Below are 56096 nucleotides of genomic sequence, written 5' to 3'. Positions count from 1 at the left end.
GGCCTGGGCATCGCCCAGCAGCTCACCGGGATCAACTCGATCATGTACTACGGGCAGATCGTGCTGATCGAGTCGGGCTTCAGCGCGAACGCGGCCCTGATCGCCAACATCGCCCCCGGCGTGATCGCCGTGGTCGGCGGCTTCATCGCCCTGTACCTCATGGACCGGCTCGACCGGCGCAAGACCTTCATGATCGGCCTGACCCTCACCACCACCTGCCACCTGCTGATCGGCGCCTCCTCGATGCTGCTGGAGGAGGGCAACCCGCTGCGGCCCTTCGTGATCCTGGCCCTGGTGGTGGCCTTCGTCGGCTCCATGCAGACCTTTCTCAACGTCGCCGTGTGGGTCTACCTCTCCGAGGTGTTCCCGCTGCACATGCGCGGCGTGGGGATCGGCGTGTCCGTCTTCATGCTGTGGGTCGCCAACGGCGTCCTGTCCCTCTACTTCCCCTCCCTGGTCGCCGCGGTGGGGATCACGGGGACGTTCTTCCTCTTCGCCGGGGTCGGCGCGCTGGCGCTGCTGTTCGTCTACACCCAGGTCCCCGAGACCCGCGGACGCACGCTGGAGGCGCTGGAGGAGGACGTGACGACCGGCGCGATCTACACGGTCAAGGCGCCGACCTCCTAGGCGGCCGCCGGCCACGAGGACCTCGTGGCGTGGACGAGCCCCCGGGTGCGGTGGGGTCCCTCGAGGGGCCCCACCGCACCCGGGGGCTCTTCCGTTCCTCCGGGGCGTCCGCACGCCCGGCCGGCTGCGGGGCCGCGGGGAGCCTCCGTGGGCCTGTGGCGGCTGGTTCAGCCGACCTTGGTGAGGGGGGCATAGCGCAGCAGCAGCCGCTTCTCGTCCCCGCCGAAGCGCACCTTGGCCACGGTCTTGTCCCCGGCCCCCTCGACGGACACCACGGTCCCCTTGCCGAAGGCCTTGTGGTCCACGGTGTCCCCGACGGACAGGCTCGGGATCTCCTTGTTGGGCTGCACCCGCCCCGCCGCGGCGGCCCGGGACGGCGCCATCCGCTCGAAGGCGGCGTTCGAGGAGGCCGCCGCGCCCCAGTACGAGCCGCGCATCGCGTCCCGCTGCCCGGAGCCGCCGGCGTGCAGCGAGGAGCCCCAGGAGGCCGGGGCCGAGGACCCCTCCCGCTTCCACTCCAGCAGCTCCGCCGGGATCTCGTCGAGGAAGGGGCTGGCCGGGTTGTACTGGGACTGGCCCCACATCGAGCGGAACTCGGAGCGGGTGAGGTAGAGGCGCTCACGGGCGCGGGTCAGGCCCACGTAGGCGAGGCGCCGCTCCTCCTCCATCTCCTTCTCGTCCGTGAGGGAGCGCTGGTGCGGGAACAGCCCGTGCTCCATGCCGGTCAGGAACACCACGGGGAACTCGAGGCCCTTGGCGGTGTGCAGGGTCATGAGGGTGACCACGCCCTGGACGCGGGCCTCGGCGACCTCCGCCGCGATCTGCTCGGCGCTGGGCCCGTCCTCGGAGGACCCCGCGGGCCGGTTGGGGATCTGGTCCGCGTCGGCCACGAGGGAGACGTGCTCGAGGAACTCGGGCAGCCCGGCGTCGGGGTTGTCCCGCTCGAACTCCCGCACCACGGCCACGAGCTCGGCGAGGTTCTCCACGCGGGACTCGTCCTGCGGGTCGGAGGACCCGCGCAGCGCGGCGAGGTAGCCGGACTGCTCGAGCACCGCCTCGAGCACGGTGGCGGCCCCCGAGGCCTCCGCGACCGAGGCGAGGTCGTCCATCAGCTGGACGAACGCCCTGACCGCGTTCAGCGAGCGGGTGGCCATCCCGGGGGCCTCGTCGGCGCGGCGCAGGGCGTCCATGAACGAGATCCGCTCCCGCTCGGCGAGCGCGGCCGCGGCCCCCTCGGCGCGGTCGCCGATGCCGCGCTTGGGCTCGTTCACGATGCGGCGGACGTTGATGTCGTCGTCCGGGTTCACGATCGAGCGCAGGTAGGACAGGGCGTCCTTGATCTCCTTGCGCTCGTAGAACCGGGTGCCGCCCACCACCTTGTACGGCAGGCCCACGCGCATGAGGATCTCCTCGAGGGAGCGGGACTGGGCGTTGGTGCGGTAGAAGACGGCGACGTCACCGGGACGGTAGCCGTCCTCGTCCTGGAGGCGGTCGATCTCCTCGGCGATGAACCGGGCCTCCTCGTGCTCGTTCTCCGCGGCGTAGCCGGTGATCTTCGCCCCGTCGCCGGAGGCGGTCCACAGCCGCTTGTCCCGGCGGGCCTTGTTCTTGGCGATCACCGCGTTCGCGGCGGTGAGGATGTTCTGCGTGGACCGGTAGTTCTGCTCCAGCAGGATGGTGCGCGCCTGCGGGTAGTCCTTCTCGAAGTCGACGATGTTGCGGATGTCGGCCCCGCGGAACGCGTAGATCGACTGGTCGGAGTCGCCCACGACGGTCAGCTCCGCCGGCGGCACGGGGTTCGCCCCGGGACCGGGATCGGCGCCGGCGCCCGTGCCGACGAGCTCCCGGACCAGGGCGTACTGGGCGTGGTTGGTGTCCTGGTACTCGTCGATGAGCACGTGCCGGTACCGGCGCCGGTAGTACTCGGCGACCTGGGGGAAGGCCCGGAGCATGTGCACGGTCTGGCCGATGAGGTCGTCGAAGTCCATCGCGTTGGCCGCGCGCAGCCGCTCGGTGTAGCCGCGGTAGACCTGGGCCACCGCGCTCTCGAAGGGGTCGGTCTCCGAGACGCGGGAGAGGTAGGTCTCGTCGTCGACGAGCTCGTTCTTCAGCGCGGAGATCCGGTGCTGGATGCTCTTGGGCGCGAAGCGCTTCGGGTCGAGGTCGTGCTGCTTGGCCACGAGGGTGATCAGCCGCAGCGAGTCGGCGGAGTCGTAGATCGAGAAGGTCGACTTCAGGCCCACGCTGGCGGCCTCCCGCCGCAGCACCCGCACGCAGAACGAGTGGAACGTGGAGATCGACATCGACTTCGCCGACTCCCCCACCAGCTCGACGACGCGCTCGCGCATCTCGGCGGCGGCCTTGTTGGTGAAGGTGATCGCCAGGATCTCGCCCTGGTGGGCCCGGCCGGTGGCCAGCAGGTGGGCGATCCGGTGGGTCAGCACCCGGGTCTTGCCGGAGCCCGCGCCGGCGACGATCAGCAGCGGCGAGCCGGCGTGCTCCACGGCGGCCCGCTGCGGTTCGTTGAGGCCCTCCACGAGGGCCTCCGCGGGAACGGCGCCGCGGCGCGGGGCGGCGCTCGCGGCGGGGCGCGCCACGGAGGAGGAGGGCAGGAGCGGGTTGTCGAAGAGGTAGTCCATCGTCGTCCCAGTCTACCGAGGGCCGGTGACAGCCGGGCCGGGGTGGGGACCGGGCTCAGACGAAGTGCAGCTCCAGCCGGTGCCGCCCGTTGTCGTCGTCGACCCACAGCTCCGAGTCGGCCACGGTCACCCGGACGGGCCGCTGCAGCCGGATCTCGTCGTCGAACTCCGCGGCCCCGGCCTCGGCGCCGCCGTAGACGGTGTCCAGCTCCCGGTCCGCCAGGTCCAGGTGGCGGATCGCGTCGTTGCCGGTGTCGGCGATCACGATGGACCCGTCGTAGAGGATCTGCAGGTCCTCGGGGTGGTCCAGCTGGGCGACGTCCGCCGGCCCGTCGGCGAAGCCCGGCCCCGCCCGGCCCACCACGGTGCAGACCCGCGGGTCGCCGTCGGGCTTGTCCGTGTCGATCTCGATGCAGCGCAGGGAGGAGGAGTCGCGGTCCACGAACCAGAGGGTCCCGTTGCCGTCCTCGGTGATCGAGACGGTGGCCGCGAACGTGGCCTGCCCCGCCTCCCCGTCCCGCCGCCCGGGCTCCCCCGTGCCCGCGAACCCGTACAGCACGTCGGTGTACGGGTCCCAGCGGAACAGCCGGTGCAGCGACGGCACCGCCACGATCACGGCCGAGAGCTTGTGCGACCACACCAGGTCCGTGATGGGGGCGCCGCCGAGCACGGAGCAGTCCACCGTGCGGCGCACCGTCTCGTGGTCCTTCTCGAACAGCCTCAGCGCATTGCCCTCGGTCAGCCGCATGAGCAGGCCGTCCGGGAGTCCGATGGACAGTTCCATGACCGGCACCTCCGTGTCGTCCTCGTCGCGCGCCCGGTCGTCGTCGGCCGGACCGTTCTCCCGCGGGTCACGAGGACCGGTGCGGGTGGCCCCAGCCTACTCCTGGGTCGGGCGCCCCGCGGTGGACGCACAGCCGGACCGCCCGCCCGGCCACCGGCCGGATAATGGGGGCATGGGACTGACACGGGCGCAGAAGGCACGCAAGCACGGCAGCGCGGCGGCTCCGGCACCGCCGCGGGGGGCGCGGCTGCACGAGGCGCGGCCCGGCGAGCTGCGCCCGGAGCCCGCCCGGTCGAGCTCCGGGCTAGTGGTCGGGGTGGCCCTGGGCGTCTCCGCCCTGCTGTGGCTGTACGTGCACGCCTGGGTGCTCCCCCAGTTCGGCGCGGCCGTCGCGGACGGCCTGCTCCTGCCCGAGTGGATGCCCGGCGGGTTCGACCAGGCCCACGCCCAACGGCTCGCCGCCGCCCTCGGCGACGAGGGACGGGCCCAGTACGAGGCCGTCCACCGCTCCTCCGGGCTGCTGGCCCCGCTCTTCGTGGGCCTGGCGTGGCTGCTCCTCGTCGCCCTCCACACGGCCTCGCGCGCTCGCCGGTGGCTGCGCTCGGCGGTCGTGCTGGGCTTCGCGGCCGTCTCCCTGGCGGGCAACGCGGCGATCGACGCCGCGCTCGCGGACCCCGGCGACGCCTCGGCCGTGGCCACGGCGTCAGCCCTGGTGGTGGCGCGCTGGGTGCTGCTGGTGCTGCTGCTGGCGGTCACCGTGGCGGTGGCCGTGGAGGCGCTGCGGCGCCGGGCGCCGCGGCCTCCGGCCGGCGACCCGGAGCGCCCCGCGGACCCGCCGCGCTGAGCGGCAGGCCCCGGGCAGCCGAACGCCCCGGACCGTGCGGTCCGGGGCGTTCCGGTGGTGCCCCCGATTGGATTCGAACCAACGACACCGGCTTTAGGAGAGCCGTGCTCTATCCCCTGAGCTACGAGGGCGACGCCGAACAGTCTAGGTGCTGCCCGGGAACCCCGCGAACCGTGCGCGTCTAGGATCGGTCGCATGCCCGTCTACATCGATCCGCCGCTGTGGCCCGCCCACGGGACGCACTTCTCGCACCTGGTCTCCGACTCCTCCTACGAGGAGCTGCACGCCTTCGCGCACCGGCTGGGCGTGCCCCGGCGGGCGTTCGACCGGGACCACTACGACGTGCGGGGAAGCCTCTACGACGCGGCGGTGGCCGCGGGCGCCCGGCCGGTCGAGGGCCGTGAGCTCACGCGGGTGCTGCTGCGCAGCGGTCTGCGCGTGCCCGCCCGGGCGCGCCCGGAGCGGATCGGCCGGGTGCTGCGCCGGCGGTGGGACGGCCGGTTCCCCGGCCTGCCGCGGATCGGCGCGGAGCTCGTCGAGCGGTGGGGGGAGCCCCACCGGCACTACCACGGCCGCTCGCACCTGCTGGCCGTCCTCGAGGCCCTCGAGGAGCTGGTCGCCGGGGCCGGGCTGGACCGGGAGCAGCACGACGCCCTCCTGCTGGGCGCGTGGTTCCACGACGCCGTCTACGCCGGCAGGCCCGGGCAGGACGAGCGGGACTCCGCCGAGCTGGCCCGGGAGCGCCTGACCGCGGCCGGTCTGGCCCCGGACGTGGTCGCCGAGGTCCAGCGCCTGGTCCTGCTCACCCTCGACCACGCGGCCGCCCCCGGGGACCTGCCCGGGGCGCTCCTGCTGGACGCGGACCTCGCCGTGCTGGGGTCGGCGCCGGACGCGTACGCGGCCTACGCCGCCGCCGTGCGCCGGGAGTACGCGCACGTGCCCGACGCCGACTTCGCCGCCGGGCGGCTTCGGGTGCTCGAGGGACTCTGGCGCCGGCAGCCGGTCTACCGCACGCCGGCCGCGCAGCGGCGCTGGGGAGCGCGCGCCGCCCGGAACCTGGAGGGCGAGATCGAGCAGCTGCGCACCGCCGCGGGCCGGGGCTCCCCCGCCGACGTGGAGGTCCTCACGATCACGGCGGTGTGCCTGCGCGACGACGACGGCGCGCTGCTCACGGTGCGCAAGCGGGGCACGGACCGCTTCATGCTGGTGGGCGGCAAGCTCGACCCGGGCGAGTCCCCCGCCGAGGCGGCCGTGCGGGAGACGGCCGAGGAGGTCGGGCTGGTGCTGGACCCCGGGCAGCTCCGCCTGCTGGGAGAGTTCGAGGCCCCCGCCGCGAACGAGGCCGCCACGTGGGTGCGCTCCACGGTGTTCACCGCGCCCCTCACCGGGCGCCCGGAGGCCCGCGCGGAGATCGAGGAGCTGCGCTGGCAGCCGCTGGACGACGTCTCGCCCGCCGCGCTGCCGGCAGACCTGGCGCCGCTGCTCCGGGAGCACGTCATTCCCGCGCTGCTGGGCTCCCCTGGGGCTCGTGCGGCTCGCCCGCGGCGCGGTGGCGCCGGTGGAGCAGGATCCCGGTGAGCAGGCCCAGCACGATGCCGATGCCGCCGAAGACGGACAGCCACATGGCGGCGTGGCCGACGAACGCGGCGACCACGAAGCCGACCACGATCCCGGGCACGGCCCCGCCGATCATGCCGTAGGCCATGTAGGCGTACTCACGGTCCAGGCTCGTGCGGGCGTTGCGGCTGAAGTCGGTGGCCATGGGTCCAGTCTATCGGCGCCGGGAGGCTCGGGCCGGGCCCCGGCCGGGGCGTCCGGGCGGTCCGCCGGCGGCGTGGCACGGCAGCGGTGGGCCGGCGGCGTGCCACCGGAACGGCGGGCGGGCGGCCGATGGCCGCCCGGACGAGCAGCGGGTGCGCGGAACCTGTCTGGCCGACCAGGGACCGCGCACCCGAACCGATGCTCTCGCGTGCGGTCAGCGCACGCGGACGTAGACCGGGCCGGAGCCCACGTTGACGCTGTCGACGACCGTGGTGCCGCCGTTCCAGCCGCCGTGCACGGCCTTGCCGCCGCCGATGTAGACGCCGATGTGGGCCATGCCCATGCCGCCGTCGGCGTAGTAGACGAGGTCGCCGGGCTGGGCCTGGCCCGCGGAGACCTGCGTGCCGAGGCTCAGGTAGGAGGCCGGCCAGCCGTGGTGGTTGATGCCGGCGGCGCGCAGGGCGTTGGTGACCAGGGCGGTGCAGTCCTGGCCGACGCCGAGCTGGCCCAGGGCGGCCGAGGAGATGGTGGCGCCCTTGCCGGAGGCGGAGCTCTGCGGCGTGACGGTGCGCTCGGCCGCCGGGGCCGCCTGCACGGCGGGCTTCGGTGCGGGCTTCGGCGCCGGGGCCGGCTTCGGGGCGGCCTGGACGGCGGGAGCGGCCGGCTGCGGGGCCGGGGCAGTCGTCGGTGCGGCCACCGGCTTCGGCGCCGGGGTGGTCCGCACCACGGAGGGCGCGGCGGGAGCCGGCTGGAGGACGGGAGCGGCCTGGGCGGCCGGCTTCGGCGCCGGGGTGGCCTGCACCACGGAGGGCGCGGCGGGAGCAGCCTGCAGGACGGGAGCGGCCTGGGCGGCCGGCGTCCCGGTCCTCTGCTCGACCGTCGCGCGGGCCTTGGGCTCCGCCTTCTTCTCGGCCTTCTTCTCGGACGCCTTCTGGGCCTTCGTCACGTGGGCGGCCGGCGCCAGGGAGACGGTGGGGGCGGCGGACGGGGTCGCGGCGGCCACGGCGGACAGCGGGGCGTCGGCGGCGGCCTCCTGGGCCGGGGCCTCGTGCGCGGAGACGGTGGTGGCCAGCGCCAGGCCGGAGAAGGCGGCGACGGCGGCCACGGTGCGGGCCCTGCCGGTGAGGAGGGAGCCGACGCCGGTCGAGGAGTTCAGATCACGAGTCATGGGGGGATTCAGCAGGCTTTCTGGAGGGCCGGGCGAACCTGCCGGGAGACTGCGGTGACAGCACGGATCACCCCGCACGAGGGCGCGCGGGGTGATGCGATCTCCGGCAGCGCGGCGCTCCGGATGCGGAGGGCCGCGCACGGCGGGCGAACGGAGGAGGGGGTGTCCGGGGGGGGACGGGGCGCACCGAGCCCGGGAAGACGGGGGGTGCGGGGCGGACCCGGGAGTGCGGGTCGCGGCGGTCCGGGACGGACCGGGTGCCTCCCGCAGCGACCCTGGGATCACCGCGGGAGGCGAGCCGGATCAGCCGATCCGGTAGTAGCCGTCGAGCTGCATGGCGTTGACGGAGTGGATCTGGGTGCCCTGCGTCGGGTTCAGCGCCGAGATCATCTTGCCGCCGCCGATGTAGATGCCCACGTGGCCGCCACCGTTCTGGGAGACGAGGTCGCCGGGCTGCGGGTTGGCCACGGGGGTGCCGGCGGCGAACTGGTCCCACGTGGTGCGGGGCAGGTCGATGCCGTTCTGGGCGAAGACCCACTGGGTGAAGCCGGAGCAGTCCCAGGCGCCGAAGGCGGTGCCGCCGTAGACGTAGCCGGAGCCGATGCCCTGGTGGGCGGCGCCCACGATGCCGCCGGCGGCCGCGGGGATCTCGGTCGTGGCGTTGGCCTGCGGGGCCACGCTCGCGGTGGAGACCGCCGGCTGCGGGGCCGGGGCCTGGTAGGCCGGGGCCGCGGGCTGCGCGGCGACGGGGGCCTGGTAGGTGTAGGAGGCCAGCGAGGCGGCGGCCGGGGCCGGGGCCGGGGCCGAGTAGGCGGCGCCGGAGGCCGCGGGGACCTCGGCGTAGGCCTGGGCCGGGGCGATGGAGCCGACGATCGCGGCGCCGGCTGCGGCGGCGATCGTGGTGTTGCGCACGGCGTTCGAGGAGGTCTCGGCGCGGTGGCGGGCAGTGTTCTGCTTGAAAATAGCCATGGGTGTGTTCCTCCCTTTGCCTACGAGGTGAGCTGTCGGATTCGGGTGGGAGACACCCGGCCGCGGAGCGCATGCGCTCCGGCGACTTAACCCCAAGGCCCCGGATCACCGGGACCGGAAATGGTTCCCCCGCTTCTGCCAAGCAGTTTCTGTGCATCGGCCCCGGGCACCGGCAGAATTCGGCGATGTGCACGAGGATGCCGATCCGACCAGTGATCAGCACGCGTTGAACAATACATGACCGGTTACGGAAGTGTCACGTTTTGATCACGACGGATCACGGAATTGCATCTCGAAGGGTATGGAAACCCGCGGATTGTGTCGTTTCCGACTATCAGTGCGTGGCGGCGGCGCACGGTGGAGCGAGGGTCCGGACGCCTCGGATCCGGCCGCTCACCAGGTCGTTCACCGCTGACGGGCTCCGATCCGGCCGGACTGGCCGAAAGTGCCTTGTGAACGTCCCCACAATGATGGTCGGGTCTCGCGCCGGGCGCCGCGACGTGCCCCGGACGCGGGCACGGCCCGGCGGGCGCTCAGGCGGCGAGGACCCGGATGGCCCCGGCCGTGCGCAGGTCGATCTCCGCGGACCGGCCGGTGTCGGCGACCTCGATCCGCACCCGCTGACCCTCCACGCGGGCCCGGACCACGGCCCCGGTCAGCACGCCCACGTCGCTCAGCACGCCCAGCAGCGCGGCGTCGGCCTGCACCACCTCCGGCAGCAGCGCCACGGTGTGCGTCCCCTCCGGGTCCGCGCGGGCGGCCTCCAGCAGGGAGGGGTGCCCCGCCGCCGAGGGGCTGTCCCCGACGCCCAGTGCGGCCAGGCCCGGGATCGGCGTGCCGTACGGGGAGTAGCGGGGGCTGTGCAGCAGGTCCACCAGCCGCCGCTCGACCTGCTCGCTCATCACGTGCTCCCAGCGGCACGCCTCGTCGTGGACCTGCGCCAGGTCCAGTCCGATGACGTCGGCCAGCAGCCGCTCCGCCAGACGGTGCTTGCGCATCACCTGCACCGCCCGTTCCCGGCCCAGCTCGGTGAGCACCAGGGAGCGGTCGGCTCCCACCGTCAGCAGCCCGTCGCGCTCCATCCGGGACACCGTCTGCGAGACGGTCGGCCCGGAGTGGTCGAGGCGCTCGACGATGCGCGCCCGCATGGGCGTGATGCCCTCCTCCTCGAGCTCGAGCACGGTCCGCAGGTACATCTCCGTGGTGTCGATCAGATCGCTCATGCCTCAGTCATCCTTCGTCCGGCCGTCCGTCCCCGGGGATCCCGCCCGGTCCGGTCTTCCCGCACGAGCTTAGTCCGCGTGCCCCTGCCGCGGCGGGGACCGGGCCACGGCGGCGGGGACCGGGCCCGGGTGGGGCAGAATGGGCCGGGGCCCGGCCGTGCACGCCCCTGCACGGCCGCCGCGTCCGCCGCCCGCCGCACGTCCGTCATGAGGGAGCACCCGTTGTCCGCACACGTCACCATCCCCCAGCACCTGCTCCCCGCCGACGGCCGGTTCGGCGCCGGGCCCTCCAAGGTCCGCCCGGAGCAGGTCGACGCCGTCGCCCGGGCCGGGGCGGGGCTGCTCGGGACCTCCCACCGGCAGGCACCGGTCCGGCGGCTCGTGGGCTCGGTGCGCGAGGGCCTGGCGCAGTTCCTCCGTCTGCCCGAGGGCCACGAGGTCCTGCTCGGCCTCGGCGGGGCCACCGCCTTCTGGGACGCCGCCGTCTTCGGGCTGGTCGAGGCCAAGGCCCAGCACCTGGTGTTCGGCGAGTTCGGCGCCAAGTTCGCCCAGGCCACGGACGCCGCGCCGTTCCTGGAGGCCTCCTCGGTGGTGGAGTCCCTGCCCGGCACCCGGCCGGAGCCGCGGGCGGAGGACGGCGTGGACGTCTACGCGTGGCCCCAGAACGAGACCTCCACCGGGGTGGCCGCCCCCGTGGTGCGGCCCGCCGGCATCGCGGACGAGGCGCTGGTGCTGGTCGACGCCACCTCGGCGGCGGGCGGCATGGCCGCGGACCTCTCCGCGGCGGACGTCTACTACTTCTCCCCGCAGAAGAACCTCGGCTCCGACGGCGGGCTGTGGCTGGGGGCCTTCTCCCCCGCCGCGATCGAGCGGATCGAGCGGATCGGCGCCTCCGGCCGCTGGGTCCCCGACTTCCTGAAGCTGACCACGGCCCTGGAGAACTCGCGGAAGGACCAGACCTACAACACCCCTGCGCTGGCCACGCTGGTGATGCTGGACGAGCAGCTGCGCTGGCTCAACGGCCGGGGCGGCATGGCCTGGGCGGCGGCCCGCACGAAGGAGTCCTCCGACCTGGTCTACGCCTGGGCCGAGGCCTCCCCCTTCGCCGCCCCCTTCGTGCCCCGCCCGCAGGACCGCTCCACGGTGATCACCACGGTGGACTTCGACTCGACCGTGGACGCCGCCGCCGTGGCCGCCGTGCTGCGCGCCCACGGCGTGGTGGACGTGGAGCCCTACCGCAAGCTGGGGCGCAACCAGCTGCGGATCGCCACGTTCGTCTCGATCGAGCCCGACGACGTGGCGCGGCTGCTGGCCTGCGTGGACCACGTCGTGGACCGGCTGCGCGCGCCGGGCGGCGGACGCTAGGGGGCTCCCCCCGGGGGCGCCGCCCCGGCCGCGGGGCCCCGGGCGCGCAGCCGCAGCCAGAAGAGGGCGCCGACCAGGGCCCCGCCGAGCCCGGCGGCCACGGCCACGCCCATGCCCCACCGCGCCCCGAGGGCGTCCGTGATCCACCCGACCACGGGCGCCCCCACCGGGGTGCCGCCCATGAAGATGGCCATGTACAGGCTCATCACCCGGCCGCGCATCACCGGGGAGGTGGTCGACTGCACGTAGGCGTTGGCGGTGGTCATGATCGTCAGGGAGGACAGCCCGCACGGGACCAGCCACAGCGCGAACACCGTCAGGGTGGGCGCCGTGGCCGCCCCGAGGCAGCTGAGCGCGAAGACGGCGCTGCCGCCGTAGACGTAGCGCAGCCGGGCGCTGCGCCGCCGGGCCGAGAGCAGGGCGCCCGCCACCGTGCCCACCGCGAGGATCGAGTTGAGCGCCCCGAAGGTCTCCGGTCCGCGGCCGAACTCGGGGCCGGCCATGGCGGCCAGGAACACGGCGAAGTTCAGCCCGAAGGTGCCGATGAGGAAGATCGTCACCAGCACCGCCACGATGTCGGGACGGCCCCCGACATAGGCGAGCCCCTCCCGGATCTGCCCGCGCCCCCGCCCGGAGCGCGGCATCCCGCGCAGCTCCTCGGAGCGGATGGCGAGGATCGCGGCGAGCATGGCGCCGAAGGTGAGCGTGTTGAGCAGGAACACCCACCCGGACCCGATCGAGGCCACGAGCACGCCGGCGGCGGCGGGGCCGATCATCCGGGCGGCGTTGAACGACGTGGAGTTCAGGGCCACGGCGTTGGAGAGGTAGTCGTCGTCGACCATCTCGGAGACGAAGGTCTGGCGCACGGGGGCGTCCAGGGTGGACGCGACGCCGAGGGCCAGGGCGAAGGCGTAGACGAGCCCCAGGCTCGCCACCCCGGCCAGCACGGCCGCGCCCAGTCCCGCCGCGAGCGCGGCCATGGCCGTCTGCGTCCACAGCAGCAGGCGGCGCCGGTCCAGCCGGTCGGCGAGCACCCCCGCCCAGGGCGCCAGGAAGAGCTGGGGCAGGAACTGCAGGGCGGTCACCACGCCCATCGCGGTGGCGTCGTGGTCCGAGAGCTCGTCGAAGACCAGCCAGGACTGGGCGGTGCGCTGCATCCACGTGCCGATGTTGGACACCAGCGCGCCCAGGAACCAGACGCGGTAGTTGCGGAAGCGGAAGGACCGGAACATGCCCCGGGCGGGATCGGGTGCGCCCGCGGCCGCGACGCCGCCCCGCGGGGCGCTCAGGGCCGTTCGCCGTCCGGCGACGGCCCGGTCCCGTCCTGCGGGCCGGACCCGGACCCGTCGCCGCCCGCGGCCGGCTCCTCGGCGGCGGTCCCGGGGGCCGGGTCGGCGGGCGCCGCCGCGGCGTCCTCCTCGGCGCGCTCCTGCTCCTCCTGGGCCTTCTCCTCGGGGCTCACGCGCTCGGACCAGGGCACCCACTCGGGGGCCAGCAGGGCGTCCTCCCCGGGCAGCAGGCCGACCTCGCAGACGGTCGCCGTCTTGCTGCGCGGCGCCCGGGCGAGGCTCGCGAACCAGTTCCAGCCGCGGTAGCCGGGCAGGGCGCACTCGAAGAGGTGGACGACCAGCCGGTCCTCCTCGACCCGCACGCGGTGCCCGGGGCCGATCTGCGAGGGCTCCGCGATCTGCTCCACGCCGGCACGGGCGGTGGCGACGTCGGCGATCAGCAGGGCGTCCTGCTTGGGGGCCCGGCGGCGGGCCGGTCGCGCCGGGCGGGCAGGAGGCTCGGGGGCCGCCTCGGCGGGCGCGTCCTGGACGGTCTCCTCGGTCACTGCTGGTCTCCCTCGTGGTGAGTGCTGGGTGGGGTGCCCGGGCCGGGGGCCCGGGCCGGTCGGCTCAGACGTCCAGGTTGTCGGCCACGGTGCGCAGGATGGCGGCGATCTTGCGGCCGTGCGCGGAGTCCGGGTAGCGGCCGCGGTGCAGCCCGTTGGACATCTCGTCCAGGAGCTTGATGAGGTCCTCGGTGATGACCGCCATCTCCTCGGCCGGTTTGCGGACGTTCTTGGCGATCGACGGAGCCCGGTCCAGGATGCGCGCGGACAGCGCCTGCGCGCCGCGCCGCCCCTGGGCCACCCCGAACTCCATGCGCGTCCCCGGCTTCACCGTGGTGGCGCCGGAGGGCAGGGCCGAGGAGGGCAGGAACACCTCCTGGCCGTCGTCGGTCGCCAGGAAGCCGAAGCCCTTCTTGGAATCGAACCACTTCACCTTGCCGGTGGGCACGCTGTCTCCCTCGTCGTCGTCCTCGTGGAAGGGCGGCCCCGCCGTCCGTGCTGCCGGGCCCCCCCTGTGGAACCTCCCATTCTAGCCCTGCTGCAGGCGCCGGGACGCCCGCGGACGCGGTCACGGCGGGGTCCCCGGCTCGCTATTCTGGACCCATGCCTTCCCACGACGACCGCGCCGCCACGCCCGAGGACCGCCCCGCCCCCCGCCCCGGGGTCGACGTCCTCGGCGCCGCCGCGGTCGTGCTGGGCCTGGTCTGCGCGGTGTGCCTGGCGCTGCTGCTGGTGCTCAAGGCCGTCGGCGCGGACCCGTGGGACGGGCTGACGGTGATCCCGTGGTTCGTGCTGCCCGTGGCCTTCCTGCTCTTCTGCGCCACCCTGGTGCGCTCCGTGCTGCGCCGGCGCCGGGCCTGACCCGTGGCCCCGGACGGACTGCTCCGGGACCTCGCGGCCCGCTCCCCCGGTGAGCTGGCCGCGCTGCTCGACGCGCGGCCCGACGCCGTGCGCCCCGGGACGACGACGACCGCCGAGCTCGCCGAGGCCCTGCTCTCCCGGGCCGGGCTGAGCCGGGCCCTCGACGAGCTCTCCCGGCCGGAGCTGGACGCCCTCGAGCGGGCCGTGGTGCTCGGCGCCCCGGACGGTCCCGCCGGCCCGCTGCTGGCCGCCCCGCCGTGGGACCGGCTGCACCGGCTGGCCCTGGTCCACCGGGACGGGGACGCGCTGCGGCTCGTGCCCGGGGTGGCGGAGGCCCTGGGCCGCTACCCCGCCGGGCTGGGCCGGCCGCACCGGGTGCTGGCGGCCCGGGCCGCACGCCTGCGCGGCGGCGAGCCGGCGGCCCCCGCGGCCCCCGAGGTTCCCGGGGAGATCGGGCGCTGGCCCGCGCCGGTGCGGGAGGTGCTCGAGCGGTTCCGCTCCCGCCCGGTGGGCCTGCTCCCGGACGCGCTGCGCCGCCCGGACCCGGAGGTCGACGCCGCCGCCCGGCCCGTGGACTGGCTCCTGGCCCGCGGCGTCCTGCTCCCCGTGGACTCCCGCCACGTCGAGCTGCCCCGGGAGTTCGGCCTCGCCCTGCGCGGGGGCGACCCCTGGGCCCGGTCCCCGCAGCGGGCGCCCCTGCCCCCGGGCACGCGGGTGCCCGACCGGCTGCGGGACAACGCCGCCGCGGCGGCCGTCGAGCAGCTGCTGCGCCGGCTGGCCGCGCTGCGCGCCGAGCTGCGCGAGCGTCCCCTGACCACCCTGCGCGCCGGGGGGATCGGCGTGCGCGAGCTGCGCCGCCTGCGCACCGCCCTGGCCCTGGAGCACGCCGAGCTCGTGCGCCTCCTGGGCCTGGCCGAGCTCGCCGGGCTCGTGGTGCTCGATCCGGACACCTCCGCGTGGCGGCCCGCCCCGGCGCCCTTCGAGGACGCCGAGCGCCCCGAGCAGTGGCTGCACGTCGTGAGCTCGTGGCTGGCCGCCGACGTCGTGCCCTCCGCGGTCGGCCTGCCCCTGGCCGACGGCACGGTCGTGGGGGTCCTCACCCGCGGGGCGCACACCCCGGAGGCCCCGCCGGTGCGCCGGGCGCTGCTGCGGGCCCACGCCGCCCTCGCCGAGTCCGCGCCGGGCGGGCACGGCCCCGAGGACGTCCTGGCGCTCGCCCGGTGGCAGCGCCCGCGCCTGACCCGCTCCCTGGACCGGTGGGGACCCGGCATGCTCACGGAGGCGGCCGAGCTCGGCCTCGTGGGCGCCGACGCCCTCACCGCGGCCGGGCGTGCGGTCGCCGCGGGCCGGGCCGAGGAGGCCGCCCGGGCGGTGGCCGGCTGGCTGCCCGCCCCCTCGCGGACGGTGCTGCTGCAGGGCGACCTCACCGCCACGGCCACCGGCTACCTCGCCCCGCCCGTGGCCCGTGCCCTGGGCGAGCTCGCGGACGAGGAGGGCCACGGCCCGGCGGCCCGGCACCGCTTCACCGAGCGCTCCCTGCACCGGGCCCTGGACGCCGGGTGGGACCCGGCGAGCATCCTGGCGTGGCTGGCCGAGCACAGCCGCGGCCCGGTGCCCCAGGCCCTGGCCTACCTGGTCGAGGAGGCCGGCCGGGACCACGGCCGGGTCCGGATCACCCGCGCCGACTGGGTGCTCACGGGCGAGGAGGACCTCCTCGAGGCCCTCGCCCGCTCCCCGCGCCTGGCCGGGCGCCCGCTGCACCGGCCCGCCCCGGGGGTGCTGGTGGTCACCGGGGACGAGCCGGGCCCCGGCCGGCGCCGGGCCGGGCCGGCGCGCGAGGGCACCCTCGAGCAGCTCGTCGCCGCCGTGCGGGCCACGGGCACGGAACCGGCGGTGGAGGCCGCCCGGCCGGGACCGTCGCCGGCCGCCGGACCGGCCCTGCTGCCGCAGGTGCCCGCCCCGCGCCACCCGGCGCCGTCGGCCGAGGAGGTCGAGGACCTGCTGGCCCGCCTCACCGGCGCGGACGACGTCCCGCCCCCGCCCGACCGCACCGACCGCACCGATCCTGGAGGAGAGCGCTGATGGGACCCCTGATCGTCCAGAGCGACCGCACCGTGCTGCTCGAGCTCGACCACGAGGACGCCGACGAGGCCCGCCGCGAGCTCGCCGCCTTCGCGGAGCTCGAGCGCGCCCCCGAGCACGTGCACACCTACCGGATCACCCCGCTGGGGCTGTGGAACGCCCGGGCCGCCGGCCTGGACGCCGAGCAGGTGCTGGACGTCCTGCTGACCCGCTCCCGCTTTCCCGTGCCCCACGCCCTGCTCGTGGACATCGACGAGACGATGTCCCGCTACGGCCGGCTCGTGCTGGAGAAGGACCCCGTGCACGGGCTCGTGCTGCGCTGCCACGACGCCCCCGTCCTGGAGGAGATCGCCCGGCACCGGAAGATCGCCCCGCTGCTGGGCCCGCGGATCGACGGGGAGACCGCCGTGGTGCACGCCAGCGCCCGGGGCGAGCTCAAGCAGCTGCTGCTGACCGTGGGCTGGCCGGCCGAGGACCGGGCCGGGTACGTGGACGGCACCCCGCACCCCATCTCCCTGACGGAGACGGACCCCGTCTCCGGCGAGGCCTGGGCGCTGCGGCCCTACCAGCGCCGGGCCGTGGAGAACTTCTGGGCCGGCGGCAGCGGCGTCGTCGTCCTCCCGTGCGGCGCCGGCAAGACGCTGGTGGGCGCCGCGGCGATGGCGGCGAGCTCGACGACCACGCTCGTGCTGGTCACGAACACGGTCTCCGCCCGGCAGTGGAAGGCCGAGCTGCTGCGCCGCACCTCCCTGACGGCGGACGAGATCGGCGAGTACTCCGGGGCGCTCAAGGAGGTCCGTCCCGTCACCATCGCCACCTACCAGGTGCTCACGGCCCGCCGCGGCGGGATCCATCCGCACCTGGAGCTGCTCGACGGCCACGACTGGGGGCTGATCGTCTACGACGAGGTGCACCTGCTGCCCGCCCCCGTCTTCCGGATGACCGCCGAGCTGCAGGCCCGGCGCCGGCTGGGGCTGACCGCGACCCTGGTGCGCGAGGACCACCGGGAGGGGGAGGTGTTCTCGCTCATCGGCCCGAAGCGCTACGACGCCCCGTGGCGGGAGATCGAGGCCCAGGGGCACATCGCCCCGGCGGACTGCGTCGAGGTGCGGGTGGAGCTGCCCGTCGGGGACCGGATGGCCTACGCCTCCGCGGAGGACGCCGACCGGCACCGCCTCGCCTCCTCCTCCCCGCACAAGCTCGACGTCGCGGCCCGCCTGGTGGCCCGCCACCGCGGGGAGCCGGTGCTGGTGATCGGGCAGTTCCTGGACCAGCTCGACGAGCTGGGCGCGCTGCTCGACGCCCCGGTGCTCAAGGGCAGCACGAGCACGGCCCGGCGGGAGCGGCTCTTCGCCGCCTTCCGGGCCGGGGAGCTGCCGGTGCTGGTGGTCTCCAAGGTCGCGAACTTCTCGGTGGACCTGCCGGAGGCCTCCGTGGCGGTGCAGGTCTCGGGCGCCTTCGGCTCGCGTCAGGAGGAGGCCCAGCGCCTGGGGCGGCTGCTGCGGCCCAAGCGGGACGGCCGCCCGGCCACCTTCTACACGGTGGTGGCCCGGGACACCGTGGACGCCGACTACGCCGCCAAGCGCCGCCGGTTCCTCGCCGAGCAGGGCTACGCCTACCGGATCCTCGACGCCGCCGACCTCGCCGCCTCCGGCGAACTCCCCGGGTAACAGCGCACTGCGTTCAGACGACTTTCAGGGTGTTCCGAGAAAATGGTGCCTGTGAAGAACGAGAACCCCGAAGCGAAACTGCTCGTCGTCGACGACGAGCCCAACATCCTCGAGCTGCTGGCCACGTCCCTGCGCTTCGCCGGCTTCGAGGTCGTCACCGCCGCCAACGGCCGTGACGCCCTGGCCAAGGCGGAGTCGGAGGACCCGGACCTCGCGGTGCTCGACGTCATGCTCCCGGACATGGACGGGTTCTCCGTGACCCGCAAGCTGCGCGCGGCCGGGCGGCACTTCCCCATCCTCTTCCTCACCGCCAAGGACGAGACGGAGGACAAGGTCACCGGGCTGACCGTGGGCGGCGACGACTACGTCACCAAGCCCTTCAGCCTCGACGAGGTGGTCGCCCGCATCCGGGCCGTCCTGCGCCGCACCCAGCCCGCCGAGGAGGACGACTCGCGGCTGCGCGTGGACGACCTCGTCCTCGACGACGACGCCCACGAGGTCTTCCGCGGCGACCGGGAGATCGACCTGTCCCCCACCGAGTTCAAGCTGCTGCGCTACCTCATGCTCAACCCGAACCGGGTGCTGTCCAAGGCGCAGATCCTCGACCACGTCTGGGAGTACGACTTCAACGGGGACGCCTCCATCGTGGAGTCCTACATCTCCTACCTGCGGCGCAAGATCGACAACGACCCCGAGCTGCCGCCGCTGATCCACACCAAGCGCGGGGTCGGCTACCTGCTGCGGTCCTCGCACAAGCACCACTGACCCGGTCCGGGATGCAGACCCTGTCCTCCCGGTGGCGCTCGGCGTCGCTGCGCTCGCAGCTGATGGTCCTCACGGGCGTGCTGCTGGCGCTGTCCATCCTGGTGACCAGCTTCGTGGCGATCTCGGTGCTGCGCACCTCGATGCTCAACGGCATCGACGGCGAGCTGCGCGACTCCGTCCGGACGGTCTCCTCGGTGCTGGTCGCGGACCTGCAGGGCGAGGAGGGCGTGCAGGTCCCGCACGCGGGCTATCTGATCGACGCCGACGGCACCGTGGTGGCCGAGGCCGTCAACACCCCGGACGGCGTGCCCAAGCTGCGCCCGGACCTGTCGAGGATCGACCTCGACCACGTCCAGGACCATCCCCTCGAGGCGGCGACCGTGGGCTCCGTGGGCGCCCCGGACCGGACCTGGCGGGTGGTCACGGCCAAGCCGCAGCAGCTGGACCTGGTGGTGGCCGTCGCGGAGCCGCTCGACGACACCAACGCCATGCTCAGCGCGGTGACGCTGCTGACGCTGAGCTTCGGGGTGGCGACCCTCTTCGCGGCGATGGCCGTCGGCTGGGTCCTGGTCACGCGTGCCTTCGCCCCGCTGCACCAGGTGGAGCAGACGGCCGCCCGGATCGCCGAGGGCGACCTCTCCCAGCGCATGGAGGGATACAACCGGCAGACCGAGATCGGCCAGCTCTCCGCGTCTCTGAACACGATGCTCGGCCACATCGAGGACGCCTTCGAGGCCCGCACCCGCTCCGAGGGCAAGCTGCGCCGGTTCGTGGCCGACGCCTCCCACGAGCTGCGCACCCCGCTGGTCACCATCCGGGGGTACTCGGAGCTCTACCGGCACGGCGCCCTGCAGAAGCCGGAGGACGTGGGCAGCGCGATGGCCCGGATCGAGTCCGAGGCCAAGCGGATGACGCAGCTCGTGGAGGACCTGCTGATGCTGGCCCGCCTGGACGAGCGGCGCCCCGCCGAGAACGTCGACGTGGACCTGCTCCACCTGGCCTTCGACGCCGCCGGCGACGCCCACGCCTCGGACCCGGACCGGCGGATCGAGGTCGTGGGCCTGCAGGGCGCGGCGCCCGTCTCGGCCTGGGTGCACGGCGACGAGTCGCGGCTGCGCCAGGTCGTGGCCAACCTGGTGACCAACGCCCTGCGCTACACCCCCGACGGCAGCCCGATCGAGATCGCGGTGGGGGTGGAGCGGTCGGTGGACGAGGACTTCAACGCCGTCCTGCAGGTGCGCGACCACGGTCCCGGCATCCACGGACCGGACGCGGAGCGCGTGTTCGAGCGCTTCTACCGGGCCGACTCCTCCCGCACCCGCGAGACCGGCGGCACGGGCCTGGGGCTGTCCATCGTGGCCGCGATCGTCCAGCAGCACGACGGCACGGTCCGCCTGACCGAGACGCCCGGCGGCGGGGCCACGATGACCGTGCGGGTGCCGGGCATCGAGCGGGCCGACGACGCCCCGGAGGTCTGAGCGGGCCGCTCAGGACTCCTCGGTGCCCTGGTGGAAGCGCAGCTGCCAGGGCCCGAGCTCGGCGCGGGAGTCCTCCCGCACCCACAGCGAGCTGCGCAGGCTCGTGCGGTCCCCCGCGACCAGGCGGTAGACGAGGTGCACGGCCTCGGGGCCGAGCTCGGTGGCGGACAGGACGTGCACGTCCACCGGGCCGAGCCCCGGGTCGCGGGAGAGCCGGTCGAGGACCTCGGCCCGGGAGCACCAGGTCCCCGAGGCGCCGATCTCGGCGAAGGACTCGTGGAGCAGCTGGCCGAGCCGGCCGGCGTCGGCGCGGACCTCCGGGCGCAGCAGGTCCCGCTCGAGGGCCTGGACGGTCTCCGCCGCCGACCGTCCGCGGGCCAGCTCCTCCTCGTGGGCGAGCAGCTCGCTCAGCAGGTCCGGGTCGTGGCGGTCCTCGAGCGCCTCGGGTGCTTCGGGTGCCGGGGTGCGGCCCGCCGCGGCCGCACGCTCCGGGGACGCGGCGCGCCCCGCAGGGCTTGTGCGGTCCGCGGAGCCGGCGCGGCCCCGCGCGCTCCCGGCGGCCCGGGCCGGGGCGCTCCCGGCGCCCGGGAAGCCGGGCCCCTCCGGCGCCGGCCGCCCGGTCTGGAACGCGGTGGCGACCGCCCGGGCGCGGGCGTCGGCGGCCTCGTTGAGCTCGTGGCCGGCGTGGCCCTTGACCCACTCGAAGCGCACGTCGCGCCCGGCCATGGCGGCGTCCAGGGAGCGCATGAGATCCACGTTCAGCACCGGCTTCCCGTCCTTCTTCTTCCAGCCCTTCTTCTTCCAGCCCGGCATCCACTTGGTGATCGAGTTGATGACGTACTGGCTGTCGCACAGCACCCGCAGGGGCTCCTCGGGGCGGTGGGCCGTGGACTCGAGCAGGTCGAGCACGGCCTTGAGCTCGCCCATGTTGTTGGTGCCGTGCGGCCAGCCACCGGCCCGCCAGGTGTCGTCGTCGATGTACCAGGCCCACCCGGCGGGGCCGGGGTTGCCCAGGGCGGAGCCGTCGGCGGCAGCAGTGATCGTCATGCCGTCCATCTTTTCACGGCCCCGGCAGCGCCCCGGACCGCGCTCAGTCGCCGGGGTCGTCCTCGAGACGCTGCTGTGCGACGTCGCGCACCCCGTCGATCCCGGAGAGCTGCACCGCGGCCGTGCGCAGGTCGGTCTTGCCCTCGAGCCGCAGCAGCAGCTCCACCTCCGGCTGCCCCGGGCCGCCGATCCGGCGGCTGGAGACCACGGAGGCGCTGAGCTGGAGCTCCTCGACCACGGACAGCACCTCCCGCAGCACCCCGTGGCCGTCCGCGTAGCGCAGGCGCAGGCCCTGCGGCGCCACCATGCGCGGCAGCCGGCGGGACAGCGGCGTCAGCGCCACGGCGGAGAGCAGGTGCAGACCCGTCGCGGCGATCGCCAGAGGCACCAGCCCGGCCCCGCAGGCCATGCCGATGGCCGCCGAGAGCCAGATGCTCGCGGCGGTGGTCAGCCCGTGCACCACGTCCCGGTTGGTGAAGATCACCCCCGCCCCCAGGAAGCCGATGCCGGTGACGATCTGGGCCGCCACGCGGGAGGGGTCCGGGCCGGCGTCGATGCCCGGCAGCGCCCCGAAGCCGTAGGCGGAGACCAGCGTGAACACGGCCGAGCCCGTGCCGACGAGGGCGTGGGTGCGCAGCCCGGCGCTCTTGCGCCGCAGCCGCCGCTCCAGGCCCACGAGCGCGGTGAGCCCGAACGCCGCCACCACCAGGGCCAGCTGGACCGGGACCCGGTCCCAGTCGACGAAGTCCATGGCCGCTCCTCCCCGCGTGGTGACTCGATTGAACACCAAGTGCGCGGCCCGCGGAACGGGCGCCCGCCGCGGGCCGGGAAACGACGACGGGCCGGGCGCCCCGGAAGGGGTGCCCGGCCCGTGCCGGATGCGTGGGTCGCACGCTCGACGGGTCAGCCGTCGATCACATCATGCCGCCCATGCCGCCCATGCCGTCGTCGGCACCGGCGCCGGCGCCCGCGGGCTCCGGCTTGTCGGCCACGACGGCCTCGGTGGTGAGGAACAGCCCGGCGATGGACGCCGCGTTCTGCAGCGCCGAGCGGGTGACCTTGACCGGGTCGTTGATGCCCGCGGCCATCAGGTCCTCGTACTCACCGGTGGCGGCGTTGAGGCCGTGGCCCAGGTCCAGGCCGCGGACCTTGTCCACGACCACGCCGGCCTCGAGACCGGAGTTGATGGCGATCTGCTTGAGCGGGGCGTCGATGGCGACCTTGACGATGTTCGCGCCGGTGGCCTCGTCGCCGGTGAGCTGCAGCTTGTCGAACGCCTTCTGACCGGCCTGGATCAGGGCGACGCCGCCGCCGGCGACGATGCCCTCCTCCACGGCCGCCTTCGCGTTGCGCACGGCGTCCTCGATGCGGTGCTTGCGCTCCTTGAGCTCGACCTCGGTGGCGGCACCGGCCTTGAGCACGGCCACGCCGCCGGCCAGCTTGGCCAGCCGCTCCTGCAGCTTCTCGCGGTCGTAGTCCGAGTCCGAGTTGTTGATCTCGGCGCGGATCTGGGCCACGCGGCCCTCGATCTCCTCGGCGGTGCCGGCGCCGTCGACGATGGTGGTCTCGTCCTTGGTCACGACGACCTTGCGGGCCTGGCCCAGCAGGTCCACGGTGGCGGTCTCCAGGGAGAGCCCGACCTCCTCGGTGATGACCTGGCCGCCGGTGAGGATGGCGATGTCGGCCAGCTGGGCCTTGCGGCGGTCGCCGAAGCCGGGGGCCTTCACGGCCACGGACTTGATGGAGCCGCGCATCTTGTTGAGCACCAGCAGGGCCAGGGCCTCGCCCTCGACGTCCTCGGCGATGATCAGCAGCGGCTTGCCGGCCTGCATGACCTTCTCGAGCACGGGGACCAGGTCCTTGACCGCGGAGATCTTGGAGTTGACCACGAGGATGTAGGGATCCTCGAGGACGGCCTCCTGGCGGTCGGCGTCGGTGACGAAGTAGCCGGAGAGGTAGCCCTTGTCGAAGCGCATGCCCTCGGTGAGCTCGAGGTCCAGGCCGAAGGTGTTGGACTCCTCGACCGTGATCACGCCCTCCTTGCCGACCTTCTCCATCGCCTGGGCGATGAGGCGGCCGATCTCGGGGTCGCCGGCGGAGATGGAGGCGGTGGCGGCGATCTGCTCCTCGGTCTCGACCTCCTTGGCGGAGGCCAGCAGCTCCTCGGTCACCGCGGCGACGGCCTTCTCGATGCCGCGCTTGAGGCTCAGCGGGTCCGCCCCGGCGGCCACGTTGCGCAGGCCCTCCTTGACGAGCGCCTGGGCCAGCACGGTGGCGGTGGTGGTGCCGTCGCCGGCGATGTCGTCGGTCTTCTTGGCGACCTCCTTGACGAGCTCGGCGCCGATCTTCTCGTAGGGCTCCTCGAGCTCGATCTCCTTGGCGATGGACACGCCGTCGTTGGTGATCGTGGGGGCGCCCCAGGCCTTCTCGAGGACCACGTTGCGCCCGCGCGGGCCGAGGGTGACCTTGACGGCGTCGGCCAGGGTGTTCAGACCCCGCTCGAGACCGCGGCGTGCCTCTTCGTCGAAAGCAATCATCTTTGCCATGTGACTTCGTCCCTCCTGGACGGTAGACAAACGGTCGACCTCCACGGTGCCCGCGACGGACGGCGCGCACGGCGGCGGGTTCTTCCCGACGCCGCACGGCACCTCACCGTGGTGGTTGAGGTGTCACTCCTGTGCCGGTGGCTGCCCGGGCCGGGCCGGGGACCGACCCCTTAGCAGTCCGCACGACTGAGTGCTAATCGCAATCTTGGCACTCGTCCGGGGAGAGTGCAAACCCCCCTGAGCCGGTGTCGCTCAGCCCTGCCACTCCTCGCGCAGCAGGCCGTAGATCATCCGGTCGTAGTACTCGCCGCCGACCTTGCGGGCCCTGCGGATCCGGGCCTCCTCGGTGAAGCCGAGCTTCACGGCCACCCGGCACATGCCCACGTTGCCGCTCCAGGTCTCGAGATCGAGCCGGTGGGAGTCGGAGCGGGCGAAGAGGTGGTCGATCCACAGCCGCATCGCCTCGGTGCCGTAGCCGCCGCTCCAGTGCTCCGGGGAGTAGACGGTGATGCCCAGCGAGCGCAGCGGCAGCAGGTGCGTGCCGGTCCCGGGGTCCTCGGTGGGCTTCTCCGACCAGTACCAGGACACCTGCCCGATGAACCGGCCGGTGGCGGCGTCCGCGATGACCATGGTCTCCCGCGGGTCCGGCCAGTCCTGCGCGGTCACGTGCGCGCGCAGGGCGGAGAGCCAGCGCTGGGCGCCCTCCGCGGTGAAGTTCGGGTAGAAGGGCCCGTCCGTGCGCTGCCACTCGTGCTCGCCGCCGCCCTCGGGCGGCATGATCCACGTCTCGTACGCGGCGAGGTCCTCCTCGGTCCAGTCACGGAGGTGGACTCGGCTGCCTGCGATCTGCACGGTGTTTCCTTCCGGGGCGTGGGGCGTCGGGGACCGGGGCTCGGGTGCCCGGGTCGTCCGGTGGTGGGCGGTGCCGGTCAGGGCTGCGGGGACGAGACGGCCGGGGCGGGCGCCGTGTCCGGGGCGCCCTCCAGGAACGCGTAGGCCCCCACGCCGAGGCTGAGCAGGCCCGCCACGACGATGGCGGTCAGCTCCCCCGCGCCCACCCGGGCGGTCGGCCGCAGTCCGCGGTGGGCGCCCTGGCGCGGGCCGTCCTCGGGGACGTCGTCGAACTCGTCGCGCGGGTACTGGCTCACCGGAGGTCCCCGCGCTGCCGGCGCAGCCGGCCCACGAGCATCGGGTCGTGCTCGAGGGCGGCGCGGCTGTCGATCAGGACGTTGAGCCGCTGGTAGTAGTGGGTCGGGGAGAGCCCCAGGCGGCGCCGGATCTCCATCTCCTTGGCCCCCTGGTACTTCCACTGCAGGTTCTCGATCGCCAGGATCTCCCGGTCGGTCTCGTCGAGCCCGGAGCCGGCCCCGGCCGGCGGCCCGGCGGGCGATGCGTCCGCCCCGGGCTGCTCCCCCGCCGCGGTGTCGTCCCCGGCCGGCTCCCCCGCCGCCGTGTGCTCCCCGGGAGCGGCGTCCTCCCCGGTCATCGGGACTCGGCCCGGGGCCGCAGGGAGACGGTGGTCAGCTGCGCGTCCTCGCCGGCGTCCACGACGGCGCGCACCGCCGCGGCCACGGACTCGGGGCGGATGTAGCGCTCGGGCACGTACTCGTTGCCCAGACCGGCCTGGATGTCCCGCTGCATCTGGGTGTCCACGGGCCCGGGGTGCACCGAGCTGACCACGATGCCGTCGGCCTCCACCTCCTGGCGCAGGGAGTCGGCGAGCGCGCGCAGCGCGAACTTCGACGCCGCGTAGACCGCGTCCCCGGCCCGTGCGGTGAACCCGGAGCCCGAGTTGAGGAACACCACCGTGCCGCGGGTCGCGCGCAGGGCGGGCAGCAGGAGCCGGGTCAGCTCCGCGGGGGCCACGACGTTGAGCTCGAGCTGGTCCCGCCAGTCCTCCACCGAGGCCACCGCCACGGTGGTGCGACCGGCGCGGGCCGCCGAGTGCACGAGGACGTCGACCCGGTCGAGGCCCTCCAGCGCCTCCGGCAGCCGGGCGAAGTCGGTGAGGTCCGCGGCGCGGACGGTGACGTGGGGCAGCTCCGCCAGCTCGGCGAGACGGGCGGGCTCGCGGCCCAGGGCCACGACGTCGTGGTCCCGGGCCAGGTCCGCCACGCACGCACGGCCGATGCCTCCGGTGGCCCCGGTGACGACGGCGACGGGTCGGGGATCGGTTGCGCTCATGCGCCCACTCTAACCAGTCCCCCGCCGGTCCTGCCCGCCCCGGACCGAACGCACCGGGACGGTGGTGGCCCCGGTATCCTGGCCCGCAGCCGACCACGCGGAGGAGCCCCATGGCAGCCGAACCCGATACCTCGGGGGCCCCCGGCGGAGACCCGGACAGCGCCGAGAAGCCGTCCTCGCCCACGCAGATCACCAGGCCCTCCTGGAGCTACGTCCTGCGCCGGACCGTGCACGAGTTCCGCCGCGACGAGTGCACGGACTCCGCGGCGGTGATGACCTTCTTCGCCGTGCTCTCGATCTTCCCGGCCCTGCTCGCCGTGGTCTCCCTGCTGGGAGTGGTCGGCCAGGCCGAGGCCACCGCCGAGACCATCCTCCGCCTGCTGCACGAGTTCGGCGCGCCGGAGCAGGCCGTCGCCGTGCTCGAGGGCCCGGTCCGCGAGCTGGCCGGATCCCCCTCGGCGGGGCCGGCGCTGGTCACCGGGCTGGTCGGGGCGCTGTGGACCGCCTCGGCCTACGTCCGGGCCTTCGGCCGGTCGATGAACCGGATCTACGAGGTCGAGGAGGGCCGGCCGTTCTGGAAGCTCTACCCCCTGATGGTCGGGGTCACGCTGCTGCTGGTGGTCCTGGCCGTGGGCATGATGCTGCTCCTGCTGCTCTCCGGGCCGGTCGCCGAGCGGCTCGGCGAGCTGGTGGGCCTGCCCGGGAGCACCCTGCGGCTGTGGCAGGCGGCGCGGGTCCCGGTCATGCTGGCCCTGCTCGCCTTCATGGTGGTCCTGCTCTACTCCACGACCCCGAACGTCCGCCAGCCCCGGTTCCGGTGGCTCGGCATCGGCTCGATGACGGCGATCGTGGTGATGGCCGCCGCGACGGCCGGCTTCAGCTTCTACGTCTCCAGCTTCGGCAGCTACAACGCGACCTACGGCGCCATCGGCGGTGTGATCGTGCTCCTGCTGTGGATCTGGATCATGAACACCGTGCTGCTCGCCGGGGCGGAGTTCAACGCCGAGACGGAACGGGCCCGCCAGCTCCAGGCCGGGATCGCCGCCGAGGAGAACCTGCGGCTGCCCCCGCGGGACGTCCGGGCCGCGCAGAAGCTGCGGCAGAAGGAGCAGGAGCTGGTGGAGGAGGGCCGCGACCTCCGCCGCCGGCACGCCGACCCCGGCCCTCCCGGGGCCGGCGGCCCCGCACGACCGGCCTAGAGTGGTGCCCGGCGGGGACGTACCTCGCCGCCCGGCCCCGCCGGCCACGACCCCGACGCGCAGCGACACCCACACCGACGCCGACACCGACGCCCATACCGACACCGAGGAGCACCGTGAGCGAGCCCCAGCCCCTGGACACCATCATGGCCCCCGACTGGGCCGAGGCCCTGGCCCCGGTGGAGGCGCAGATCCGGCAGATGGGCCGGTTCCTGCGCGAGGAGCACGCCGACGGGCACCGCACGCTCCCCGAGGGGTCGGCGGTCTTCCGGGCCTTCCAGGACCCGCTGGCGCAGGTGCGGGTGCTGGTCGTCGGCCAGGACCCCTATCCCACCCCGGGCCACGCCATGGGCCTGTCCTTCTCCGTGCAGCCGCACGTGCGCCCCGTGCCCCGCTCCCTGCAGAACATCTACAAGGAGCTGCAGGACGACCTCGGCATCGACCCGCCCGAGCACGGGGACCTCTCCGCGTGGTCGCGGCAGGGCGTGATGCTCCTGAACAGGGTCCTCACCGTGCGCGAGGGCGCCCCGGCCTCCCACCGCGGCCGGGGCTGGGAGGCGGTGACGGAGCGGGCCATCCAGGTCCTCGCCGCCCGTGACCACCCGCTCGTGGCGATCCTGTGGGGCAACGACGCCCGCAGCACCGCCAAGTGGCTGGACGGGTACCCCACGGTCGAGTCCGCGCACCCCTCCCCGCTGTCCGCCTCCCGCGGGTTCTTCGGCTCCCGCCCGTTCTCCCGCACCAACCACCTCCTGGAGGAGCAGGGCACGGACCCGGTCGACTGGCGGCTCTGAGCCCCGGGCCCGGCTAGGGTGGAGCGCATGACGACGACGCCCGGGGCCGCTCCCGCACGCCCCCGCAAGCCGCAGCTGAACCTCACGGTGCGCCGGCGCGAGCAGCTGTCCCCGTCGATGGTCCGGGTCGTCCTGGGCGTCGACGAGCCGGAGCGCTTCGAGGACATCGACCCGCCGGAGAAGTACGTCAAGCTCGTGTTCCTCCACCCGGCCACCGAGCACGCGGTGGCCGGGCGCCCCGGCCCCGGGCGGAACCCGGACTACTGGGCGCTCAAGGAGTCCCTGCCGCCCGAGCACCAGCCCGTGACCCGTCACCTGACGATCCGGCGGTGGGTCCCGGAGCGCGCCGAGCTGTGGATGGACTTCGTGCTGCACGGCGACGAGGGCTGGGCCGGGCCGTGGGCCGCCCGCGCCGAGCCCGGGGACCGGATCATCGCCCTGGGCCCGGGCGGCCGGTGGACGCCGTCCGCGGAGGCGGCATGGACCCTGATCGCCGCCGACGACGCCGCGATGCCCGCCGCGCTCGCGGTCCTGGAGGCCCTGCCGGCCTCCGCGCGCGGCGAGGTGGTCCTGGAGGTGGACTCGCCCCGCGACGTCCTGCCCGTGACGGCGCCGGCCGGCATGGCGGTGCGCTGGGTGTTCCGCCAGGACACGGCCGACGGCGTCCCCGCGCTCGTGCGGGCGGTGCAGGTGGCCGGCTGGCCGGCGGCACCGGAGGGCGTGCAGGTCTTCGCCCACGGGGAGCGGGAGGCCATGAAGGCCCTGCGCGACGAGCTCTTCGGGCGCCGGGGCCTGGAGCGCGACCAGGTCTCGCTGTCCGGCTACTGGGCGCGGGGCCGCACCGAGGACGTGTTCCAGGCGGAGAAGAAGCTGCCCGTCGGCAAGATCCTCTGAAGCGGTCCCGGCCGCCGCCGCCCGGACGCTCAGCGGCGCCGGTTGCGGCGCGTGCTCGTGCCGTTGAGGTGGCCCACGAAGGGCCGCATGAGGTACTTGCCGAGCACCACGCCCGAGGCCAGGGCCACGATGGAGGCCATGGCGTTGACGAGTCCCACGATGCCGGGCCCGTAGGTGTCCGTCTCCACGGTGATGGTGTACAGCCCGCGGAAGATGGACAGCCCGGGCAGCAGGAAGGTCATCGCGGGGATCGCCAGGATGAGCTGGGGAATCCGGTGCCGGGCCGCGAGGACGGTCGCCACGCACCCGCTGGCGACCGCCGCGAGCGCCGTGTCCAGGCGGGCGCCCAGGCCGACGGCCATGCCCGCGTGGTAGACCACGAGCCCGGCGAGGGCCGCCACCGCGGTGGACAGCACGTGCCGGGGCTTGGCCTGCATCGTGATCGCGATGAGTCCGGTGCCGATCAGCATGAACCCCGCGTTGGTCAGCGGCCCCACGGGGTCGAAGGCGCTCTGCGAGACGTCGACCCGGGGCATCCCCGCGTAGCCGGCGACGGAGATGCCTCCCGCGATGCCGGCCACGAGGCCCAGGAACGCCATGGAGGTGGACAGCAGGCGCCCGGCGGCCGTGACGGGGAATCCGTTGATCGCGTCCTGCATCGTGGAGACCATCCGGGTGGTGGGCAGGAGCAGGATGATCCCGCCCGCGATGACGCGCCCCGGGGACAGCTCCAGGCCCGACCAGGACAGCAGCAGCGCCATGGTGGTGAGGATCCCGGACTGGGCGGCCATCGTGAAGAACTCCGGGATCCGCCAGGCGCCCAGCCGGTGGGCGACGAACTGGTTGAGGACCGAGGACAGGCCGGCGACGAGCGCGCCCAGGACGCCGCCGCCGATGCCCACGGTGATGGCCATCGCCGCGGCCACCGTGGCCGTCCGCACCATCCACCGGGGGTAGGGCTTGGGCTTGGCGTTGATCGCCTCGAGCCGCCGCTCCGCCTCCCCGCGGGGCATCTCCCCGCCCGTGATGTCGGTGACCAGCTGGTGGGTCTCGGCGAGCCCGGCGTAGTTGTCGGTCCAGGACCGCACGACCCGCATCACCGTGTGGCTGTTGGTGTCGGGGTCGTTGAAGACGTCCTCGCGGGTGCGGGTGTCGTCGCCGCCGGTGCGGTCGTCGGCGATGTAGTTGATGGTCACGGCCTGGTTGGTGATGTCCACCTCGACGTTCTCGACGCCGTAGGTCGTGCACACCGCGATGATGGCGTTCTCGACGTCGAGGGCGTCCGCGCCGTAGTGGAACATGGTCTCCGCCAGCCGCAGCGCGAAGTTCAGGGTGCGCCGGGCCTCCCGGCCGGTGGACTCCCCGAACCGGCGCAGGTTGGCGAAGGGCGAGGCGCTGAGCCGTTCCACCACGCGCATGGGGGCGGTCGGGGCCGCCTCCCCCTGCAGCATCGAGCGCAGCCGGGAGCGTCCGCCGGGCCGGGTGCCTTGCGCGCGGGTGGAGGGGTACGCGCCGCGCTGCATCCGGTCGGCGCTCTTGCCCGGGGCCGGGACGGGGCCGATCGTCGTGGTCTCCGGGCGGGAGACCGGGCCGGTGTCGGTGCGGCGCCGGCGCCGGGCCGACGTGGTCAGCGGCGCCGTCTGCGCGGCGGAGAGCAGCTCCTGGCGCTTCTCCGGCTCGGGGGTGGCCCCGTACTGGCGGATCAGGCGGGTGCTGAGCACGGGCAGCGGCTGCGGGGCGTCGGGCACCACGTCCGCGGCGGCGTGGCCGGCCCGGCGCCGGGCCAGCAGGGCCTGCGCCTCCGTGGGGCGCACGAGCGGGGCCCCGGCGCCGAGGAGGGCGACCGGGCGCGCGGCCCCGGTGAGGGTCGTGTCCCCGCCGGGGCCGAACGGTTCGACGACGTAGGCGTCGGGCTCCTCGCCGCCGTCGGAGGAGGGGTAGGCGGCGGACGGACGCAGAGGGGTGCGCTGGTCGGTCACCACGCGGCGCTCCTCCTTCCTGGGGCGGGGGGCGGGGCCGGTCGGGCGGGGGCGGATCAGTAGAAGGGCTGTCCCGTGCGCCGGACCCACAGCTGGCGCTGGACCTTCTCGGCCACGTTGGTCCACACGGCGTACCTCGCCGGGCTCAGCACCTGGTCGTGGACGCCCACGAAGTCGACCACGGACTTGGTGAAGCTCGTCTTGAACAGCCCCAGCCCGTAGTAGGGGTGCTCCTTGTTCTTGAGCTGGTCGCTGGGCGGGGTGCCGCAGAAGTCGTACTCGACGATCCCGTGCTCGCGCATCAGGTCCGTGATCGCCGTCCACTGCAGCAGGTGGGAGTCGCCGTACTGGCGCCGCCGGGGCTTGGAGCCGCCGTCCTTGTACGTGCCCTTCGTCCCGTAGGCGATCACGTAGGCGCCCACGGAGGGCTCGCCGTCCTCGTAGGTGAAGTAGAGCCGGCCCTGGCCGGCCTGCTCGAAGGCGGTCCAGAACTTCGCGTAGTACTCGTAGGAGCGCAGGTTCACGTTGGCCTCGCCCTGGCCCACGGTGTCCATGAGCGCGTACATCCGCCGCATGTTCTGCTCGGTGAGCTCCACGCGCTCGACCGTGCAGCCCTCGCGCAGCGCCCGCCGGACCGCGTTGCGTCCGCGGGAGTGCAGGGACTTCAGGACGGCCTCCTCGTCCCGGTCGGTGGCGAGGATCGCGGTCGAGTCGTTGGGCTGGATGTCGAAGGACTTCTTCAGCCCCGCGCGGGCGAGCACGCCCTTCGCGTAGTCCGAGTCCAGCACGTCCGGCTCGATTTTGATCGCGAAGACGTTCAGCCGCTGCTCGGCCACCAGCCGGGCGTTGGCGGCGGCGATCCCGGGGATGTCGTCCACGGAGGCGACGTCGGGGCCCTTGATCATGTACCACAGGCGGCCCAGGGCCGGCACCGTCTTCTCGAGGACCAGGTTGTAGGAGGCCTTCCCGCCGCCGGCGGGCTCGTGCACGAGGTGCAGGGGGCGCCAGCCGTGGTCCGCCTTGACGTCCGCGAAGGACGCGGACTGCAGCAGGTTGCCGCCGTGGGGGTTCGCCGTGACGTGGGCGTCCCAGTCGGCGATCTCCTGGTCGGTGGCGAAGCGTGCGGTGAACTCTCGCAAGGCTCTCTCAATCGTCGGAAGGGTCGGGGGTGCCGGGCCGGGGGCGGCCGCGGGGCCGGCGGGGACCGGCCCGAGCCAGTCTAACCGCGCAGGCCCGAGCCGGTTCTGAGCCGTGCTCGCCGCGCTGCGCGGCGCGGCTCCCGCCCGGACAGCACGGCGCCCGCCCACCGGGGGTGGACGGGCGCCGGGGCTGCCGGTGCGGCGAGGCCGGCTACTCGGCGTCGTGGTCCGTCTCGAGGATGCGCACGAGGTTCTCGAGCGCGTCCTCGGCGCCCTCCCCCTCGGCGCGGAGGACCACCTTGTCCCCCTGGCCGGCGCCGAGGGACATCAGCGACAGCACGCTGGAGGCGTCCATGGCCTCGTCCGCGGGCTCGCCCTCGGCGGCGATGGTGATCTCGAGGTCGTACTCCCCGGCCGCCTCGGCGAAGATCGCGGCGGGGCGGGCGTGCAGGCCCACGGAGGATGCGATGGTTGCGGTGCGTTCTGCCATGGTGGTTCTCCTTCGGTGTGCGGGGTCCTGGGTTCGGGGCCCCGGTGGGTGGTGTGGTGGTGGCCGGCGTGGGCGGCCGGTCAGAGGCCCAGCTCGGCGAGCACGCTGAGCTCCGCGCGCACCGCGGCGGCGGCCTCCTCGGCGCTGGGCTGCTGGACGGCGAGCGCGGCGAGGGCCTGGGCGGTGCCCATGTCGACGCTGCGCAGGACGGCGGCGACCGGGGCCAGCCCGCGCGCGCTCATGGACAGGGTGTGCACCCCGAGGCCCACGAGCACCACGGCCAGCGCTGGGTCGGCCGCGGCCTCCCCGCACACGCCCACGTTGCGCGGCCCGGCGCCCTCGGCCTCGGCCTCCCGGGCGCCCTCCACGGTGCTCCGGACCATCCGCAGCACGGCGGGCTGCCAGGGGTTGTTGAGCTCCGCGAGGGAGCCCATCATCCGGTCGGCGGCCATCGTGTACTGGGTCAGGTCGTTGGTGCCCAGGGAGACGAACTTCACGTGGCGCAGGATCTGGTCGGCGGTCACCGCCGCGGACGGCGTCTCGACCATGACCCCGGGCACCCGCAGGCCGGCGGCGGCCGCCATGCGGGCGAACTCCTGGGCCTCGGTGGTCGTGGCGATCATGGGGGCCATGACCCACACCTCGGCGTCCGTGGCCTGCTCCGCCCGGGCGATCGCCTCGAGCTGCCGGGCGAGCACGCCCGGCACCGCGCGGTCCGTGCGGTAGCCGCGCACCCCCAGCGCCGGGTTCGGCTCGGAGGTGTCGGTGAGGAACGGCAGCGGCTTGTCCGCCCCGGCGTCGAGGGTGCGCACGACGACCTTCTTGCCCGGGAAGGACGCCAGGATCGCGGTGTACTGCTCGACCTGCTCCTCGACCGAGGGCTCCTGGTCCCGGCCCAGGAAGCAGAACTCGGTGCGCAGCAGCCCCACGCCCTGGGCCCGGGCCGCGGCCGCGGCCCGGGCGTCCTCGGGGGTGCCCACGTTGGCCAGCAGCGGGATCTCGGTGCCGTCGGCGAGCACGCCGCGGCCGTCGAAGCCGCTGCGCGCCGCGGCGCTGCGCACCCAGGCCTCGACGAGCTCCAGCTCGTCCGCGCCGGGCTCCGTCCGGATCTCCCCGGTGGCCCCGTCCACGTAGACCTCGGTGCCGTCCGGGACGCCCGCGATGTCCCGGGCGGCGACGACCGCGGGCAGCCCGAGGTTGCGCGCGAGGATGGCCGTGTGGGACTGCGGGCCGCCGCCGGAGGTGACCAGGGCGAGCACCTGGGAGGGATCCAGGGTGGCGGTGTCGGCCGGGGCGAGGTCCTCCGCGGTCAGCACGAACGGCTCCTCCCGCTGCGGGATGCCCGGCATGGGCAGGCCCTGCAGCTGGCACACGAGCCGCGCCCGGACGTCCTCGATGTCCGCGGCGCGCTCGGCCATGTACCCGCCCAGGGCGCGCATCTGGTCGGCGTAGTCGCTCGCCGCCTCCCACAGGGCCCGCTCGGGGGCGAGCCCGCGCCCGGTGATGAGCTTCGCCGCGTTCTTCAGCAGCGCCTTGTCCCCGGCCATGAGCGCGGTGGACTTCAGCACGTCCGCCGCGTCCTTCTCGGTGGCGGCCTCGGCCCGCCGCTTGAGCTCGGCCTTGACCGCGGCCGCGGCCTCCTGCAGGCGCGCCACCGCCGCCTCGGGCTCCTCGTCCCGGAGGCTCAGGCCCGTGGCCGGTTCCGAGACGGGCTTCGGCATGCTCACGAGCTCGCCGATGACCCGGCCCGCGCACACTCCCACGCCTGTCAGTGTCTGCATGGTGTTCCTCTTCCTCGAGAAAAAGCTGGTCGGTCAGCGCACGGGCCCCGGCCGGGGCCCGTGCGCATCGCTCAGGCGGTGGTCGGCACGGCGGCGGCGTCCTCGCGCGAGCGGGTGGCGTCCGCCACGCGCCCGTGGGCACCGCCCACGTGCTTGAGGGCGACGACGATGCCTGCTGTGACCACCGTACCGACAACCACCGAGAGCAGGAACATCAGCGGATTGCCGATCACGGGCAGGATCCAGACCCCGCCGTGCGGGGCGGCCGAGGTCACGCCGGTGGCCATGCTGATCGCGCCGGCCACGGCCCCGCCCACCATGGAGGCCGGCAGCACGCGCAGCGGGTCGGCCGCGGCGAAGGGGATGGCACCCTCGGAGATGAAGGACGCGCCCAGCAGCCAGGCGGCCTTGCCGTTCTCCTGCTCGGCCACGGTGAAGTAGCGCTTGGCCACCGTGGAGGCCAGCGCCATGGCCAGCGGGGGCACCATGCCGGCGGCGATGACGGCGGCCATGATCTCCTGCGGAGCGGTGTTCACGGCCGTCGCGGCACCCAGGCCGGCCGCGGCGAAGGTGTAGGCCACCTTGTTGATCGGTCCGCCCAGGTCCGCGCCCATCATGAGGCCCAGGATCGCGCCGAGCGCCAGCGCGCTGGCGCCGGTCATGCCGTTGAGCACCTCGGTGAGCCAGGCCATGAACGTGGCGATCGGCCCGCCCAGGACCAGCAGCAGCAGTCCGGCGGAGAAGATGGTGGCCAGCAGCGGGATGATGACCACGGGCATCAGCGAGCCGAGCCAGCGCGGCAGCCGCGGCTGCGCCAGCCAGTAGGCGGCGAGACCGGCCAGGAGGCCGCCCACGATGCCGCCGAGGAAGCCGGCGCCCATGAAGTTGGCGACCAGGCCCGCGGCGAAGCCGGGGGCGATGCCGGGCCGGTCGGCGAGCCCGTAGGCGATGTAGCCGGCCAGGGCGGGCACGAGCAGGCTCATGGCCAGGTTGCCCATCTTGAACAGCACGGCCCCGATGTACTGGGCGAGGGTGAACTCGCCCAGGTTCCAGATGGTCGAGCCCGTCAGGACGTCGTCGGCGATGTTGGCGATGTCCGCGCCGGCGACCATGAACCCGAAGGCCATGAGCAGACCGCCCGCGGCCACGAACGGGATCATGTAGCTCACGCCGGTCATCACGGCCTTGCGGATGCGGGTCCCCCAGCCCTCGCGGCCGCCGGAGGCCTCGGCCTCGTCGGCGCCGCCGGCGGCACCCTGCACGCGCTTGGCGTTCGGGTTCTCGGCGTTGGCCAGGGCCTCCTCGATCATGACCTTGGGCTCGTCGATGCCGCGCTTGACCGGGGAGACCACGTAGGGCTTGCCGGCGAAGCGGGAGCGGTCCCGGACGTCGACGTCGGTGGCGAAGATCACCGCGTCGGCCGCGGCGATCGTGGCCGGGTCGAGCTTGGTGAAGCCGGCGGAGCCCTGGGTCTCGACCTGCAGGTCGACCCCCATCTCCTCGGCCGCGTAGGTCAGCCCGTCCGCGGCCATGTAGGTGTGGGCGATGCCGGTGGGGCAGGCCGTGACGGCCACGACCCGCCGGCGCGCCGGTGCTCCGGCGTCCGGCGCGTGCTCGGCCGGTGCGCTCCGGGCCGGCTCCGCCGCGGCCGGCGGCGCGTCCTGCGTCCCGGGCCGGGACTCGACGGAGGCCGGCACCGCCGCGGCCGCCGTGGAGCCGGCGGTGGCGCCGGCGGCCGCGCCGTCCTCGGTAGCCGGGCTCAGGCCCAGCGCGTCGTCGACGATCCGCACGATCTCCTGCTCGGAGCGGGCCGAGCGCAGGGAGGCGACGAAGTCCTTCTTCATGAGCGACCGGGCGAGCTTGGCCAGCAGCTTCAGGTGGGTCTGGTCGGCGCCCTCGGGCGCCGCGATGAAGAAGACGATGTCGGCGGGGCCGTCCTTGGCGCCCCAGGGGACGCCCTCGGCCAGGCGGGCCATGACCAGGGTCGGCTCGGTGACGGCCGCGGAGCGGCAGTGCGGGATGGCGATGCCGCCGGGGATGCCGGTGGCGGTCTTGTTCTCCCGGGCGATGGCGTCGGCCAGCAGCCCGTCCAGCTGCTCGGCGCGCCCGGTGCGCTGCACCAGGGCGGCCAGCTGACCGATGACGGTTTCCTTGTCCCCGCCCAGGTCTCGGTCGAGCGAGACCAGGTCGGGGGTGATGAGCTCGGACACGGTGTCCTCCTTGAGCGGCCGGGTCGGTGCCCGGGTGGTGCGGATGAGGTGGAGCGGATGAGGTGGAGCGGGTCAGTCGGCGGCGGCGCGCACGGAGAGCTCGCGCACGGTGACCGCCTCGGGAGTGGTCTCGGGAAGGGACGGGACGCGGGTCCCCGGCAGGGCGGCCGCCGCGGAGCCGGAGGCCACGGCCTGCCGCAGGCACTCCGGCGGCGCGTCGCCGCGCTCCTGGGCGATGAGGTAGCCCGAGAGCGAGCTGTCGCCGGCGCCCACGGTGGAGCGCACCGCCACGGGTTCGTGGACGGCGTGCCAGGAGCCCTCGGCGGCGGTGAGCACCGCCCCGCCGGCGCCGAGGGTGGTCAGCACCGCGCCGAGGCCGCGCGCCACGAGGGCGGCTGCGGTCGCGGCGGCGAGCTCGGGAGCGGCCTCGAGCTGCTCGCCGTCGTGCGTCCCCACCAGCTCGGCGAGCTCCTCGCCGTTGGGCTTGATGAGGTCGGGCAGGGCGTCGTCGGCGGCGGTGGCGCCCCGGAGGGCGGCCCCGGAGGTGTCCACGGCGAACCGGGGCGCCCGCTCCGCCAGGGCCGAGCGGACCCGGCGGACGATCCGCGCGTAGACGTCCTCGGGGGCGCCCGGCGGCAGCGAGCCGGCCAGGACCACCCAGGAGGCGTCCGCCCCGTGCTGCACCAGCAGCTCCACCACGGCGTCGAGGTGCTCGGGGAGCAGCGGCGTGCCGGGGGCGTTGATCTTGGTGGTGGTGCCGTCGGGCTCGGTGATCGTGATGTTGGAGCGGATCGGCGCCCCCGCGGGAACGGTCTCGTAGGGGACCTGCGCGGCGGCGAGCTCCGCCAGCAGCGGGTCGCCGGGGTCCCCGGGGAGCACGGCCAGGGTCGGGACCCCGCTCACGCGCAGGGCCCGGGAGATGTTCACGCCCTTGCCCCCGGCGTCCTGCCGGGCGCCCTCGGCGCGCTGGACCGCGCCGCGGCGCAGCGGGGAGGGGAGCTCCACGGTGCGGTCGAGGGACGGGTTGAGGGTGACGGTGAGGATCACGCGACGATCACCTCGACGTCGGCCTCCTCGAGGGCGGCGGCCAGCTCGGGGCCGGGGGCCCGGTCGGTGATGAGGGTGTCGATGTCCTCGAGGGACGCGAAGCGCATGAGGGTCTCCTGGTCGTGCTTGGCGGAGTCGCAGAGGACCACGACCCGCCGGGAGGTCTGGATGATGGCGGTCTTGACGACCGCCTCGATGGGGTCGGGGGTGCTCAGCCCGAACGTGGCGTGGATCCCGTTGCAGCCCACGAACGCGAGGTCGGGGCGCAGCCGGGTGTAGTGCTCCGCGGCCCGTCCGCCGGCGGCGGCCCAGGTGAGCTTGCGGACCCGCCCGCCCACGAGCTCGAGGCCGATGCCGTTGGCGTCGGCCAGCTTGGCCGCGATGTGCAGGGCGTGGGTGATGATCAGCTGCTCCTGCCCGTCGGCCAGGCTGGAGTCGGTCCGGACGATGAGGTCGGCCAGCGCCTCGACCGTGCTGCCGGCGTCGAGGACGACCGCGCCGGCCCCGCTGTTGCGCAGCAGGGTGAACGCCGCCTCCGCGATGCGCCGCTTCTCGGGCGTGTTGAGGTGCTGGCGCGAGTGGATGGCCTTCTCGTCGGAGGTGGACTGGTCCACGGACACCGCGCCCCCGTGCACCCGGCGGAGCCGGCCGGCGGCCTCCAGCGCGGCGAGGTCGCGGCGGACCGTCTCCATGGTGACGTCGAAACGGCGCGCCAGCTCGGCGCCGTTGACCCGGCGGGTGGTGCCCACCAGCGCGGCGATCTCGGCCTGGCGCTCCTCTGCGAACATGACATCCACCTCACGAACTGCGACGACGTAGGGACCCTGCGTTCCCTTGAGTTTATGTGAGTTCGTGTGGTTTTACCAGGGGTTGTCGTGATCCACTTCACGGGGCGCCACACACCGGCGTGCCGTCAGCGGCCGGCGGTCCTCGGGCCGGGGCGGGGAGGGCGCCGGAGGCCTCGGCACGAGTGGTCCCGTCGATGCGGCGGGGCCCGCGGAACGCCGATATCATCCTGGGGACGGAGGACGGGCGGGCCCTCGAGCGGGACACCCGGCCCGGCGAGGAGGCCCCCCGGTCCCGGGACGCCCGCGCGGCACCCGGTGCCGGCCTCTTCTCCGTCCCGGGGATCCCGACGGGACCCCGCCGCACCCGACCTGCAGGAGAGCACCCCATGACCCCCCGTGAGCTCTACGGCCGCTTCGCCCTCGCGGAGGCGGTGACCTGGACCCTGCTGATCCTCGGCATGGTGCTGAAGTACACGGGGGTCTCCGAGGCCTTCGTCCCGGTCTTCGGGATGCTGCACGGGGTCGTGTTCCTCGGCTACTGCCTGGTGACGTGCTTCGTGTGGGTGGACCAGCAGTGGCCCGTGGGCTTCGGGGTGCTGGGCCTGGCCAGTGCCGTCGTCCCCTGGGCCACGATCCCCTTCGAGCGCCGCGCGCAGCGCTCGGGGCGGCTCGCCGGCGGCTGGCGCCTGGCCCCGGGCTGCGAGCGTCCGGCCACCGTGCCGGAGCGGGTGCAGGCGTGGTCCCTGCGCAGCCCGCTGCTGGCCGCCCTGGTGGGCCTGGTCGCGGTGGCGGCCGTGACCTCGGTGCTGCTCCACCTGGGTCCGCCGGTCCCCCGCGGCTGAGCCGCGGCGCGGGCGGTTCCGGGTCCCGGGGCCCCGGTATAGCGTGGTCCCCGGGACGGCACCGCCGACCGTCGGCGGGCCACGAGGAGGAACCACGTGACCAATTTCGCCAATGTCGAGCGCCGGCACCTCGCCGCGCTCCTGCGCCGGCTGGGCCCCGACGCCCCCACGCTGTGCGAGGGCTGGACCACCCGTGACCTCGCCGTGCACCTCGTGCTGCGCGACGGCCGGCCCGACGTCCTGGCCGGCCGGGCCCTGTCCCGGGTGCCGGTGCTGCGCGACCGGGCCCGGCGCGCCGAGGAGGCCGTGGCCCGGCAGCCGTGGGAGGAGCTCGTGCGCAAGGTCGAGCACCCGCCGCTGTACTCGCCGGCGCGACTGGGCCCGCTGGACAAGCGGATGAACACCGTGGAGTTCTTCGTCCACCACGAGGACGCCCGCCGCGCCCAGCCCGAGTGGCACGACCGTCCGCTGCTGCACGACGAGGAGCAGGCGCTGTGGCAGGGCCTGAGTCTCGTGGCCAAGGTCATGCTCAAGGACGAGGAGGACACCGTGGTGCTCATCGCGCCCTCCTACGGCGCCGTGCGCGGGGGCCGGGGCCGGACGGGCACGGTGCGGGTGCTGCGCGCCGTGCCCAGCGAGCTGCTGCTGTGGGCCTTCGGCCGGCGCGGGCAGGCCCGCGTGGAGGAGACGGTCGAGTAGACCGTCTCCCGCCCGGACGGCGGAAAGGGGGGGACCGCGCGGCGCGCGGTCCCCCCCTTCCGCCGGTGGCCGGGCCCTCGGCCTCACCCGGTCAGCGGAACAGGTCCGCCCGGACGCCCATGATGATCCGGTCGCCGGGCCGCGCGGTGCGCATGTACCGGGCGACCTCGTGCTCGTGCAGGGCGATGCACCCGGCGGTGGGCTTCTTGTTGGCGTGCAGGAAGATCGCGAAGCCGTTGCCCTGGACGATCGGCGAGTCGGGCGGGCGGTTGTAGTTGATGACGACGCCCAGCCGGTAGTCCCCGGACTGCGCGAAGTACCACATGTTCTCGTCCGGCCAGGTGTAGCCGGTGGACTCGAAGTACTTGTTGTACAGGGTGCCCAGGCGCCCGCCCCACCGGGAGTTCGGGTTGAGGGGGCGGTAGGGCAGCGCGGTGCCCGGGTTGTAGACCCCGAAGGACTCCGTGACCGAGTACGAGCCCTGCGGCGAGTACAGGTACTGCGTGTGCCCGGAGGGGACCCCCGGGCGCTTGAAGCCGCTGGCGCCCACGTAGGCGGACGTGCGCCACTCCTCGACGTAGCTGCCGCCGATCCGCACGCAGTTGACGAAGGTGGCCTCGGACCGGCCGTAGCCCTCGGCGATGGTCAGGGACACCCGCCCCGCGTTGCGGGTCGGCTGCACCGAGCGGCCGTTGTTGAGGTTCTGGCACTCCCCGCGGAACAGGTGGATCCGGGACCCCGCGGAGCGGCTCCAGGTGACGAGGCCGCGCTGGAACTTCTGGTGCACGGTCCCGGTCCCGACCTCGTCCGTGACGGGGTAGCCCAGGCTCCCCCGCTCCCGTCCCGTCCCGATCCAGCGCTGCCCGATGGCGCCGCCGGTCTTCACGGCCCGCGCGCCGGTCCCGGGGCTCCAGTAGATCGTGTGGGCCTTGGTGAAGGACTGCCGGCACCCGCCCCCGACGAGCCCGCACACCTCGTCGGTCGTCGGGTACCCGTAGAGCCCGGCCGTGCGCCCGCCGAGGATCCACTTGTGCCCGATCGCCCCCCGGGTGTTCACCGTGCGCGCCCCGGTGGAGGACGTCCAGTAGATCGTGCGGTGGCCCGTGAACGACTGCCGGCACCCGCCCCCGGCCATGCCGCACACCTCGTCGGTCGTCGGGTACCCGTAGAGCCCGCTCTCGCGCCCGCCGAGGATCCACTTGTGCCCGATCGCCCCCCGGGTGTTCACCGTGTGCGCCCCGGTGGAGGACGTCCAGTAGATCGTGCGGTGGCCCGAGAACGCCTGCCGGCACCCGGTCGGGGCGCAGGCCTCGTCCCCGAGCGGCCAGCCCAGCACGTCCGCGTCTCCGGAGCGCAGCCACTTCTGGCCGATGGCGCCCCGCAGCTGCACGTAGTGCGCCCCGTGCGCCTCGTGCCACAGGACGACGCCGTTCCGGTGCGGCCACTCCCAGCCGCCCTTCCACGGGCGCATGCCGGCGGTCGGCTCCCCCGAGCGGGCCGCCACCCGGGCGGCGGCGGCCTCCAGGGCCCGCCGGACCTCGACCGGGACGTCCGCGGCGGCCTCCGCGGCGGCCGCACGGCTCCCCGCGGAGGGCTCGGCCGTCAGCCCGTCCGGGGGGTCCGCCGTGGGCTCGCTCGCCGGCGCGGTGCTCGCCTCCCCGGTGGGCTCCGCCTCGCTCGTGGGCTCCGTCGAAGCGGTGGGCTCCGCCTCGCTCGTGGCCTCCGCCTCGATCGTGGGCTGCGCCTCGCCGGTGGGCTCCGCCGCGGCGGAGGGTGCTGAGGAGCCTCCCGGGGCCACGGTGAGCACCGCGCGCGCCTCGGCGCCCGCGGCGTCCTGCACGGCGTAGCCGACCTCCACGGCACCGGCCGGTGCGTCCTCCGCCGGGGTCAGGGCGAGCACGGGGTGCTCGGGCGGCAGCCAGCCCTCGGGCAGCTCCGCGGGCGCCGTGCCCGGGGTGATGACGCGCAGCGACCCGGCGTCCGTGCGCAGCTCGTCCGCGAGCGGGTCCTCGCCCCGGGGGGCGGAGGGGTCCACGAGCAGCAGCCGCACCCGGGCGGGGTCCAGGAGCCCGTCGTTGGCCAGGACGTCCACGGCGACCGTGCGTCCCGGACCGGCCGTGGCCACCGCGTCGTCGACCGGTGCGAGCGGCGCCGCGGCGGTGGCCGTCGCGGTCCCGCCCGTTGCCGTGGGAGCCGTCGCCACGCCGGGCGCGGGGGACGGCGGAGCCGCGGACGCGCCCGGGGCGCCGGCGAGGACGACGGCGAGGCAGGCCGCGAGGGCGGCGGGGATGCGCAGAGCTGAGATCTTCATGGGGGTCCCTCGCTGGGGGTCAGTCGGTGAACTCGACGTAGTGGTCGGGGGTGGTGTTGTCGAAGACCCGCACGGCGAGGTCGGCGTCGGGCGCCGCGCTGAAGGCGACGTCCAGCGAGGCGGACCCGCCGGGGGCGATGGTCGGGAAGGTCTCCATCCGCACGCCGAGCGACTCGTCGTAGGCGGGCACCGCGGGCTCGTCGCCGGCGACGGCCACCGGGAAGGACCAGGGCACCGCGTCGACCGGGTCGGTGCCCGTGTTGGTGAGGGTCACGGTGAACACCTGCACCGGGGTGCCGGGAGCGGCACGGACCGGGCGCTGTCCCGTGGTCGCCGGTCGCGGCCCCTCGACCGTCCCCGCCAGGGAGTCGGTGAGCTGCTGGGTGGAGCCGAACGCGGCGGCGGCGTCCCGGGTGGCGGTGTCGTCGTAGGGGGCCACGTCGTTGCCCGAGGGCGCGGCGCTCCCCGGCCCGGCGGTGCCGGGCTCCGGGGTCCCCGACGCCGCCGGGGAGCTCGCGGCCCCGGACGCCGTCGTCCCGGATGCTGGCGCCCCGGGTTCCACCGCCCCGGAGGCCTCCGCCCCGGAGGCCTCCGCCCCGGAGGCCTCCGGGGAGGACGCCGCCGCGGAAGAGGCCGGGCCGCCGCCGCCCGGGTCTCCCGAGCACCCGGTCAGCGCCAGAGCGAGCAGCGCTGCGCCGACGGTCCCGGCGCGCCGGCCGCGCGACGGGGGGAACAGGGCTGTCATGGGGGACTCCTCTGCACGGTCCTGGGGCAGGAACCCGACCGGGCCGGTCGTTGGGGCTCACGCTACACGGCCATTTGCATTCGTGATCAGCGTGACGCGGTGTGGCGCGGGACACCTTCGGAGCCTGCCGGGGCCCGGCGTTGCATAGGGTGAAGGGCATGGCTCCCGACGTCCCTGACACCGCAGGGACCGCCGAGACGACCGAGGCGACCGAGGCGGCCCGGGTGGAGGCCCTGCACGCCCTGGAGATCCTGGACACCCCCCGCGAGGAGCGCTACGACCGGATCGTGCGCCTGGCCCAGCGCGTCTTCGACGTGCCCATGGTCGCCGTCAACTTCATCGACGCCGACCGGCAGTGGACCAAGGCCGAGACGGGCCTGGCCGGGCTGGGGAGCACACCCTCCGGTGACTCGATGTGCCGCCACACCGTCCAGCAGCCGGACACCCTGATCGTGCCCGACGCGACCGCCGACGACCGCTTCCGCGAGAACGTGTTCGTCCGCCGGGACCCGCACGTGCGCTTCTACGCCGGCCAGCCGCTCCGGGCACCGGGCGGGGAGCGGGTGGGCTCGCTGTGCCTGTTCGACACCCGGCCGCGCCGGCTGAGCGCCGACCAGCAGTCGCTGCTGCAGGAGATGGCCGGCTGGGTCGAGCGGGAGCTGGAGCTGCAGCGCGAACTGGACCGCGCCGCCGAGGTCCAGCAGGTCCTCATGCCCCGGACGGCCCCGCACGTGGCCGGCTACGAGCTGGCCGGGCGCTGCGTGCCCGCCCGGGAGATCGGCGGCGACTTCTTCGCGTGGCACCCCGTGGACGGCGACCGGCTGCAGCTGCACGTGGCCGACGTCATGGGCAAGGGGATCCCGGCGGCGCTGATCGCGGCCTCGGTGCGGGCGATGCTCGTGGGCGCCGCGCAGTTCAACGACCAGCGGACGGCTTTCGCGCGGGTCGCCACCGCCTCGGCGGATCTGCTGAGCGACACCGGGGCGTTCGTCACCGCGTTCTCCGCCCGCCTCGACCCGGCCACGGGACGGCTCGACTACGTCGACGCCGGGCACGGACTCGCGTTCGTCTTCACCGCCGGCGGGCACCGGCGGCTGGAGCGCTCGGGCCCGCCGCTGGGCATCTTCCTGGACGACTCGTGGGACGCCCACAGCACCGTGCTGCAGCCGGGCGAGACGCTCGTGGTCGTCAGCGACGGGTTCCTGGACTTCTTCCCCTCCCTCGAGGAGACGCTGGAACGGGCCCTGCGGGCCGATCCCACCGGGATGGCCGCGCAGGAGCTCGTGGACCGGGCCATCGGCTTCGCCCGCCGGCACGGGCACCCGGACGACGTCACGGTGGTGGTGCTGCGGCGGCTCCGCCAGGAGGATCCCACCGCCTGAGCCGCCCTCCGCCCGGACCGGCCGGCGGCGGCCGCACCGGCGCCCGCGGCGCCGTCATCGCCCGGGCCGGCCCGCCGGCCTCGGCGCGGACGGTCCTCAGCGGGGAACGATCCCGAAGAGGAACCGGGTCCGCACCATGACCCACAGCAGGCCCAGGACGGCGACGTAGGCCAGGGTGTTGACCCACAGGTCGCCCTGTTCGAGCACCGGGATGTTGGCCACGGCCAGGATCAGGAACACGTGCATGACGAAGACGTAGAGGCTGGCCCGGCCCAGCGGGATGAGGAACCAGCCCAGCGCACGCCGGAGCACCGCCCAGTAGGCGCTGAGCAGGGCGTATCCCGCCACGACCACCAGGAGCACGTTGACCAGCCGGCCGATCCCGAGCCAGGTCCGGCCGAAGTAGCCGTCGTAGACGGCGCGGAAGACGGCCTCCGGCAGCAGGGCCAGCCGGACGTCGTAGCTGCTGCTGGCGTAGGGACCGGACCAGGAGAACAGCGCGAGGGCCACGGCCAGCAGAAGGCAGGCGACGAGCAGCGGCCGTCGGCGCCGGTCGGCGAACCAGCCGACGATCTGCCGCCGGTGGAACCCGGCCACCATGCCGAGCACGAACAGCACCTGCCACACGAGCAGCGGGAACGAGTCCTCGAACTGGGAGGGCAGCAGCCGGATCCGGAAGACCGTGCCGACGGTGTAGAGCCCGGCGCTGATCAGCAGGACCAGCCAGGCCCGGCCGCGGGCCAGTGCGGCCAGCACCAGCGGGCTCACCAGGATCAGGACCACGTACAGCCCCATGATGTTGAACTGCCACGGCCCCACCTGCAGCAGGAGCACGGCGGGGATCACGTGGGCCTGGACGGGGAAGGCGAAGAGCCCGTCCATGCCCGCGTAGAGGTCGTACGTGCTGCCGGCGGCCCCCGCACCGGCGGCACCGGTGCCCTGGTCCGTGAACGTGGTGACGGCCCCCGACTCCAGGACGGGGATCCTGCTGAGTGCGTAGACGAGGAGCACGACGACCAGGGCGGTCACGTAGAGCTTCCACGCCCGCGCGGTGGTGCGGTCGACGACCTCGCCGAGCTCGCCGCGGACCCGGGGCCCGTAGACCATGCCGAGCACGGCCCCGGAGAGCAGCACGAACAGCTCCGCCCCCGAGACCACGCCCACGGCCTCCTGCGTGAACGACTGGAACAGCGAGGTGAGGCCCACGTGGTTGACGACGACGAAGACGATCGCGACTCCGCGCAGCATGTCGATCCGGCTGTCGCGCGGCGAGGGCTCCGCGTAGCGCCACGCCCGCGCGGACCGCGCGCGGGGCAGCAGGCACAGGAGCAGCCCGGCGCCGAGGACGGCCGCCGCCGCGGCCCACGCGACGGGGCCCTGCAGGACGATCCCCGGGGCGGAGGGGGCCGCGCCCGGCAGCGCCGCCTGCTCGGTCACCGGCCCCGCCACGAGGGAGGAGGCCTGCACGCGCTCCCGGAAGGCGGCGGCGAGGGCGGGATCGGCGGTGGAGCGCCAGTCGACCGCGACCGCCCCGCCCGTGCGCTCCTCGACGGTCTCGTTCCACACGACCGCGCCGATCCGGTCGTAGGCCTCGGAGGAGGCCGTCGCGAGCACCTGGTCCCACCACGGGGCCTTGACCTCGAGGGCGGAGGGTCCGCCCGCCTCCGGGCTCCAGAAGGACCCCGTCTCCGCCATGAGGGGTTTGTCGCGCGCGGCGGCGTAGGCGGCGTAGAAGCCGTCCGAGGCGCCGGCCCCGCCCAGCAGCGTGCTGAACTCGTCCGGGCCCGGGACGGTGTTGCGGGCCTCGCCGCTGCCGGTCTCGTCGTGGTAGGCGGACAGCCCCACCCAGTCCACGACGTCGTCGCCCGGGTAGTAGGGGCCGTAGGCGTCGTCGTCCCGGTCCCAGGTCCCGTTCCCGTCGGTGTCCAGGGGCGCGAGGTCCGCTCCCTCCGGGGCGGAGGACGTCGGGGCGCGGAACGGGTAGTCGGTCCCGGCCGTGGGCGACCACACCATCACGGGGTCCTCGAGCCGGTCGTCCAGCGCGGCGGCCACGGCCCGGAACGCCCGGGTGTAGGCCTCGGGCTGCTGGCCCCACGGCACCCAGGACGCGTTCATCTGCGGCGCGAACCGGACGAACACCGTGCCGTCGAAGTCCTGCGCGACGTCGGCCAGCTGCCCGGCGAGAACGGCGGCTCGCGCCTCGTCCACCCGGTCCAGCGCGACGTCGGGGCGGACGGTGAGCAGGGCGTGCCCGCCCTGCGCCGCGACCTGGGACAGGAAGTGCCGCAGATGGCCCTGCTCGCGGTCGTCCATCGGCAGCGGCACCGGCCGCCCGTAGACCGCGGCCGGCTCGCCGAGCCGGCCGGCGTACCCGGCGGCGGAGTCGGTGCCCCAGTCCAGCACGGCGCCCAGGTACGGGGCGCCGGGCTCCGGCGTCTCCGCCGCGCGCGCCGGGCCGGCCGGCAGCAGGACGAGGGCCAGCACCGTCAGCAGCGCGGCCACGACGGCGGGCGGGGGCGGGCGGGGGCCGACGGTGGACGTCACAGAGGCGCTCCGATGGGGGGTGCGGAGGAGGGTCGCACACATTGTCCCCGCGGCCGCCGCCCGGCGAGGTGAACCCGGCGGCGACGCGCCGGGCGCGCCGGAGGGCGTCAGCCGGCGAGGTCGCGCAGGAACGCCTCCGACCAGTCGTCGACGTCGTTGCCCAGCACCTGGCGCCGCATCACGCGCATCCGCCGCTCCGCCTCGGCCGGCTCAGTGCTGGTGCCCGTGGTGGTGGTCGCGGCCCTTCTCGTGCTGGTGCTTGCCCCCGTCGTCCATGCGGTCGTGGTGCGCGCGGCTCTTCTTGTCGCCGTGGTCGACCCAGTGCCACAGGTCGTGCTTCTCGCAGTAGTACCAGTGGTCCTCGCGGTCCTCACCGGCATTCGTGCCGTCGCCGTCCCGGTACCCGCCGTCCCGGTACCCGTCGTCCCAGTTCCCGTCGTGGTGGTCGCGATCGTGGTCGTGGCCGCGATCGTCCGGGCCGGAGCGGTGGTAGCCGTACCAGCGCCCGTCGTCCTCCCCGTGGTCGTCCCCGTCCCGGGAGCCGTTCTTGTCGCCGTAGTCGTATCGGTCGTCGTACGCGCTGCCGTGATCGGCGCCGTCGTCCTCGTCCGAACCCGCGGCCGCCGAGCTGGCCGCCCCTCCCAGGAGGAGGGCGGCCAGTGCCGTGCCGACGAGGGTCTTCCGCAGTGGGTCCATGACTGCTCCTGATGGCCGTGGCGGTGGGTCGCCGTGCGGCGGGATGTTCACCGACCTGGGTCGGAGGTCTCGCCTGGAGAACAGGCATGAACACCGTAGGAGCGCCCCGAGTCACGGTTCAAGACCGTGGGCGGAGCGGACGCCGTCATGGTTCCGCCTCACCGCGGCACCCCAGCGACGGATCCTCCGGATGCCTCTCCGGCGTGGCGCCTGCGCGCTCGGGGTCGTGGCCCACACCGCGGGCCGGAGGCCGCCGGACGGGCGCTGACCAGGGCTTTCGCACCACCGCCCCACACCGTCGGCGCGGGTTCGCGGCACGTGGGCCCAGATCCCGCGCGCCCGGGCGACCGCCGGGCATCGGGGAGCGGCCGCCCCGCTCCGAGACCTCGCCGCAACATGTGACGTCATGAGTGGTCGCGCTTGCAACGACCGTGTGCTGTGGAGCCCCCTACCGGATTCGAACCGGTGACCCCCTGTTTACAAGACAGGTGCTCTGGCCAGCTGAGCTAAGGAGGCGGGCTGTCCCCGGGTGCCGTGTACGGCCCCGGCGACCGGGGTCCCAGGATATCGGACGTCTCCGAGGACCCCGAAATCCCCGCGGCCCCGGACGGAGCGGCGGCGCCGCACCCCGCAGGGCGCGGCGCCGCCGCTCCTTCCCGAGTGCGGGAGACCTACTTCTGGTCCGCCAAGGCCTCGTCGAGGGCGTCCTGGAACGCCTCGTTGCCGAGCCGCTCACCGTCGATGAACACCGTCGGGGTGCCGGAGACGCCGTTGGCCAGGGACTCCTGCGAGACCACGTTGACCATGGGGCGCCAGATGTTCTCCTCCAGCGCGGTCGCGATGTCCGCGCCGTGCGTGGAGGCGATCTCCACGAGCTGCTCGTCGTCCAGGCCGCCGCTGCCCTGGTGCGAGAACACCTCCTCGACGAAGGCGAGGTACTGCTCGGTGGAAACCTGGTTGCCCACCTCGTAGGCGGCGGCCGCGGCGCGGGAGGAGTACTGCGTGGGCGTGGCCCGGTCCAGGAAGTTGAGGTTGCGGTACTCCAGGGTGATGTCCCCGGACGTCACGGCCTCCTCGAGGGCCTCACCGTTCTCGGTCTCGAAGTCGGCGCAGTGCACGCACTCGAAGTCCTGGAAGATCACGACCGGCACGGGCTCGCCCTCCCCCGCGGCCTCGACGCCCGGCGGCACCGCGGAGTTGTCCGGGGTCTCCGGCGCCTCGGGGACCTCGCCCAGATCGCGCTGGTCCACCTCCGACTCGCCGGTGCGGATGCCGTCCGCGGTCAGGACGGTGCCGCCCCACTGGTTGGCGGAGGCGGGCACCGGGCCGGCCTCGGGGATCTGCTCGGCCCGGTTCTGCGCCACGACCACCCCGATCACCGCGAGGATCACGAGGACCAGGGCGAGGATGCCGAACTGCAGCAGCCGGCGGGACCGCTTGTCCTGGCGGGCGTGCTGGTCGGCGAGCTGCCGGGCGCGCTCGCGGGCGGCGTCGCGGTTCCGGGGGTCGGGGGTCGTGCTGCTGGATGCCATGGGTCCTCTTCGAAGAATCCTCGGGGGCGGATGCGGACGTGTCGTCGCCCAGATTATCGGACCCCCTCGCGGCCCGCCGACTCAGGAGATCCCCAGACGGAAAGGTGAGCACACTGATGAATAGACTGGGGCGCAGGACGATGACGCCCCACCGGAAGGACCCCTCGTGAGTGCAGAGCAGACCCCCACCGCCTCCTCGGCCGATCTGGAGGAGGTGCCCGCGCCGCGGACGGACGTGCCGCAGGACACCGGCTACGACTTCGTCGTGGTCTCGAACCGGCTGCCGGTCGAGCGCGTCGTCGAGGACGGCGCGTCCTCCTGGCGCCGCTCCCCCGGCGGCCTCGTGGCGGCCCTGTCCCCGGTGATGGCCCGCAACACCGGCGCCTGGGTGGGCTGGCACGGCGCGGCCGACGAGGTGCTGGAGCGCTTCGACCACGACGTGTTCCACTTGGCGCCCGTCCCGCTCTCCGGCGCGGAGGTCGAGGCCTACTACGAGGGGTTCTCGAACGCGACCCTGTGGCCGCTCTACCACGACGTCATCGCGCCCCCGGAGTTCCACCGCGCCTGGTGGAACACCTATCGCCGGGTCAACCGCCGCTTCGCGGAGCGGACCGCCGAGGTCGCCGCGCAGAACGCGACCGTGTGGGTGCAGGACTACCAGCTGCAGCTGGTGCCCAAGCTGCTGCGGGACCTCCGCCCGGACCTGACCATCGGCTTCTTCAACCACATCCCCTTCCCCCCGCTCGAGATCTTCGCGCAGCTCCCCTGGCGGCGAGCGGTCCTCGAGGGCCTCTCGGGCGCCGACCTCATCGGCTTCCAGCGCCCGGGCGACGCCCAGAACTTCCAGCGCTGCGTGCGCCGGTTCCTGGACGTGCCGTTCCGGCAGGGCCGGGCCCGGTTCGGCACCGACGACGCCGCCTGGACGGTGCGCGCCCAGTCCTACCCGATCTCCATCGACGCCCAGGCGATCCAGGAGCTGGCCTCGCGCCCGGAGGTCAAGGAGCGCGCGCGGGAGATCCGGCACGAGCTCGGCGACCCGGAGACCGTTTTCCTCGGGGTCGACCGGCTCGACTACACCAAGGGCATCCTGCACCGCATCAAGGCCTACGGGGAGCTGCTGCAGGACGGGAAGCTGACGGTCGGACCGTCGGTGCTGGTGCAGGTGGCCAATCCCTCGCGGGAACGGGTGGAGTCCTACGTCCAGCTGCGCGAGGACGTGGAGGGCCTGGTGGGTCATCTCAACGGCCAGCACGACACGATCTCGCACACCGCGATCCGGTACCTGCACCACGGCTATCCGTTCGAGGAGATGGTGGCGCTCTACCTCGCGACCGACGTGATGCTGGTGACCTCGCTCCGGGACGGCATGAACCTGGTGGCCAAGGAGTACGTCGCGGCGAAGACCGACGGGTCCGGGACCCTGGTGCTCTCCGAGTTCACCGGCGCCGCCGAGCAGCTCAAGCAGGCGCTGCTGGTGAACCCGCACGACATCGACGGGCTGAAGGACGCGATGCTGCGGGCCAAGGACATGCCGGCGGCCGAGGCGAAGAAGCGGATGCGCGCGATGCGGCGCCAGGTGCTGGGCAACGACGTCAACGACTGGTCGGAGGCGTTCCTGCGCGACCTCGCCGGCACCCGTTCCGACCGCGCCACCGGCGGCGCCACCGGCGACACCACCCGCGACACCACCCGCGACACCACCGAGGAGGAACAGTGACGGACACCCACGACGACGCCCGGCCGGCGCTCGAGCAGGCTCTCGACCGGGCGGCGGCGGCCGGGACGCTGCTGGTCGCCCTGGACTTCGACGGCACCCTGGCCCCGTTCACGGACGACCCCGGCGACAGCCGGGCGCTGCCGGAGGCGCAGACCGCCCTCGAGCAGCTGCTGGCGCTGGACCGGACCTACGTGGCCGTCATCTCGGGGCGGCCCCTGCACTTCCTGCGCGCCGTCGTGGACCCCGACGGCCGGATGCTGCTCTCCGGCTCGCACGGGGCCGAGCTGCACCTCGACGCGCTCGGGGACGCCGCGGCGGACTCGGAGCTGCGGCTCTCCCCGGCCCAGCAGGACCTGCTCGGCCGGGCGGCCGCACTCGTGGAGGCGCAGGTGGCCCGGTACCCGGGATCCCGGCTCGAGCTCAAGCCCACCGGGGCGGCCTTCCACACCCGCACGATGGTGGACCAGGCGTCGTCCGCCCGCGCCGAGCAGGAGATGATCGAGGCCTTCGAGCAGCTGGACGGGCTGAAGATCACCCCGGGCCAGCACGTGGTCGAGTCCTCGGTGCACTCCGCCACGAAGGGTGAGGGCATCACGGCGTTCATGCAGGCGACCGGGGCCGAGGTCACCCTCTTCGCCGGCGACGACGTCACGGACGAGAACGCCATGCGGGAGCTCGGTCCGGGCGATCTCGGCATCAAGGTGGGCAGCGGGGAGAGCGCGGCGGCGCACCGGGTCGCCTCTCCGGCCGAGCTGGCCGGAGTGCTCGCCCGGCTGGTCGAGCTGCGGAGGACCGCTCTGTCCTGAGCGCGGGCACCGCCGAGTCGGCGGCCGCGCGCCGATGAGACGCCGGTGGCGCGGAAGGCGCCACAGTGATTAGGATCACTGTGGCCCCCGTCACCTGTGGGGGTTGCTCTTCTCCTTCGGATCGTCCGGCACGTGCCTGCCGGGAAAGAGGCTTGATTCATGTCTGCTGTGCGCTACGCCAATGTCACCTGCCAGTACCCGGGGGCCGAGCGGCCCTCGGTCACCGACCTGGATCTGGAGGTCGCCGACGGGGAGTTCCTGGTCCTGGTGGGCCCTTCCGGGTGCGGGAAGTCCACCACCCTGCGGATGCTGGCCGGCCTGGAGGAGGTCACCGCCGGCAACATCTACATCGGGGACCGCGACGTCACCGACGTGCCCTCCCGGGACCGCGACATCGCGATGGTCTTCCAGAACTACGCCCTCTACCCGCACATGACCGTGGCCGAGAACATGGGCTTCGCCCTGAAGATCGCCAAGGTCAGCCCCGAGGAGCGCCGGACCCGGGTCGAGGAGGCCGCCAAGATCCTGGACCTCACCGACTACCTGGACCGCAAGCCCAAGGCCCTGTCCGGCGGGCAGCGCCAGCGGGTGGCCATGGGCCGGGCGATCGTGCGCTCCCCGCAGGTGTTCCTGATGGACGAGCCGCTGTCGAACCTCGACGCGAAGCTGCGCGTGCAGACCCGCACCCAGATCGCCTCCCTCACCCGCCGGCTGGGGGTCACCACCGTCTACGTCACCCACGACCAGGTCGAGGCGATGACCATGGGCGATAGGGTCGCGGTGCTCAAGGACGGGGTGCTGATGCAGGTCGACACCCCCCGGGCCCTCTACGACGCCCCCGCCACCGAGTTCGTCGCCGGGTTCATCGGCTCCCCGGCGATGAACCTCTTCCGCTCCCCGGTCACCGAGACCGGGGTCCAGCTGGGCACCCTGCACATCCCGCTGACCCCCGCCCAGCGCACCGGGCTCACCGGCTCCCAGGTCACCGTCGGGATCCGCCCCGAGGACCTCACCCCCGCCGGGGAGGGCACCGGGCTGCCGATCGTGGCCGACGTGGTCGAGGAACTGGGGGCCGACGCCTTCGTCTACGGGCATCTGGCCCCGGTCACCGCCGCCAACACCATCGTGCAGGTCGACCCCACCGGCCAGGTCGAGGAGGACGCCCCCGCCGCCCACGAGATCGTCGTGCGCGTGGAGGGCCGCACCCCGCCGCGGGCCGGGACCACCATCTGGGTCGCCCCGAACCTGGACCACGTCCACCTCTTCGACACCACCACCGGCACCCGCCTGCCCGACTGACCCCCACACCGGTCCCACCACACGCCGCGGCGCCCTTCCCCACCGGGGAAGGGCGCCGCGGCGTGTGCGGGTCAGCCGGCCGGGTGCCGGGCGAGGATCTCCTCCACGGCCCCGGGGTCGGCCTCGCGCAGGTCCCAGCTGCCCGTGCGCTCGTGGTACTCCTGGGCCGCGGCCGTGACGTTGAACCGGCTGGCGTCGCGGGGCGGGTCCGAGTGCTCGAGCACGTGGATGAGGTGCGTCTCCGCCTGGGCGAGAGCCTGAGGATCGTGCATGGCGTGTTCCTTTCGGTACGGACCGGGACGCCGTGCGCCCGGCCCAGAATTGACAGCCGACTGATGAATTCTAACCGAACGGGCGCCCGAGCGCACCAGGTGGCGCCGGCGTCCGGGCCGGGCGCACCCGGGCGCCCGGCCCCGGGAGGCGGGGCCGGGGCGTCCCGGTCTCGGCCGTGTCCGGGTCAGCGCAGGTCGAGCTCGTCAAGCTCCGCGTAGAGCTCGGCCGCGCGGCCGACCCGCTGCCGGCCCTCCGCCCCGGTGGCCGCCAGCACCCCGTCGGCCAGCACGGCGACCAGGCTCATGGCGGCCGCGTAGGAGTCGAAGGGCCCCATGCTGTCGAGGGGGCACTCGATCCACAGGTCCACCGCCGCGGCGTGCCGCCGCGCCGTGCCGTCCGCGACGAGGACCGTGCGCGCCCCGGTCCCGGCGCACACCGCCACGAGCCGCTCGAAGCCGCGGGGCCGGCGCCGGAAGCCCAGCAGCACGACCACGTCGTCCTGGCCGAGACCCACGAGCTCCTCGCCGAGCGTCTGGCCGGGCAGCGGTGCGAGCCGGACGTCGTCGCGTGCCTGCTGCAGCTGCTGCTTGAGGTGCAGGGCGACCGGATAGCTGTTGCGCATGCCGATCACCAGCACCCGCCGCGCCCCGGCGAGCGCGTGCACGGCCCGGGCGGTGCGGTCCTCCCCGGCCGGGTCCAGCGCCTTGCGCAGGTTGCGCAGCTCCTGGTCGAGGTGCTGGCCGAGCTCCGGGTCGCCGTCGGCGCCGAGGGGCACGCCCTGCTGGCGCAGCGTGCGGGCCGTCTCGCGCAGCTCCGTGAAGGACTCGAAGCCGAGGTGCCGGTACAGCCGGGACAGGGTGGCGCGGGAGACCCCGCTCATCTGCGCCAGCTCCGCCGAGCTGTACAGCGCGAGGTCGTCGAGGTGGTCCAGGATCAGGTCGGCGGCCCGCCGCTCCTGCGGCGAGAGCCCGGCGTAGTGCGCGTGGATGCGCTGTTCGATCGACACGCCTCCCACCCTAGCGACCCGAGCCGGGGGACCGGGGGCCGGAGGCACCCCGGAGCCCGATCGGCGGGCGGGCACCGGTTGCTAGCATTGCCCCTTATGAAGGGTCCTCTCAGCACACCCGCCCCTCCGGCGCCGCAGGACGAGCCCGGGCCCGCCGGGGGAAGCGGCCGGGTCTCCATCCAGACGGCCTTCCTCGACCCCGTGCTGCTGGAGCTGCCCTGGCACCTGCCCCTGGAGCAGTGGCCGGACGACGTGCTGGTGGCCTACCCCCGCGGCCTCTCCCGGCACGTGGTGCGCTTCGCCCGGGCCGGCGAGAAGGTCGTGGCGATCAAGGAGACCGTGCCGCACTACGCCCGGCACGAGTACGCCACGCTGCGCCGGCTCCAGCGCATGGGCGCCCCGTCGGTGGTGCCCGACTCCGTGGTCACCGACCGGTACACCCCCGAGGGCGAAGCGCTGCCGGCGGCTCTCATCACCGACCACCTGAGCTTCTCCCTGCCCTACCGCGCGATCTTCTCGGCGGGGCCCAGCGCCCAGACGGTCATCCTGCTCGTCGACGCGCTCGCCTCGCTGATCGTGCAGATGCACCTGTCCGGGTTCTACTGGGGCGACGTCTCGCTGTCGAACACCCTGTTCCGCCGGGATGCCGGGGCCTTCGCCGCCTATCTCGTGGACGCGGAGACCGGGGAGATCCACCCGGCGCTGAGCCGGGGGCAGCGCGAGTACGACATCGAGCTGGCCCGCACCAACGTGGCCGGGGAGATCATGGACCTGCTCGCCGGGGCCGCCGAGGAGGGCCACGAGCTCGAGGACCCCATCGACCCGTTCGAGGTCTCCGACCGGCTCGTGGCCAGCTACACCTCCCTGTGGAGCGCGCTGATGGACGAGGAGTCCTTCAGCATGGACGAGCGCTGGCGCGTGGTCGAGCGGGTGCGCCGGCTCAACGAGCTGGGCTTCGACGTCGAGGAGGCCTCCATGGACACCGTCGACGGGCGGATCCGACTGCGCCCCCAGGTCGTGGAGCCCGGCCACCACACCCGGCGCCTGCAGCGGCTCACCGGGCTGCGGACGCACGAGAACCAGGCGCGGCGGCTGCTGACGGACATCGACCAGCTCGGCCGGGCCCTCTACCCGGGCCTGCCCGACGACCTCGTGGCGCAGCTGTGGATGCGGGAGGTCTTCTCCCCCATCATGGAGGCGGTGACCCCGCCGATGCGGCGCAAGCTCGAGCCGGCGGAGATCGTGCACGAGGTCCTGGAGCACCGCTGGTTCATGTCCGAGCGCGCCGGCAAGGACGTGCCGACCCTCGCGGCCGTCGAGGACTACGTGGCCTCGCAGCTGGCCCAGCGACCGGACGAGCGCGAGATCTTCTGAGCCCTGCGGCCCCGCACGGTCACGGGCGGTGCGCCTCCAGGACCCCTGTCAGGGTCCGGTGCACCCGCTGGGGCCAGTCCTCCCCCAGGCTGCCGTAGCGGGCGACGTGGGAGTAGGCGGAGCCGAGCACGAAGTCCAGAACGACGTCGACGTCCAGCTCCGGGCTGAGCCGTCCCGCGGCGATCTCGGCGGCGAACAGCTCCTTGAGCCGCTCCACCCGCGGACGGACCAGGTGGGTGCGCAGCACCCGGGAGGTCTCCGAGTGCGGCTCGCTCAGGAGCGAGACGGCCACGCCGATGCCCATGTCGTGCAGCAGGAAGTGCAGCGCCTCGGCCAGGCCCTCGTCCCAGCTCGCGGGCGCGCTCGGCCGCTGCGGGGAGTACGTGGACACGGCCACCTCGAGGGCGCCCTCGAGCATCTCCAGGCTGTTGGCGTAGCGGCGGTAGATCGAGGTCTTGGCCACGCCCGAGGCGGCCGAGACCGCCTCGATGCTCACCCGCTGCGGCCCGCCCTCCCGCAGGAGGGCGAGCGCCGCGGCGGTGATCTTCTTGTCCGTGCTGACGGTGCGCGGATCGGCCCGGTCGTCGTCGGCCATCGTCGCCCCTCCTGCTCGCCGCCCCTGTCCGGGACGGTCAGACGGTCTTCCAGTCCTCGATGGGCCAGTGGTTCTTCTTCGCCAGCCGGTAGAGGGGCAGGTCGGGG

Annotated in this window: 51 protein-coding genes, 2 tRNA genes and 1 riboswitch (2 of these 54 cut by a window edge); of the genes, 19 read left to right on the top strand and 34 right to left on the bottom strand. The window is 74.3% G+C overall.

Features of this window, described 5'->3' with window-relative positions; translation table 11 throughout:
- On the top strand, window positions 1-627 hold the final stretch of the coding sequence (locus AYX06_RS14980; protein WP_062736445.1) for a sugar porter family MFS transporter. It extends 822 nt beyond the left edge of the window; only the last 627 of its 1449 coding nucleotides appear in the window; the start codon falls outside the window, past its left edge; it ends in the stop codon at window positions 625-627.
- A 167-nt stretch (window positions 628-794) separates the two neighbouring features.
- Here the strand turns inward: AYX06_RS14980 and pcrA are convergent, their stop codons facing one another.
- Both pcrA and AYX06_RS14970 read right to left on the bottom strand, forming a co-directional pair.
- Window positions 795-3266 (bottom strand): DNA helicase PcrA, encoded by a 2472-nt coding sequence (gene pcrA / locus AYX06_RS14975; RefSeq protein WP_062736444.1) that lies wholly within the window; start codon window positions 3264-3266, stop codon window positions 795-797.
- A gap of 55 nt (window positions 3267-3321) precedes the next feature.
- Entirely contained in the window at window positions 3322-4050 is a 729-nt protein-coding gene (locus tag AYX06_RS14970; RefSeq protein ID WP_232319322.1) for an NHL repeat-containing protein, read from the bottom strand.
- A 172-nt stretch (window positions 4051-4222) separates the two neighbouring features.
- Here AYX06_RS14970 and AYX06_RS14965 point away from each other — a divergent pair, with 172 nt between their 5' ends.
- Window positions 4223-4894: a hypothetical protein gene (locus tag AYX06_RS14965; protein ID WP_232319321.1), complete on the top strand. Its 672-nt coding sequence runs from the start codon at window positions 4223-4225 to the stop codon at window positions 4892-4894.
- A gap of 55 nt (window positions 4895-4949) precedes the next feature.
- Here AYX06_RS14965 and AYX06_RS14960 read toward each other — a convergent pair.
- A tRNA-Arg gene (locus tag AYX06_RS14960) sits at window positions 4950-5025 on the bottom strand.
- Window positions 5026-5089: 64 nt separating this feature from the next.
- Between AYX06_RS14960 and AYX06_RS20890 the strand changes: the two genes are divergently transcribed.
- A complete protein-coding gene (locus AYX06_RS20890; protein ID WP_084271651.1) occupies window positions 5090-6472 on the top strand; it encodes a DUF4031 domain-containing protein in 1383 nt (460 codons plus the stop codon).
- On the opposite strand, the gene AYX06_RS14950 is transcribed toward AYX06_RS20890, so the two are convergent.
- From AYX06_RS14950 to AYX06_RS14935, 4 genes are all read right to left on the bottom strand, one after another.
- Window positions 6390-6656 (bottom strand): hypothetical protein, encoded by a 267-nt coding sequence (locus AYX06_RS14950; protein ID WP_062736442.1) that lies wholly within the window; start codon window positions 6654-6656, stop codon window positions 6390-6392. The two genes, AYX06_RS20890 and AYX06_RS14950, sit on opposite strands and share 83 nt — an antisense overlap.
- Before the next feature lie 213 nt (window positions 6657-6869).
- On the bottom strand, window positions 6870-7823 hold the full coding sequence (locus AYX06_RS14945) for a C40 family peptidase (protein ID WP_062736441.1): 954 nt from the start codon (window positions 7821-7823) through the stop codon (window positions 6870-6872).
- A 303-nt stretch (window positions 7824-8126) separates the two neighbouring features.
- Window positions 8127-8792 carry a C40 family peptidase gene (locus AYX06_RS14940; protein WP_062736440.1) on the bottom strand — a complete coding sequence of 222 codons (666 nt, stop codon included), beginning with the start codon at window positions 8790-8792 and terminating at the stop codon, window positions 8127-8129.
- 5 nt (window positions 8793-8797) lie between these two features.
- Window positions 8798-8987, bottom strand: a riboswitch (cyclic di-AMP (ydaO/yuaA leader).
- A 338-nt stretch (window positions 8988-9325) separates the two neighbouring features.
- Window positions 9326-10015, bottom strand: coding sequence for a metal-dependent transcriptional regulator (locus tag AYX06_RS14935; RefSeq protein WP_062736439.1), 690 nt, complete (start codon window positions 10013-10015; stop codon window positions 9326-9328).
- 207 nt (window positions 10016-10222) lie between these two features.
- Here AYX06_RS14935 and serC point away from each other — a divergent pair, with 207 nt between their 5' ends.
- Entirely contained in the window at window positions 10223-11380 is a 1158-nt protein-coding gene (gene serC, locus AYX06_RS14930; RefSeq protein WP_062737113.1) for a phosphoserine transaminase, read from the top strand.
- Here the strand turns inward: serC and AYX06_RS14925 are convergent.
- The 3 genes from AYX06_RS14925 to AYX06_RS14915 form a co-directional block, all read right to left on the bottom strand.
- A complete protein-coding gene (locus tag AYX06_RS14925) occupies window positions 11377-12612 on the bottom strand; it encodes an MFS transporter (protein WP_062736438.1) in 1236 nt (411 codons plus the stop codon). The genes serC and AYX06_RS14925 overlap by 4 nt on opposite strands.
- A 53-nt stretch (window positions 12613-12665) precedes the next feature.
- Entirely contained in the window at window positions 12666-13214 is a 549-nt protein-coding gene (locus tag AYX06_RS14920) for a DUF3027 domain-containing protein (RefSeq protein ID WP_062736437.1), read from the bottom strand.
- Window positions 13215-13278: 64 nt separating this feature from the next.
- Window positions 13279-13662, bottom strand: a complete 384-nt coding sequence (locus tag AYX06_RS14915) for a cold-shock protein (RefSeq protein ID WP_062736436.1) — start codon at window positions 13660-13662, stop codon at window positions 13279-13281.
- Between the two features lie 155 nt (window positions 13663-13817).
- Here AYX06_RS14915 and AYX06_RS14910 point away from each other — a divergent pair, with 155 nt between their 5' ends.
- Genes AYX06_RS14910 through AYX06_RS14890 form a run of 5 tightly spaced genes read left to right on the top strand, consistent with a single transcriptional unit; the run spans window position 13818 to window position 20070 of the window.
- A complete protein-coding gene (locus AYX06_RS14910) occupies window positions 13818-14075 on the top strand; it encodes a hypothetical protein (protein ID WP_062736435.1) in 258 nt (85 codons plus the stop codon).
- Window positions 14076-14078: 3 nt separating this feature from the next.
- Window positions 14079-16157: a helicase-associated domain-containing protein gene (locus AYX06_RS14905; protein WP_062736434.1), complete on the top strand. Its 2079-nt coding sequence runs from the start codon at window positions 14079-14081 to the stop codon at window positions 16155-16157.
- Complete coding sequence (locus AYX06_RS14900) at window positions 16157-17827, top strand: DNA repair helicase XPB (RefSeq protein ID WP_062736433.1); 1671 nt, start codon at window positions 16157-16159, stop codon at window positions 17825-17827. The genes AYX06_RS14905 and AYX06_RS14900 overlap by 1 nt, the downstream gene beginning before the upstream one ends.
- A gap of 42 nt (window positions 17828-17869) precedes the next feature.
- Window positions 17870-18592: a response regulator transcription factor gene (locus tag AYX06_RS14895; protein WP_062736432.1), complete on the top strand. Its 723-nt coding sequence runs from the start codon at window positions 17870-17872 to the stop codon at window positions 18590-18592.
- 11 nt (window positions 18593-18603) lie between these two features.
- Window positions 18604-20070, top strand: a complete 1467-nt coding sequence (locus tag AYX06_RS14890) for a sensor histidine kinase (protein WP_062736431.1) — start codon at window positions 18604-18606, stop codon at window positions 20068-20070.
- Between the two features lie 9 nt (window positions 20071-20079).
- Here AYX06_RS14890 and AYX06_RS14885 read toward each other — a convergent pair whose 3' ends face one another.
- The 7 genes from AYX06_RS14885 to AYX06_RS14855 all read right to left on the bottom strand — a co-directional run bounded on the left by AYX06_RS14885 (window position 20080) and on the right by AYX06_RS14855 (window position 25847).
- Window positions 20080-21117: an RNase H family protein gene (locus tag AYX06_RS14885; protein ID WP_062736430.1), complete on the bottom strand. Its 1038-nt coding sequence runs from the start codon at window positions 21115-21117 to the stop codon at window positions 20080-20082.
- 43 nt (window positions 21118-21160) lie between these two features.
- Window positions 21161-21868, bottom strand: coding sequence for an MgtC/SapB family protein (locus AYX06_RS14880; RefSeq protein WP_062736429.1), 708 nt, complete (start codon window positions 21866-21868; stop codon window positions 21161-21163).
- Between the two features lie 163 nt (window positions 21869-22031).
- The gene (gene groL, locus AYX06_RS14875) at window positions 22032-23663 is read right to left on the bottom strand and encodes a chaperonin GroEL (RefSeq protein ID WP_062736428.1); all 1632 of its coding nucleotides are present in this window, start codon (window positions 23661-23663) and stop codon (window positions 22032-22034) included.
- Window positions 23664-23915: 252 nt separating this feature from the next.
- Window positions 23916-24515 carry a GNAT family N-acetyltransferase gene (locus tag AYX06_RS14870; RefSeq protein ID WP_062736427.1) on the bottom strand — a complete coding sequence of 200 codons (600 nt, stop codon included), beginning with the start codon at window positions 24513-24515 and terminating at the stop codon, window positions 23916-23918.
- 77 nt (window positions 24516-24592) lie between these two features.
- The gene (locus AYX06_RS14865) at window positions 24593-24811 is read right to left on the bottom strand and encodes a hypothetical protein (protein ID WP_062736426.1); all 219 of its coding nucleotides are present in this window, start codon (window positions 24809-24811) and stop codon (window positions 24593-24595) included.
- Entirely contained in the window at window positions 24808-25149 is a 342-nt protein-coding gene (locus AYX06_RS19365; RefSeq protein ID WP_084271650.1) for a DUF3263 domain-containing protein, read from the bottom strand. The genes AYX06_RS14865 and AYX06_RS19365 overlap by 4 nt, the downstream gene beginning before the upstream one ends.
- Complete coding sequence (locus tag AYX06_RS14855; RefSeq protein ID WP_062736425.1) at window positions 25146-25847, bottom strand: SDR family oxidoreductase; 702 nt, start codon at window positions 25845-25847, stop codon at window positions 25146-25148. The genes AYX06_RS19365 and AYX06_RS14855 overlap by 4 nt, the downstream gene beginning before the upstream one ends.
- Before the next feature lie 110 nt (window positions 25848-25957).
- On the opposite strand from AYX06_RS14855, the gene AYX06_RS14850 reads away from it, so the two are divergent.
- The 3 genes from AYX06_RS14850 (at window position 25958) to AYX06_RS14840 (ending at window position 28734) form a co-directional block, all read left to right on the top strand.
- On the top strand, window positions 25958-27046 hold the full coding sequence (locus tag AYX06_RS14850) for a YihY/virulence factor BrkB family protein (RefSeq protein ID WP_062736424.1): 1089 nt from the start codon (window positions 25958-25960) through the stop codon (window positions 27044-27046).
- Window positions 27047-27162: 116 nt separating this feature from the next.
- On the top strand, window positions 27163-27840 hold the full coding sequence (locus AYX06_RS14845) for a uracil-DNA glycosylase (protein WP_062736423.1): 678 nt from the start codon (window positions 27163-27165) through the stop codon (window positions 27838-27840).
- A 27-nt stretch (window positions 27841-27867) separates the two neighbouring features.
- The gene (locus AYX06_RS14840) at window positions 27868-28734 is read left to right on the top strand and encodes a siderophore-interacting protein (RefSeq protein WP_062736422.1); all 867 of its coding nucleotides are present in this window, start codon (window positions 27868-27870) and stop codon (window positions 28732-28734) included.
- A 29-nt stretch (window positions 28735-28763) separates the two neighbouring features.
- On the opposite strand, the gene AYX06_RS14835 is transcribed toward AYX06_RS14840, so the two are convergent.
- The 7 genes from AYX06_RS14835 to AYX06_RS14805 all read right to left on the bottom strand — a co-directional run bounded on the left by AYX06_RS14835 (window position 28764) and on the right by AYX06_RS14805 (window position 38168).
- On the bottom strand, window positions 28764-30716 hold the full coding sequence (locus AYX06_RS14835; RefSeq protein ID WP_062736421.1) for a threonine/serine exporter family protein: 1953 nt from the start codon (window positions 30714-30716) through the stop codon (window positions 28764-28766).
- A gap of 53 nt (window positions 30717-30769) precedes the next feature.
- Entirely contained in the window at window positions 30770-31852 is a 1083-nt protein-coding gene (locus tag AYX06_RS14830; protein ID WP_062736420.1) for a lipid II:glycine glycyltransferase FemX, read from the bottom strand.
- A gap of 211 nt (window positions 31853-32063) precedes the next feature.
- Window positions 32064-32342 (bottom strand): HPr family phosphocarrier protein, encoded by a 279-nt coding sequence (locus AYX06_RS14825; protein ID WP_062736419.1) that lies wholly within the window; start codon window positions 32340-32342, stop codon window positions 32064-32066.
- An 80-nt stretch (window positions 32343-32422) separates the two neighbouring features.
- Window positions 32423-34123 carry a phosphoenolpyruvate--protein phosphotransferase gene (gene ptsP, locus AYX06_RS14820; protein ID WP_062736418.1) on the bottom strand — a complete coding sequence of 567 codons (1701 nt, stop codon included), beginning with the start codon at window positions 34121-34123 and terminating at the stop codon, window positions 32423-32425.
- Between the two features lie 71 nt (window positions 34124-34194).
- Entirely contained in the window at window positions 34195-36333 is a 2139-nt protein-coding gene (locus AYX06_RS14815) for a PTS fructose transporter subunit IIABC (RefSeq protein ID WP_062736417.1), read from the bottom strand.
- A 72-nt stretch (window positions 36334-36405) separates the two neighbouring features.
- On the bottom strand, window positions 36406-37380 hold the full coding sequence (locus tag AYX06_RS14810; RefSeq protein WP_062736416.1) for a 1-phosphofructokinase family hexose kinase: 975 nt from the start codon (window positions 37378-37380) through the stop codon (window positions 36406-36408).
- A complete protein-coding gene (locus AYX06_RS14805; RefSeq protein ID WP_047802077.1) occupies window positions 37377-38168 on the bottom strand; it encodes a DeoR/GlpR family DNA-binding transcription regulator in 792 nt (263 codons plus the stop codon). Before AYX06_RS14805 ends, AYX06_RS14810 begins: the two co-directional genes overlap by 4 nt.
- Window positions 38169-38554: 386 nt before the next feature.
- Here AYX06_RS14805 and AYX06_RS14800 point away from each other — a divergent pair, with 386 nt between their 5' ends.
- The gene (locus AYX06_RS14800; protein ID WP_062737111.1) at window positions 38555-39010 is read left to right on the top strand and encodes a DUF3817 domain-containing protein; all 456 of its coding nucleotides are present in this window, start codon (window positions 38555-38557) and stop codon (window positions 39008-39010) included.
- A 96-nt stretch (window positions 39011-39106) separates the two neighbouring features.
- Complete coding sequence (locus tag AYX06_RS14795) at window positions 39107-39709, top strand: TIGR03085 family metal-binding protein (RefSeq protein WP_062736415.1); 603 nt, start codon at window positions 39107-39109, stop codon at window positions 39707-39709.
- A gap of 91 nt (window positions 39710-39800) precedes the next feature.
- Here the strand turns inward: AYX06_RS14795 and AYX06_RS14790 are convergent, their stop codons facing one another.
- Together AYX06_RS14790 and AYX06_RS14785 are read right to left on the bottom strand one after the other, a co-directional pair.
- Complete coding sequence (locus AYX06_RS14790; protein WP_062736414.1) at window positions 39801-42020, bottom strand: L,D-transpeptidase family protein; 2220 nt, start codon at window positions 42018-42020, stop codon at window positions 39801-39803.
- Window positions 42021-42039: 19 nt separating this feature from the next.
- Window positions 42040-42765 (bottom strand): hypothetical protein, encoded by a 726-nt coding sequence (locus AYX06_RS14785; RefSeq protein WP_062736413.1) that lies wholly within the window; start codon window positions 42763-42765, stop codon window positions 42040-42042.
- A gap of 158 nt (window positions 42766-42923) precedes the next feature.
- Between AYX06_RS14785 and AYX06_RS14780 the strand changes: the two genes are divergently transcribed.
- Window positions 42924-44147, top strand: a complete 1224-nt coding sequence (locus tag AYX06_RS14780; protein ID WP_062736412.1) for a PP2C family protein-serine/threonine phosphatase — start codon at window positions 42924-42926, stop codon at window positions 44145-44147.
- Between the two features lie 96 nt (window positions 44148-44243).
- Here the strand turns inward: AYX06_RS14780 and opgC are convergent, their stop codons facing one another.
- The 4 genes from opgC to AYX06_RS14760 form a co-directional block, all read right to left on the bottom strand.
- Complete coding sequence (opgC, locus tag AYX06_RS14775; RefSeq protein ID WP_062736411.1) at window positions 44244-46691, bottom strand: OpgC domain-containing protein; 2448 nt, start codon at window positions 46689-46691, stop codon at window positions 44244-44246.
- A gap of 210 nt (window positions 46692-46901) precedes the next feature.
- The gene (locus AYX06_RS14770) at window positions 46902-47387 is read right to left on the bottom strand and encodes a hypothetical protein (RefSeq protein WP_062736410.1); all 486 of its coding nucleotides are present in this window, start codon (window positions 47385-47387) and stop codon (window positions 46902-46904) included.
- Window positions 47388-47826: 439 nt separating this feature from the next.
- Window positions 47827-47903, bottom strand: a tRNA-Thr gene (locus tag AYX06_RS14765).
- A gap of 155 nt (window positions 47904-48058) precedes the next feature.
- On the bottom strand, window positions 48059-48919 hold the full coding sequence (locus tag AYX06_RS14760) for a DsbA family protein (RefSeq protein WP_062736409.1): 861 nt from the start codon (window positions 48917-48919) through the stop codon (window positions 48059-48061).
- 166 nt (window positions 48920-49085) lie between these two features.
- Between AYX06_RS14760 and AYX06_RS14755 the strand changes: the two genes are divergently transcribed.
- The 3 genes from AYX06_RS14755 (at window position 49086) to AYX06_RS14745 (ending at window position 52741) form a co-directional block, all read left to right on the top strand.
- Entirely contained in the window at window positions 49086-50636 is a 1551-nt protein-coding gene (locus AYX06_RS14755) for an alpha,alpha-trehalose-phosphate synthase (UDP-forming) (RefSeq protein WP_062736408.1), read from the top strand.
- A complete protein-coding gene (gene otsB / locus AYX06_RS14750) occupies window positions 50633-51442 on the top strand; it encodes a trehalose-phosphatase (protein ID WP_062736407.1) in 810 nt (269 codons plus the stop codon). The genes AYX06_RS14755 and otsB overlap by 4 nt, the downstream gene beginning before the upstream one ends.
- 159 nt (window positions 51443-51601) lie before the next feature.
- Window positions 51602-52741, top strand: a complete 1140-nt coding sequence (locus AYX06_RS14745; protein ID WP_062736406.1) for an ABC transporter ATP-binding protein — start codon at window positions 51602-51604, stop codon at window positions 52739-52741.
- Between the two features lie 71 nt (window positions 52742-52812).
- On the opposite strand, the gene AYX06_RS14740 is transcribed toward AYX06_RS14745, so the two are convergent.
- Both AYX06_RS14740 and AYX06_RS14735 read right to left on the bottom strand, forming a co-directional pair.
- Complete coding sequence (locus tag AYX06_RS14740; RefSeq protein WP_062736405.1) at window positions 52813-53013, bottom strand: hypothetical protein; 201 nt, start codon at window positions 53011-53013, stop codon at window positions 52813-52815.
- A 185-nt stretch (window positions 53014-53198) separates the two neighbouring features.
- Window positions 53199-54020 (bottom strand): MurR/RpiR family transcriptional regulator, encoded by an 822-nt coding sequence (locus AYX06_RS14735; protein WP_062736404.1) that lies wholly within the window; start codon window positions 54018-54020, stop codon window positions 53199-53201.
- Window positions 54021-54116: 96 nt separating this feature from the next.
- Here AYX06_RS14735 and AYX06_RS14730 point away from each other — a divergent pair, with 96 nt between their 5' ends.
- The gene (locus AYX06_RS14730) at window positions 54117-55394 is read left to right on the top strand and encodes a DUF4032 domain-containing protein (RefSeq protein WP_062736403.1); all 1278 of its coding nucleotides are present in this window, start codon (window positions 54117-54119) and stop codon (window positions 55392-55394) included.
- A 19-nt stretch (window positions 55395-55413) separates the two neighbouring features.
- On the opposite strand, the gene AYX06_RS14725 is transcribed toward AYX06_RS14730, so the two are convergent.
- Complete coding sequence (locus tag AYX06_RS14725) at window positions 55414-55989, bottom strand: TetR/AcrR family transcriptional regulator (RefSeq protein WP_062736402.1); 576 nt, start codon at window positions 55987-55989, stop codon at window positions 55414-55416.
- A gap of 37 nt (window positions 55990-56026) precedes the next feature.
- Window positions 56027-56096, bottom strand: the end of a protein-coding gene (locus AYX06_RS14720) for an HAD-IB family hydrolase (RefSeq protein ID WP_062736401.1). 2186 nt of this gene lie beyond the right edge of the window; only the last 70 of its 2256 coding nucleotides appear in the window; its start codon lies beyond the right edge, outside the window; it ends in the stop codon at window positions 56027-56029.

The organism is Kocuria turfanensis, from assembly GCF_001580365.1.
GTDB lineage: Bacteria > Actinomycetota > Actinomycetes > Actinomycetales > Micrococcaceae > Kocuria > Kocuria turfanensis.
Note: the sequence above shows the minus strand (reverse complement) of the source record. Positions and strands in the feature narration are given on the sequence as shown.

Bases quoted from the DNA above. Each gene is read 5' to 3' on its own strand.
- pcrA (WP_062736444.1), bottom strand. From the start codon at position 3,266: ATGGACTACCTCTTCGACAACCCGCTCCTGCCCTCCTCCTCCGTGGCG.
- AYX06_RS14970 (WP_232319322.1), bottom strand. From the start codon at position 4,050: ATGGAACTGTCCATCGGACTCCCGGACGGCCTGCTCATGCGGCTGACC.
- AYX06_RS14965 (WP_232319321.1), top strand. From the start codon at position 4,223: ATGGGACTGACACGGGCGCAGAAGGCACGCAAGCACGGCAGCGCGGCG.
- AYX06_RS20890 (WP_084271651.1), top strand. From the start codon at position 5,090: ATGCCCGTCTACATCGATCCGCCGCTGTGGCCCGCCCACGGGACGCAC.
- AYX06_RS14950 (WP_062736442.1), bottom strand. From the start codon at position 6,656: ATGGCCACCGACTTCAGCCGCAACGCCCGCACGAGCCTGGACCGTGAG.
- AYX06_RS14945 (WP_062736441.1), bottom strand. From the start codon at position 7,823: ATGACTCGTGATCTGAACTCCTCGACCGGCGTCGGCTCCCTCCTCACC.
- AYX06_RS14940 (WP_062736440.1), bottom strand. From the start codon at position 8,792: ATGGCTATTTTCAAGCAGAACACTGCCCGCCACCGCGCCGAGACCTCC.
- AYX06_RS14935 (WP_062736439.1), bottom strand. From the start codon at position 10,015: ATGAGCGATCTGATCGACACCACGGAGATGTACCTGCGGACCGTGCTC.
- serC (WP_062737113.1), top strand. From the start codon at position 10,223: ATGAGGGAGCACCCGTTGTCCGCACACGTCACCATCCCCCAGCACCTG.
- AYX06_RS14925 (WP_062736438.1), bottom strand. From the start codon at position 12,612: ATGTTCCGGTCCTTCCGCTTCCGCAACTACCGCGTCTGGTTCCTGGGC.
- AYX06_RS14910 (WP_062736435.1), top strand. From the start codon at position 13,818: ATGCCTTCCCACGACGACCGCGCCGCCACGCCCGAGGACCGCCCCGCC.
- AYX06_RS14900 (WP_062736433.1), top strand. From the start codon at position 16,157: ATGGGACCCCTGATCGTCCAGAGCGACCGCACCGTGCTGCTCGAGCTC.
- AYX06_RS14895 (WP_062736432.1), top strand. From the start codon at position 17,870: ATGGTGCCTGTGAAGAACGAGAACCCCGAAGCGAAACTGCTCGTCGTC.
- AYX06_RS14890 (WP_062736431.1), top strand. From the start codon at position 18,604: ATGCAGACCCTGTCCTCCCGGTGGCGCTCGGCGTCGCTGCGCTCGCAG.
- AYX06_RS14885 (WP_062736430.1), bottom strand. From the start codon at position 21,117: ATGACGATCACTGCTGCCGCCGACGGCTCCGCCCTGGGCAACCCCGGC.
- AYX06_RS14880 (WP_062736429.1), bottom strand. From the start codon at position 21,868: ATGGACTTCGTCGACTGGGACCGGGTCCCGGTCCAGCTGGCCCTGGTG.
- groL (WP_062736428.1), bottom strand. From the start codon at position 23,663: ATGGCAAAGATGATTGCTTTCGACGAAGAGGCACGCCGCGGTCTCGAG.
- AYX06_RS19365 (WP_084271650.1), bottom strand. From the start codon at position 25,149: ATGACCGGGGAGGACGCCGCTCCCGGGGAGCACACGGCGGCGGGGGAG.
- AYX06_RS14855 (WP_062736425.1), bottom strand. From the start codon at position 25,847: ATGAGCGCAACCGATCCCCGACCCGTCGCCGTCGTCACCGGGGCCACC.
- AYX06_RS14850 (WP_062736424.1), top strand. From the start codon at position 25,958: ATGGCAGCCGAACCCGATACCTCGGGGGCCCCCGGCGGAGACCCGGAC.
- AYX06_RS14840 (WP_062736422.1), top strand. From the start codon at position 27,868: ATGACGACGACGCCCGGGGCCGCTCCCGCACGCCCCCGCAAGCCGCAG.
- AYX06_RS14825 (WP_062736419.1), bottom strand. From the start codon at position 32,342: ATGGCAGAACGCACCGCAACCATCGCATCCTCCGTGGGCCTGCACGCC.
- ptsP (WP_062736418.1), bottom strand. From the start codon at position 34,123: ATGCAGACACTGACAGGCGTGGGAGTGTGCGCGGGCCGGGTCATCGGC.
- AYX06_RS14805 (WP_047802077.1), bottom strand. From the start codon at position 38,168: ATGTTCGCAGAGGAGCGCCAGGCCGAGATCGCCGCGCTGGTGGGCACC.
- AYX06_RS14800 (WP_062737111.1), top strand. From the start codon at position 38,555: ATGACCCCCCGTGAGCTCTACGGCCGCTTCGCCCTCGCGGAGGCGGTG.
- AYX06_RS14790 (WP_062736414.1), bottom strand. From the start codon at position 42,020: ATGAAGATCTCAGCTCTGCGCATCCCCGCCGCCCTCGCGGCCTGCCTC.
- AYX06_RS14785 (WP_062736413.1), bottom strand. From the start codon at position 42,765: ATGACAGCCCTGTTCCCCCCGTCGCGCGGCCGGCGCGCCGGGACCGTC.
- AYX06_RS14780 (WP_062736412.1), top strand. From the start codon at position 42,924: ATGGCTCCCGACGTCCCTGACACCGCAGGGACCGCCGAGACGACCGAG.
- AYX06_RS14770 (WP_062736410.1), bottom strand. From the start codon at position 47,387: ATGGACCCACTGCGGAAGACCCTCGTCGGCACGGCACTGGCCGCCCTC.
- AYX06_RS14760 (WP_062736409.1), bottom strand. From the start codon at position 48,919: ATGGCATCCAGCAGCACGACCCCCGACCCCCGGAACCGCGACGCCGCC.
- AYX06_RS14745 (WP_062736406.1), top strand. From the start codon at position 51,602: ATGTCTGCTGTGCGCTACGCCAATGTCACCTGCCAGTACCCGGGGGCC.
- AYX06_RS14740 (WP_062736405.1), bottom strand. From the start codon at position 53,013: ATGCACGATCCTCAGGCTCTCGCCCAGGCGGAGACGCACCTCATCCAC.
- AYX06_RS14730 (WP_062736403.1), top strand. From the start codon at position 54,117: ATGAAGGGTCCTCTCAGCACACCCGCCCCTCCGGCGCCGCAGGACGAG.
- AYX06_RS14725 (WP_062736402.1), bottom strand. From the start codon at position 55,989: ATGGCCGACGACGACCGGGCCGATCCGCGCACCGTCAGCACGGACAAG.